Source organism: Pollutimonas bauzanensis (assembly GCF_900129885.1).
Lineage (GTDB): Bacteria > Pseudomonadota > Gammaproteobacteria > Burkholderiales > Burkholderiaceae_B > Pollutimonas > Pollutimonas bauzanensis.
This window is the reverse complement of the sequence record NZ_FQXE01000005.1, coordinates 317,512-375,182: the sequence shown is the minus strand read 5'-3', so window position 1 is coordinate 375,182 and position 57,671 is coordinate 317,512. Positions and strand designations below refer to the sequence as shown.

At 64.1% G+C, this 57,671-nt stretch carries 50 protein-coding genes (2 of these 50 only partly in view); 39 read left to right on the top strand and 11 right to left on the bottom strand.

The window, feature by feature from the left end:
* The 5 genes in view from BUB23_RS12230 to mepK are tightly spaced (at most 38 nt apart) and all read left to right on the top strand, a layout consistent with a single transcriptional unit that may run on beyond the window.
* Positions 1-413, top strand: the 3' portion of a protein-coding gene (locus tag BUB23_RS12230) for an SPOR domain-containing protein (protein ID WP_073103389.1). The gene continues 367 nt to the left of window position 1, outside the view; 413 of the gene's 780 nt are visible here — the last part of the coding sequence; its start codon lies beyond the left edge, outside the window; it ends in the stop codon at positions 411-413.
* A complete protein-coding gene (locus tag BUB23_RS12225; RefSeq protein ID WP_073103388.1) occupies positions 410-898 on the top strand; it encodes a CvpA family protein in 489 nt (162 codons plus the stop codon). The genes BUB23_RS12230 and BUB23_RS12225 overlap by 4 nt, the downstream gene beginning before the upstream one ends.
* A 22-nt stretch (positions 899-920) precedes the next feature.
* Positions 921-2,420, top strand: coding sequence for an amidophosphoribosyltransferase (gene purF / locus BUB23_RS12220; protein WP_073103387.1), 1,500 nt, complete (start codon positions 921-923; stop codon positions 2,418-2,420).
* Between the two features lie 38 nt (positions 2,421-2,458).
* Complete coding sequence (locus BUB23_RS12215) at positions 2,459-4,129, top strand: L,D-transpeptidase family protein (RefSeq protein ID WP_143160960.1); 1,671 nt, start codon at positions 2,459-2,461, stop codon at positions 4,127-4,129.
* Complete coding sequence (gene mepK / locus BUB23_RS12210; RefSeq protein ID WP_073103385.1) at positions 4,126-4,680, top strand: peptidoglycan L,D-endopeptidase MepK; 555 nt, start codon at positions 4,126-4,128, stop codon at positions 4,678-4,680. The genes BUB23_RS12215 and mepK overlap by 4 nt, the downstream gene beginning before the upstream one ends.
* Positions 4,681-4,722: 42 nt before the next feature.
* Here the strand turns inward: mepK and phbB are convergent, their stop codons facing one another.
* From phbB to BUB23_RS12195, 3 genes are read right to left on the bottom strand one after another with little or no spacing between them, the layout of a single operon-like run.
* Positions 4,723-5,469 carry an acetoacetyl-CoA reductase gene (gene phbB / locus BUB23_RS12205; protein WP_218598965.1) on the bottom strand — a complete coding sequence of 249 codons (747 nt, stop codon included), beginning with the start codon at positions 5,467-5,469 and terminating at the stop codon, positions 4,723-4,725.
* A 13-nt stretch (positions 5,470-5,482) separates the two neighbouring features.
* Entirely contained in the window at positions 5,483-7,249 is a 1,767-nt protein-coding gene (locus BUB23_RS12200) for a PHA/PHB synthase family protein (RefSeq protein WP_073103384.1), read from the bottom strand.
* Positions 7,246-9,990 carry a cation-transporting P-type ATPase gene (locus BUB23_RS12195; protein WP_073103383.1) on the bottom strand — a complete coding sequence of 915 codons (2,745 nt, stop codon included), beginning with the start codon at positions 9,988-9,990 and terminating at the stop codon, positions 7,246-7,248. Before BUB23_RS12195 ends, BUB23_RS12200 begins: the two co-directional genes overlap by 4 nt.
* Positions 9,991-10,295: 305 nt before the next feature.
* Here BUB23_RS12195 and BUB23_RS12190 point away from each other — a divergent pair, with 305 nt between their 5' ends.
* The 6 genes from BUB23_RS12190 (at position 10,296) to BUB23_RS12165 (ending at position 18,959) form a co-directional block, all read left to right on the top strand.
* Positions 10,296-11,705, top strand: coding sequence for an efflux transporter outer membrane subunit (locus BUB23_RS12190; RefSeq protein WP_245801244.1), 1,410 nt, complete (start codon positions 10,296-10,298; stop codon positions 11,703-11,705).
* Between the two features lie 25 nt (positions 11,706-11,730).
* On the top strand, positions 11,731-12,798 hold the full coding sequence (locus BUB23_RS12185; protein ID WP_073103429.1) for an HlyD family secretion protein: 1,068 nt from the start codon (positions 11,731-11,733) through the stop codon (positions 12,796-12,798).
* Between the two features lie 2 nt (positions 12,799-12,800).
* Complete coding sequence (gene rbbA, locus BUB23_RS12180) at positions 12,801-15,587, top strand: ribosome-associated ATPase/putative transporter RbbA (RefSeq protein ID WP_073103382.1); 2,787 nt, start codon at positions 12,801-12,803, stop codon at positions 15,585-15,587.
* Between the two features lie 2 nt (positions 15,588-15,589).
* Positions 15,590-16,717 (top strand): ABC transporter permease, encoded by a 1,128-nt coding sequence (locus tag BUB23_RS12175; RefSeq protein WP_073103381.1) that lies wholly within the window; start codon positions 15,590-15,592, stop codon positions 16,715-16,717.
* 75 nt (positions 16,718-16,792) lie between these two features.
* Complete coding sequence (locus BUB23_RS12170) at positions 16,793-17,728, top strand: phosphate acetyltransferase (protein WP_245801243.1); 936 nt, start codon at positions 16,793-16,795, stop codon at positions 17,726-17,728.
* Positions 17,729-17,768: 40 nt separating this feature from the next.
* Complete coding sequence (locus BUB23_RS12165; protein WP_073103379.1) at positions 17,769-18,959, top strand: acetate/propionate family kinase; 1,191 nt, start codon at positions 17,769-17,771, stop codon at positions 18,957-18,959.
* Here the strand turns inward: BUB23_RS12165 and BUB23_RS12160 are convergent.
* From BUB23_RS12160 to map, 4 genes are read right to left on the bottom strand one after another with little or no spacing between them, the layout of a single operon-like run.
* Positions 18,913-19,419, bottom strand: a complete 507-nt coding sequence (locus BUB23_RS12160) for a disulfide bond formation protein B (protein ID WP_073103378.1) — start codon at positions 19,417-19,419, stop codon at positions 18,913-18,915. The genes BUB23_RS12165 and BUB23_RS12160 overlap by 47 nt on opposite strands.
* On the bottom strand, positions 19,419-20,129 hold the full coding sequence (locus tag BUB23_RS12155) for a MarC family protein (RefSeq protein WP_073103377.1): 711 nt from the start codon (positions 20,127-20,129) through the stop codon (positions 19,419-19,421). Before BUB23_RS12155 ends, BUB23_RS12160 begins: the two co-directional genes overlap by 1 nt.
* A gap of 25 nt (positions 20,130-20,154) precedes the next feature.
* A complete protein-coding gene (locus BUB23_RS12150) occupies positions 20,155-22,740 on the bottom strand; it encodes a [protein-PII] uridylyltransferase (RefSeq protein WP_073103376.1) in 2,586 nt (861 codons plus the stop codon).
* 20 nt (positions 22,741-22,760) lie between these two features.
* Complete coding sequence (map, locus tag BUB23_RS12145; protein WP_073103375.1) at positions 22,761-23,567, bottom strand: type I methionyl aminopeptidase; 807 nt, start codon at positions 23,565-23,567, stop codon at positions 22,761-22,763.
* A 242-nt stretch (positions 23,568-23,809) separates the two neighbouring features.
* Here map and rpsB point away from each other — a divergent pair, with 242 nt between their 5' ends.
* The 16 genes from rpsB (at position 23,810) to BUB23_RS12065 (ending at position 39,240) form a co-directional block, all read left to right on the top strand.
* Entirely contained in the window at positions 23,810-24,559 is a 750-nt protein-coding gene (gene rpsB / locus BUB23_RS12140) for a 30S ribosomal protein S2 (RefSeq protein WP_073103374.1), read from the top strand.
* A 129-nt stretch (positions 24,560-24,688) separates the two neighbouring features.
* Positions 24,689-25,567: a translation elongation factor Ts gene (gene tsf / locus BUB23_RS12135; RefSeq protein WP_073103373.1), complete on the top strand. Its 879-nt coding sequence runs from the start codon at positions 24,689-24,691 to the stop codon at positions 25,565-25,567.
* Between the two features lie 97 nt (positions 25,568-25,664).
* Positions 25,665-26,381 (top strand): UMP kinase, encoded by a 717-nt coding sequence (gene pyrH / locus BUB23_RS12130; protein WP_073103372.1) that lies wholly within the window; start codon positions 25,665-25,667, stop codon positions 26,379-26,381.
* Positions 26,382-26,394: 13 nt separating this feature from the next.
* A complete protein-coding gene (gene frr / locus BUB23_RS12125) occupies positions 26,395-26,955 on the top strand; it encodes a ribosome recycling factor (protein WP_073103371.1) in 561 nt (186 codons plus the stop codon).
* A gap of 28 nt (positions 26,956-26,983) precedes the next feature.
* Positions 26,984-27,736 carry a polyprenyl diphosphate synthase gene (gene uppS, locus BUB23_RS12120; RefSeq protein WP_073103370.1) on the top strand — a complete coding sequence of 251 codons (753 nt, stop codon included), beginning with the start codon at positions 26,984-26,986 and terminating at the stop codon, positions 27,734-27,736.
* A 21-nt stretch (positions 27,737-27,757) separates the two neighbouring features.
* Positions 27,758-28,618 carry a phosphatidate cytidylyltransferase gene (locus tag BUB23_RS12115; RefSeq protein WP_073103369.1) on the top strand — a complete coding sequence of 287 codons (861 nt, stop codon included), beginning with the start codon at positions 27,758-27,760 and terminating at the stop codon, positions 28,616-28,618.
* Positions 28,615-29,820 (top strand): 1-deoxy-D-xylulose-5-phosphate reductoisomerase, encoded by a 1,206-nt coding sequence (dxr, locus tag BUB23_RS12110; protein WP_143160959.1) that lies wholly within the window; start codon positions 28,615-28,617, stop codon positions 29,818-29,820. Before BUB23_RS12115 ends, dxr begins: the two co-directional genes overlap by 4 nt.
* A 24-nt stretch (positions 29,821-29,844) precedes the next feature.
* Complete coding sequence (gene rseP / locus BUB23_RS12105; RefSeq protein WP_073103367.1) at positions 29,845-31,179, top strand: RIP metalloprotease RseP; 1,335 nt, start codon at positions 29,845-29,847, stop codon at positions 31,177-31,179.
* A gap of 53 nt (positions 31,180-31,232) precedes the next feature.
* Complete coding sequence (bamA, locus tag BUB23_RS12100) at positions 31,233-33,575, top strand: outer membrane protein assembly factor BamA (protein WP_073103366.1); 2,343 nt, start codon at positions 31,233-31,235, stop codon at positions 33,573-33,575.
* A gap of 62 nt (positions 33,576-33,637) precedes the next feature.
* Positions 33,638-34,192: an OmpH/Skp family outer membrane protein gene (locus BUB23_RS12095; RefSeq protein WP_073103365.1), complete on the top strand. Its 555-nt coding sequence runs from the start codon at positions 33,638-33,640 to the stop codon at positions 34,190-34,192.
* A gap of 6 nt (positions 34,193-34,198) precedes the next feature.
* Positions 34,199-35,290 carry a UDP-3-O-(3-hydroxymyristoyl)glucosamine N-acyltransferase gene (gene lpxD / locus BUB23_RS12090; RefSeq protein ID WP_073103364.1) on the top strand — a complete coding sequence of 364 codons (1,092 nt, stop codon included), beginning with the start codon at positions 34,199-34,201 and terminating at the stop codon, positions 35,288-35,290.
* A 50-nt stretch (positions 35,291-35,340) separates the two neighbouring features.
* Positions 35,341-35,790 (top strand): 3-hydroxyacyl-ACP dehydratase FabZ, encoded by a 450-nt coding sequence (gene fabZ, locus BUB23_RS12085; protein WP_073103363.1) that lies wholly within the window; start codon positions 35,341-35,343, stop codon positions 35,788-35,790.
* A 2-nt stretch (positions 35,791-35,792) separates the two neighbouring features.
* On the top strand, positions 35,793-36,584 hold the full coding sequence (gene lpxA / locus BUB23_RS12080; RefSeq protein WP_425439539.1) for an acyl-ACP--UDP-N-acetylglucosamine O-acyltransferase: 792 nt from the start codon (positions 35,793-35,795) through the stop codon (positions 36,582-36,584).
* Positions 36,581-37,840, top strand: coding sequence for a lipid-A-disaccharide synthase (gene lpxB / locus BUB23_RS12075; protein WP_073103361.1), 1,260 nt, complete (start codon positions 36,581-36,583; stop codon positions 37,838-37,840). The genes lpxA and lpxB overlap by 4 nt, the downstream gene beginning before the upstream one ends.
* Positions 37,827-38,435, top strand: a complete 609-nt coding sequence (rnhB, locus tag BUB23_RS12070) for a ribonuclease HII (protein WP_073103360.1) — start codon at positions 37,827-37,829, stop codon at positions 38,433-38,435. Before lpxB ends, rnhB begins: the two co-directional genes overlap by 14 nt.
* 4 nt (positions 38,436-38,439) lie before the next feature.
* Positions 38,440-39,240, top strand: a complete 801-nt coding sequence (locus BUB23_RS12065) for a TrmH family RNA methyltransferase (RefSeq protein WP_073103359.1) — start codon at positions 38,440-38,442, stop codon at positions 39,238-39,240.
* A gap of 193 nt (positions 39,241-39,433) precedes the next feature.
* On the opposite strand, the gene ppsR is transcribed toward BUB23_RS12065, so the two are convergent.
* The gene (gene ppsR, locus BUB23_RS12060) at positions 39,434-40,267 is read right to left on the bottom strand and encodes a posphoenolpyruvate synthetase regulatory kinase/phosphorylase PpsR (RefSeq protein WP_073103358.1); all 834 of its coding nucleotides are present in this window, start codon (positions 40,265-40,267) and stop codon (positions 39,434-39,436) included.
* A 179-nt stretch (positions 40,268-40,446) separates the two neighbouring features.
* On the opposite strand from ppsR, the gene ppsA reads away from it, so the two are divergent.
* Both ppsA and denD read left to right on the top strand, forming a co-directional pair.
* Positions 40,447-42,810, top strand: coding sequence for a phosphoenolpyruvate synthase (gene ppsA, locus BUB23_RS12055; RefSeq protein WP_073103357.1), 2,364 nt, complete (start codon positions 40,447-40,449; stop codon positions 42,808-42,810).
* Between the two features lie 215 nt (positions 42,811-43,025).
* Positions 43,026-44,006, top strand: a complete 981-nt coding sequence (gene denD, locus BUB23_RS12050) for a D-erythronate dehydrogenase (RefSeq protein ID WP_073103356.1) — start codon at positions 43,026-43,028, stop codon at positions 44,004-44,006.
* 88 nt (positions 44,007-44,094) lie between these two features.
* On the opposite strand, the gene BUB23_RS12045 is transcribed toward denD, so the two are convergent.
* Positions 44,095-44,697: a TetR/AcrR family transcriptional regulator gene (locus BUB23_RS12045; RefSeq protein WP_073103355.1), complete on the bottom strand. Its 603-nt coding sequence runs from the start codon at positions 44,695-44,697 to the stop codon at positions 44,095-44,097.
* 118 nt (positions 44,698-44,815) lie between these two features.
* On the opposite strand from BUB23_RS12045, the gene BUB23_RS12040 reads away from it, so the two are divergent.
* Genes BUB23_RS12040 through BUB23_RS27580 form a run of 5 tightly spaced genes read left to right on the top strand, consistent with a single transcriptional unit; the run spans position 44,816 to position 52,697 of the window.
* On the top strand, positions 44,816-45,982 hold the full coding sequence (locus tag BUB23_RS12040) for an efflux RND transporter periplasmic adaptor subunit (RefSeq protein WP_073103354.1): 1,167 nt from the start codon (positions 44,816-44,818) through the stop codon (positions 45,980-45,982).
* Positions 45,983-46,012: 30 nt separating this feature from the next.
* A complete protein-coding gene (locus BUB23_RS12035; RefSeq protein WP_073103353.1) occupies positions 46,013-49,171 on the top strand; it encodes an efflux RND transporter permease subunit in 3,159 nt (1,052 codons plus the stop codon).
* Position 49,172: 1 nt separating this feature from the next.
* Positions 49,173-50,609, top strand: coding sequence for an AdeC/AdeK/OprM family multidrug efflux complex outer membrane factor (gene adeC / locus BUB23_RS12030; protein ID WP_073103352.1), 1,437 nt, complete (start codon positions 49,173-49,175; stop codon positions 50,607-50,609).
* 40 nt (positions 50,610-50,649) lie between these two features.
* Entirely contained in the window at positions 50,650-51,960 is a 1,311-nt protein-coding gene (locus tag BUB23_RS12025) for an NAD(P)/FAD-dependent oxidoreductase (protein ID WP_073103351.1), read from the top strand.
* A 14-nt stretch (positions 51,961-51,974) separates the two neighbouring features.
* On the top strand, positions 51,975-52,697 hold the full coding sequence (locus BUB23_RS27580; RefSeq protein ID WP_073103350.1) for a methylated-DNA--[protein]-cysteine S-methyltransferase: 723 nt from the start codon (positions 51,975-51,977) through the stop codon (positions 52,695-52,697).
* Here BUB23_RS27580 and smpB read toward each other — a convergent pair.
* Complete coding sequence (smpB, locus tag BUB23_RS12015; RefSeq protein WP_073103349.1) at positions 52,672-53,124, bottom strand: SsrA-binding protein SmpB; 453 nt, start codon at positions 53,122-53,124, stop codon at positions 52,672-52,674. The two genes, BUB23_RS27580 and smpB, sit on opposite strands and share 26 nt — an antisense overlap.
* A 57-nt stretch (positions 53,125-53,181) precedes the next feature.
* Here smpB and BUB23_RS12010 point away from each other — a divergent pair, with 57 nt between their 5' ends.
* The 5 genes from BUB23_RS12010 (at position 53,182) to mmsB (ending at position 57,345) form a co-directional block, all read left to right on the top strand.
* Positions 53,182-53,616, top strand: a complete 435-nt coding sequence (locus tag BUB23_RS12010; protein WP_073103348.1) for a type II toxin-antitoxin system RatA family toxin — start codon at positions 53,182-53,184, stop codon at positions 53,614-53,616.
* Positions 53,613-53,981: an RnfH family protein gene (locus BUB23_RS12005; protein ID WP_143160958.1), complete on the top strand. Its 369-nt coding sequence runs from the start codon at positions 53,613-53,615 to the stop codon at positions 53,979-53,981. Before BUB23_RS12010 ends, BUB23_RS12005 begins: the two co-directional genes overlap by 4 nt.
* A gap of 115 nt (positions 53,982-54,096) precedes the next feature.
* Positions 54,097-55,251: an acyl-CoA dehydrogenase family protein gene (locus BUB23_RS12000; RefSeq protein WP_073103347.1), complete on the top strand. Its 1,155-nt coding sequence runs from the start codon at positions 54,097-54,099 to the stop codon at positions 55,249-55,251.
* Positions 55,248-56,414 (top strand): enoyl-CoA hydratase/isomerase family protein, encoded by a 1,167-nt coding sequence (locus BUB23_RS11995; protein ID WP_073103346.1) that lies wholly within the window; start codon positions 55,248-55,250, stop codon positions 56,412-56,414. The genes BUB23_RS12000 and BUB23_RS11995 overlap by 4 nt, the downstream gene beginning before the upstream one ends.
* A gap of 46 nt (positions 56,415-56,460) precedes the next feature.
* The gene (gene mmsB, locus BUB23_RS11990) at positions 56,461-57,345 is read left to right on the top strand and encodes a 3-hydroxyisobutyrate dehydrogenase (protein WP_073103345.1); all 885 of its coding nucleotides are present in this window, start codon (positions 56,461-56,463) and stop codon (positions 57,343-57,345) included.
* A gap of 42 nt (positions 57,346-57,387) precedes the next feature.
* Here the strand turns inward: mmsB and ygfZ are convergent, their stop codons facing one another.
* Positions 57,388-57,671, bottom strand: partial view of a CAF17-like 4Fe-4S cluster assembly/insertion protein YgfZ gene (gene ygfZ / locus BUB23_RS11985; protein ID WP_073103344.1) — the end only. 748 nt of this gene lie beyond the right edge of the window; the window shows 284 of its 1,032 coding nt (coding positions 749-1,032); its start codon lies beyond the right edge, outside the window; the stop codon is at positions 57,388-57,390.

The following is a 57,671-nucleotide window of genomic DNA, read 5'->3' as shown; positions in this document are numbered from 1 at the left end:
CCCCGCCGCCGGCGCCCGAGCCCGAGCCCGTCGCAGAACCCAAGCCCAAAGCCGCCGAAAAACCCGCCGCCAAGCACGAGCCCAAGCCGGCGGCCGACCGTACCGACGACGGCTCGGTGGCGATCGCCTTGCTCGAGGGCCGCAGTCCGGGCAAAAAAGCCCCGGCGCCCGCCGCCAAGGGCAATTTCATCTTGCAGATCGCAGCCTACACCAACGACAAGGACGCCCAGACCCGCCGCGACCGGCTGGTGTCGTCCGGCGTCACCAACGCCTACGTGGAAAATGCAGTCTCCGGCGGGAAAACCACCTACCGCTTGCGCGTCGGGCCATTCCCCACGCGCGACGCCGCGCAGGCTGCGCAAGCCCGCCTGCGCGCGCTCGGTTACGACAACGGATTCATCTCGACTAAGTGACAAGCTTCGACTATATCGTGCTGGCTATCCTTGGAGTGTCGGCACTGCTCGGGCTGCTGCGCGGCCTGGTCAAGGAAGTCCTTTCCCTTATTGCCTATGTCGTCGCCTTTCTGGCGGGTATCTGGTGGGGGCCCACCGTTTCCATCTGGCTGGCCCCTTATATCGATAACTCGCTGCTGCGCACCGCGCTGGCCTACGGGGCTGTATTCATAATCGTGCTGTTGCTGGTGGGGCTGCTCAACATCACCCTGGCCACCCTGATAGCGAAGACCGGCCTGACGCCGGCCGACCATGGCCTTGGCGCCCTGTTCGGCTTGTTGCGCGGCACACTGGTGGTGCTGGCGCTGGTCGCCCTGGCCGGCTATACCGATCTGCCCAAGGAGCCATGGTGGCAGGACGCCAAATTGTCCCGCGCGACGATACAAGGCATACAGCAGATCAAGCTATTGCTGCCGCCTTCCTTGTCTTCTTGGTTACCGTATTGATCATATTCACAGGAATATAAACATGTGTGGAATAGTTGGGGTCGCAGGATCCGGCCCCGTAAATCAATTGATTTACGACAGCCTGCTGTTGCTGCAGCATCGCGGCCAGGATGCCGCGGGCATTGCCACGTCGCACGAGCAGTTTTTCAATATGTACAAGGCGCATGGCCTGGTGCGCGACGTCTTCCGCACTCGCAATATGCGCTCGCTGCCCGGCAATAGCGGGCTGGGGCAGGTGCGCTATCCGACCGCCGGCTCCAGCGACAGCGTGGACGAGGCGCAGCCTTTCTATGTGAACGCTCCCTTCGGCATCACCTTCGTTCACAACGGCAATCTGACCAATTGGCGCGAGCTGCGCGAAGCGCTGTTCCGCGTGGATCGGCGCCATATCAATACCAATTCGGATTCCGAAGTGCTGCTCAATGTCTTCGCCCACGAACTGCAATTGGCGGCCAATGGCGGCTCGCTCGATGAGAATGCCATTTTCACCGCCGTGACGTCCGTGCACAGGCGCGCCAAGGGCGCCTATGCCGTCATCGCGCAGATCGCCAACTACGGCATGGTGGCGTTTCGCGACCCCTTCGGCATACGCCCCTTGTGCCTGGGCTCGGTCGAAACCGACAGCGGCACGGAATGGATGGTGGCTTCCGAGTCGGTCGCCCTGACCGGCTGCGGCTTTACGCTGGTGCGCGACATCGAGCCGGGCGAGGCGGTTTTCATCGATCTGGACGGCAACATGGTCAGCCGCCAGTGCGCCGAGAATCCGGCTCTGACGCCCTGTGTCTTCGAATACGTGTACTTCGCGCGGCCCGATTCCCTCATGAACGGCGTATCCATCTATGACGCGCGCCTGAACATGGGTGTGAACCTCGGCGACAATGTCGCCAAGTCCCTGCGCCTGGGCGAGATCGATGTCGTCATGCCCATCCCGGACTCATCCCGGCCGTCGGCCATGCAGTTGGCCGCGAGGCTGGACCTGAGCTATCGCGAAGGCTTCATCAAGAACCGCTATGTCGGCCGGACTTTCATCATGCCGGGCCAGGCCGTGCGCAAGAAGTCGGTGCGCCAGAAGCTCAGCGCCATCGACATGGAATTCCGCGGCAAGAATGTATTGCTGGTGGATGATTCCATCGTGCGCGGCACCACCAGCCGGGAAATCGTCGACATGGCCCGCGCGGCGGGCGCCAACAAGGTCTATTTTGCCTCGGCCGCGCCGGCGGTGCGCTTTCCCAATGTCTATGGCATAGACATGCCGACCCAGACCGAGCTGATCGCCACCGGCCGCGATACCGAGCAGATCGCGCGCGAAATCGGCGCCGACGGCCTGGTCTACCAGGAACTGGCGGACCTGGAACGATCCATCCGCGACCTGAACCCTGCCATGCGGGACTTCGAATCATCGTGTTTCAACGGGCGCTACGTGACCGGCGATATCGATGCCGCCTACCTCGAACGCCTGAGCCTTACGCGCGGCATGCGTCCGGTGGCGGGCGAAATGGCCACCAGCAACGAAGAGCAGTAGGGCGGGAAAGTTCGCCGTTCACCCCAAGGATGAACCGCATGGCACCACCAAGCCGTATAGTCAGGATCCGCGGCTGGATCCGCCCTTTGTTGCTGGCGCTGCTGGTGGCGGGGTATGCCGCCAGCGCCTCGGCGCAGCAGGCCTTGCTGTGGTTCAGCGACGGCAGGCCGACTCCGCAGGCCGCCCAGGCCATAGAGGTATTGGGCAATGCCGCCACCGAAGGCCTGTCGCCGCAGGATTACGATGCCGCGCGCCTGCAGGAACAACTGAGCCTCGCGGCGGCCGGGGCAGTCCTGCCCGCCGGCGCGCTGGCGCAGCTCGACATGGCGCTCACGGCATCCATGCAGCGCTACTTGGCCGATCTGCATAGCGGCAGGCTGGATGCAAGCCAGATTCACCGCTACTTCAAGCTCCCGCAGCTCGATTATTTCAATGCGCCAGCCTACCTGGACGATGCCGTGGCCCATGACAGGCTGCCCGAGGCCGTGCGCCTGGCGGCGCCGCGCCTGGCCCAGTACGACAGCCTGCGCGCGGCGCTGGCCCGATACCGCGGGCTGCTGGGGCATCCAGCCTGGCAAATGCCGCTGGCCCCGCTGCCCGGGAAAAAACTCGAGGCCGGGCAAGCCTACGCCGGCATGGATCTCCTGACGCGCAGGCTGGTCGCGCTGGGCGACCTGCCGCCACAGCCACAGCCACAGCCACAGCCACAGCCACAGCCACAGCCGTCGTCGCCGGCGACGCAATATTATGAAGGCGCCGTCATAGATGGCGTCAGGGCATTTCAGGAGCGCCATGGGCTGCTGCCCGATGGCGTGCTGGGCGCCGCCACATTCAAGCAGCTGGAGATCGCCCCCGCCCAGCGCCTCAGACAGATAGAACTGACTCTCGAGCGCTTGCGCTGGACGCCGCTGACCCAGGCGCCGCGCATGATAGTGGTGAATATTCCCGAGTTCGTGCTGCGAGCCTATGAAGTGCGCGATGGCCAGCCGGATGTGAAGGTGGAGATGAGGATCATCGTCGGCCGCGCGCTCAATACCCGCACGCCCATATTCCAGGAAGACATGCGCTTTATCGAGTTCAGCCCCTACTGGAACGTGCCGTCTTCCATTGCGCGCGGCGAAATCATACCGCGGCTGCGCCGCGATCCCGGCTATTTCGAGCAGCAGGGCTTCGAGTTCGTCACGCCGCAGGGACAGGTGCTGCCCGGCCTGTCCGGCGAAAACCTGGATGCGGCGCAGCGCGGACAGTTGCGCATACGCCAGCGTCCAGGCCGGCGCAACGCCCTGGGCGATATCAAGTTCATTTTCCCCAATGACATGAACATCTATTTGCACCATACGCCCGCGCCGCAGCTTTTCGACCGCTACCGGCGCGACTTCAGCCACGGCTGCATACGGGTTGAAAGCCCCGTGGCGCTGGCGCAATTCGTTCTTTACGACGAACCGCAATGGACCGAAGAGCGGATACGCGCAGCCATGGCCAGCGGCAAGTCGAAAACCATACGCCTGGACAAGCCGGTCCCCGTATTGATTGCTTACAACACCGTGGTCGTCAAAAGTGGTAAGGTTTATTTTTTTCCAGACCTCTACGACCACGATGCCTGGCTCGACAAAGCGCTGCGCCAGCGCGCACGGGCCGCCGCCGCTGTCTCTGTTGGCCAGAACGGCGGCATTGGGCAAGCCATGGCTGACTATCCTATCTCATCATGAGCCATTCATTCACGCCTTCCCGCCGCCTGTTTCTGCGTCATTCCGCCAATATTGCCGTTGCCGGCGCCAGCCTGCCGTTCGCCTCGCGTGCCTTCGCCGGGCTGGAGCCGCGCAGCCTGACGCTGGACCATACGCATACCCATGAAAAAGTCTCCCTGGTCTATGCCAGCGGAAACAACTATGTGCCGCAGGCGCTGGGCCGCCTGAACCGCTTTTTGCGCGACCACTACACCGGCGATGTGGGCAGGATAGACCCGCATCTGTTCGATATCCTGCATCGCATAACGCTGGCCTTGAGCACGCAGGGCGCCTACCAGGTGATTTCCGGCTACCGCTGCCCGACGACCAACAACCGGCTGCGCGCCACGCGCGGCGGAGGGGTGGCCAAGCACAGCCTGCACATGGACGGCAAGGCGATCGACGTGCGCCTGCCGGGCGTGCCGCTGGCGGAACTGCGCGACGCGGCCTTGTCCCTGCAGGCCGGAGGCGTAGGATTCTATCCCCACGACCAGTTCGTGCATATCGATACCGGCCGGGTGCGCAGTTGGTAGCGCCAAGCGCCCGGACGCCCGTTGGACTCGGGCCCAGGCGCCTCAGTACATATGCTGGCCGCCGTTCATGGCGAGGTTCGCCCCGGTCATGAAAGCCGCCGGCTCGCTGCAGACGAACGCCACCAGCGCGGCGATCTCGGATGGCTGCCCGAGGCGTCCCACGGGAATCTGCGAAATGATCTGGGACTCCAGCACGTCCTTGGGCACTTTGGCCACCATGGCGCTATCCAGATAGCCCGGCGAAACCGCGTTTACCGTCACGCCCTTGCGCGCCACTTCCAGCGCCAGCGATTTTGTGAAGCCATAAATGCCCGATTTCGCCGCCGAATAATTGCTCTGGCCGAAAGCACCCTTGCTGCCATTGACCGATGAAATATTCACGATGCGGCCCCAGCCGCGTTCGACCATGCCCTCGCAGAAGGGCTTGGTCATGTTGAACATCGAATCCAGGTTGGTGCGCATGACGATGTCCCAATCGACCCGGGACAGCTTGCGCAACGTCGAGTCGCGGGTGATGCCCGCATTGTTGATCAGGATATCGACCTGGTGCCCGTCGCCGTGGATGCGGTCGGCGCACGCCGCGCAGGAATCGTAGTCGGCGACGTCCACCGGATAGGCGGCGTAGCGGTATCCGGCCTGGGCATGGCCGTCCAGCCACGCCTTGACGTCCTGGCGGCCGGGAGAGTGCGTGAGCAATACCGCATGGCCCGCGTCGTGCAGGGCTTGGGCGATGGCGGTTCCGAGGCAGCCTAGGCCGCCGGTGATGAGCGCAGTACGAGCGATAGACATGATGATGCTCCTGTTATTTTTCCAGTACATAGCGGCCGGGCGCCGGGCCGATTGCGGCATAACCCTGTTTGGGCGCGCCCATGGGGGGCGGCGCCGCGGGCGCCGACGAGCGCGCCTTGAGCCAGGCTATCCAGCTTGGCCACCAGGAGCCCGCTTGTTCGGGCGCCATTTCCAGCCATTCGTCGGGCCCCAGGTAGCTGTCGCAGGCGCGGCGGGTCAGGCTCTGGAACTTGCGATGGCGGTGGCCCGGCTCGTTGACCACGCCGGCGTTATGCCCGCCGTTGGTCAGGACGAAAGTGATTTCCGCCGCCGTCAGCAGGTGTATCTTGTACACCGAGCGCCAGGGGGCGACATGGTCGGTGACTGTGCCCAGGCAGAAAATAGGCAGCCGGATATCGGTCAGCGCCACGGGTTTGCCGCCCACGGGATAGCGCCCGTCCGCCAGGTCGTTGTCCAGGAAGAGGCGGCGCAGGTATTGCGAATGCATGCGCGCGGGCATGCGGGTGGCGTCGGCATTCCAGGCCATCAGGTCGCTCATGGGCTGGCGTTCGCCCATCATATAGGTCTCGATCAGGTGCGACCACAGCAAGTAGTCCGAACGCAATAGCTGGAATGCGCCGGCCATCTGCTCGGTGGTCAGGTAGCCGGTATCCGACATCTGGGCTTCCAGCAGCGCCACCTGGCTATGGTCTATGAACAGGGACAAGTCGCCGGGCTCGCTGAAGTCGGTCTGCGCCGCCAGCATCGAGATCGAGGCCAGCCTGTCGTCATCGTCGCGCGCCATGGCGGCGGCGGCGATGCTCAGCAGGGTGCCTCCCAGGCAATAGCCCAGCGCGTGAACCTTGCGCTCCGGCACGACGGCGTTGACCGCGGCCAGGGCTGCGTGGAAACCGCGAGACAGGTAGTCGTCCATGCCCAGATCGCGCTCGGCGACGCCCGGATTCTTCCAGGAAATGCAGAATACCGTATGGCCCTTGCCGACCAGGTATTTGATCAGCGAATTGTGCGGCGAAAGGTCCAGGATGTAGTACTTCATGATCCAGGCGGGGATGATCAGCACCGGCTCGGGATGCACTTGCGCCGTCGTGGGCGTGTACTGGATCAGTTCCATCAAGTCGTTTTTCAGGATGACCTGGCCCGGGGTCACGGCGAGATTGCGCCCCACCGCAAAATTTTCCGCGCCGAATTTCGGGGCGCCCCTGGCCTGGCGCATCATGTCGTCCAGGGCATAGAGGCCTCCGCGCAAAAGGTTGGCGCCGCCTTCCTTGACCGTGCGATGGAGCGCCTGCGGATTCGTGGCCAGGAAGTTGCGCGGCGAAAACAGCTTGAGCAGTTCCTGGGCGGCGAAGCCCACCACCTTCGCATGGTGGGGCGATACGCCGTATATGTCGCTGGTGGCGGCGTTCCACCACTGCTCGGACAGCAGGTAGGACTGGTGCAGCAGGTTGTAAGGCCAGGCCTGCCATTCCGGCGCGTTGAAGCGCCAGTCGGATTCGGGCGGCTTGACGGGATTGGGCGCGGGCTCCTGGCCCGGCATGTGCGCCAGGCGCGCCATGGCGCTGCCCTCCAGGTATTGGGACAGCAACAGGCTCTGGCCTATCGCCAATTGCAGGAGGTCCAGGCGCTTGCCGGGCGCCGCCGCGAGGTGGGTGGCCCAGTCGATGTAGCTGAGCAGCACCAGCGTGGGCGACACCGAGGAAGTCGCGCGCGCCACCGTGGCGTGCAGCCGCTGATCCATCTGTTCGGTGGCGTTGGCAGGGAAGAGGGAATGGATATTCATGGTCGGGCTCCGGAGTGAATCGCGCCGCGGCGGTGCCGCTGCAGCCTCAACAGCAGTTTTTCCAGTTCTGAACACAGGAACACAGCCAGCCCCGCGCCCAGGACCTTGAGCCATTCCGCGGGCGTCAGATCGGACGAGCCGAAAATGGCCTGCATGAAAGGCGCATGGGTATATATCAGTTGCAAAGCCGCGCAGCCGGCTATCGCCCAAAGCACGTAGGGATTGCCTGTCAGGCCCTCGCGGTTCAGGACCGAGGCCGTGATATAGCGGCTGCAGAGCAGGTAGAACATTTCGCTGACGACCACCGCATTGACGACAATGGTGCGCGCGCTGGCCGGGCTGGCGCCGTTGCCCACTTCCCAAAGGAAAAGGCCCAGCCCGCCGGCCATCATCAGTACCGAGACGAATACGATGCGCCATACAAAGAAAGCCGACAGCAAGGGGGCCTGGGCCGGGCGTGGCTGGCGCTTCATGATGCCGCGCTCGGGCGGCTCGAACGCCAGGGCCACGCCCAGCGTGCCGGCGGTGACCATATTGATCCACAGCACCTGCGCGGGCGTCAGAGGCAGGGCCAGGCCCGAAAAAAGCGCGGCGATGACGATCAGCGCTTCGCCGCCGTTGGTCGGCAGCATGAAGAGGATGAATTTCTTGATGTTGTCGTAGACCGCCCGGCCTTCGCGCACCGCAATCGCTATGGTGGCGAAATTGTCGTCGGCCAGGACCATGTCGGAGGCCTGCTTGGCCGCTTCGGTGCCTTTCAGGCCCATGGAGATGCCCACATCGGCGCGCTTGAGGGCCGGAGCGTCATTGACGCCGTCGCCGGTCATCGCCACGACCTGCCCGTCCGCCTGCAGGGCCCGGACCAGGCGCAGCTTGTGCTCCGGGCTGGCCCGGGCGAAGACATCGATGTCGCAGACCACCCGGCTCAGCGCGGCGTCGTCCATGATGGCGATTTCCGCGCCGGTGATGGCCGGCTTGCCCACGCCTATGTCCAGCTGCGCGCCTATCGCGCGCGCCGTGTCGGCGTGGTCGCCGGTAATCATCTTGACGCGTATCCCGGCCTGATGGCAGGCATGCACGGACCGGACCGCTTCTTCGCGCGGCAGGTCCACGATGCCGACCAGGGCGAGCAGCGTGAAGCCCGCCTGGATGTCCTCGGCATCCAGGCAGGCGTGGCGCGGCGCGGCGCTTTTGGAGGCCAGGGCGAGCACACGCAGCCCGCGCGCGGCGGTGTCGGTCGCCATGCGCCGCCAGTAATCGACTTGCAGCGGCGCCTGGCCGGCGTCGGTCAATTGCCAGTCGCAGAGATCGAGTATCTGCTCGGGCGCGCCTTTGAGCAAGATCCACGGCTGGCCTTGCGCATCGCGATGCAGCGTCGCCATGTAGCGGTTGGCCGACTCGAAAGGGATGGAGTCCAGCCGCGGCATGGCGGCGTTTTCAGGCTCTGGCGCCAGGCCGGCTTTATGGCCTAGCGTGAGCAGCGCCACTTCGGTGGGGTCGCCGCCCGGCAGCCAATGCTTGCCTTCCTGGCGCAGGCTGGCGTCGTTGCACAGGACGCCGGCCTGGATGGCTCGCGCCAGCACGGGGTGGCTGGCGGCGTCGACGATGCGCCCGCCGCTGCTGAATTCCCCCGCGCTGCCATAACCCACGCCGCTGACGTCGAATGCCTGCCCGGCGCAAATGACCCGCTGCACGGTCATTTCATTGCGCGTCAGGGTGCCGGTTTTATCGGTGCAGATGACGGTGACCGAGCCCAGCGTCTCGACCGCGGGCAGGCGGCGCACGATGGCTTTCTGCCTGGCCATCCGCTGCACCCCCAGGGCCAGCGTCACGGTCATGATGGCGGGCAGCCCCTCGGGGATGGCGGACGCCACCAGCGCGACCACCATCGTGAACATGGCGACGGCGGACTCGCCGCGCACCAGCGTGCCGAACAGGAAGATCACCACGGCGATCGCCAGTATGACCAGCGCCAGCCAGTACGAAAACCGGTTGATGTGGCGCATCAGCGGGGTCGTGACGCTTTGAATGCCCGCCAGCAATTGATTGATCCTGCCTATCTCGGTGTCCGCGCCGGTGGCGATGACTATCCCGCTGGCCTGGCCGGTCAGCGCGACGGTTCCCATGAAGGCCATGCAGTTGCGGTCGCCCAGCGGGGCATCGGCCGCGACGGGCTCGGTGCCTTTCTCGACAGGCAGCGATTCGCCTGTGAGAGCCGCCTCTTCGACGTGAAAATCCTTGGCGGCGATGAGGCGCAGGTCGGCGGGAACGCGATCCCCGGAGCCGAGCGCGACCAAGTCCCCGGGCGCCAGCGAGCTGGCATCGATTTCATAGCGGCGGCCATTGCGGACCACCGTGGCCCGCGGCGCCAGCATGGTGTGTATGGCGTCCAGCGCCGATTCCGCCTTGCCCTCCTGGATGAAGCCGATGATGGCGTTGAGCACCACGGCCGCCAGCAGAACGCCGGTATCGACCCAATGCCCAAGCATGGCGGTGATCGCCGATGCCGCCAGCATCACATAGAGCAATACATTATGGAACTGCACCAGCAGGCGGCGCAGAGGCCCGCGGCGCTTGGCCGGCGCCAGCTGGTTGAGCCCGTGCAGCGCCAGGCGGCGCTGGGCCTCGCCTTCCTGCAGCCCATTGGCGCTGGAGCGGGTCTGCTCCAGGACGTCGTAGACGGGAAGGGCGTGCCACGTGATCTCGGCGGATGGCTGTGCTGTGCTATGGCGACGTATCATATTCGCAATTTCCGAGTGTTTATCGTTGAAGATAGAGCACGGGAACAGGCCGCAACTTGATTTAAAGGCAAGCCGCTAGGGCGGGCTGATGCTGCTGTTGGTATGATGGCACAGCAGTTCCATGGCGGTCTCGCGGTTTTTTGCTGCACCTGCGTTTATTTGATTTAAATCAATAGTTTTTGCGGTGTCCAGTTATATGGATTGCCCTGCGTGATAAAGTCATGATAACGATACTGATCGGTATATTTATGCGGCTGAACGATATGTTTTGGTGCCGATTTCGCGCGATATCGTCATGTTTTCTCATGGCGCTGGCATCGAGCGGCTGCATGTCGCTGGCGCCGCCATATGAGCAGCCGCCCATGCCGGTGGCGCCGGCATACCCCGGCGCCGATGGCGCCGCCGCGCCTGGAAAATCCGCGGCAGATACGGTCTGGCGTGACTATTTTCTGGATACCCGTCTGCAAGCCCTGATAGCCCAGGCGCTGGACAATAACCGCGACCTGCGCACGGCCGTGCTGAAGGTCGAAGAAGCGCGGGCCCTGTATGGCATACGGCGGGCCGATCAGTTCCCGGCGATCGATGCGGGAGCCAGCGCCACACGCTCCCGGACTCCGGAAGACCTGAGCCTTACCGGGCAGGCGCGCACCGCGGGCCAATACCAGGCGGGACTGAACCTGACCAGCTGGGAAATCGATTTCTGGGGGCGCGTGCGCAACCTCAAGGATGCCGCCCTGGAAAGCTTCCTGGCCAGCGACTCGGCGCGCCGGGCCGCCACGACCGGCTTGATCGCCCAGGTCGCCAATGACTACCTGGTGCTGCTCGAACTCGACGAGCGCATCGCGCTGACCAGGCAAGCCATCGCCGCGCGCGACGCTACCCTGGGCTTGTTCAGGCGGCGCTATGCCGCCGGCGCGACGTCCCGCCTGGATGTCGTCCAGGTCGAAACTCTGCTTACCCAGGCGCAGGCGCTGGGCGCCGAGCTCGAACAGGCCCGCGCCCGCCAGGTCCACGCTTTGACGCTGCTGGCCGGCGGCCAGGTCGACCTGGCCGCGGCGGGCGGGGGCATGGACGATGACAGCTTGCTGGGCGAAGTGCGCGCCGGCCTGCCTTCCGATTTATTGGTGGACAGGCCCGACATCATTGCCGCGGAGCAGCAGCTCAAAGCCGCCAATGCGAATATCGGCGCCGCGCGCGCCGCATTCTTTCCGCGTGTCGCGTTGACGGGGTCGCTGGGCAGCGCCAGCGCCGAGCTTGGCGGGCTGTTCGGCTCCGGCAGCGGCGCCTGGTCTTTCACGCCCAGCATTTCCCTGCCGATTTTCGACGCGGGCCGCAACAGGGCCAGCCTGGACCTGGCGCAGGTGCGCCGCGAGATGGCCGTGGTGAACTACGAAAGAACCATACAGACGGCTTTTCGCGAAGTGTCCGACGCCCTGGCCGCGCGGCAGTGGCTGGACCGGCAAGTGCGCTACCAGGAGGCCGCGCTGGCGGCGCAAGCCGAACGGCTGCGCCTGGCCCAGCTGCGCTATGACAGCGGCGCGGCCGCCTACCTTGAAGTCCTGGATGCCCAGCGCGACTTGCTGTCGGCCCAGCAGGAACTGGTGCAAATCCGCCGCGCCAGGCTGACCAGCCGCGTCAGCCTCTACGCGGCGCTGGGCGGCGGGGCGCGGGGAATCGCCGCGGCGCCGGATCCGGCCTCAACGGGGTCCAATTGATATGAACAGGTCTTCCATTATCGCCATGCTCAAGAAAAAAATGCTGCTTGTCGCCCTGGCGCTGGCCGTCGCCGTGGCCGCGGCGGCATACTACTGGAGCCATCTGCGCGTTGCCGGCCCGGGAGCGGGCTTCATCGGCGGCAACGGCCGCATCGAAGCCACGGAAATCGACGTCTCCACCAAACTGGCGGGGCGCGTGCAGGACATCCTGGTCAACGAAGGCAGCTTCGTGAAGGCTGGAGAGCCCCTGGCGTATATGCAGATCGATGTGCTGCGGGCCCAGCTCGCCGAGGCGCAAGCCAGGCATATGCAGGCCGGCAACAATGTCAGCACCGCGCTGGCGCAGGTCGCCGCTCGCGTAAGCGACCACGCGGCGGCCCTGGCGCTGGTGGCCCAGCGCGAAAGCGACCTGCAGGCGGCCAGGCAGCGCCTGGCGCGCTCGGAGACGCTTTCAGCGGGTGGCGCGGCTTCCCGGCAGACGCTGGACGACGATCGCGCCGCCGTGCGCGCCGCTCAAGCCGTGCTGGCGGCGGCCAAGGCGCAGGTCGCCGCCGCGCAGGCCGGCATAGACGCCGCCCAGGCCCAGGTAGTGGGCGCGCGCTCGGCCGTGACCGCCGCCGAGGCGACTATTGCCGTGGTCCAGGCCGATATCGACGACAGCGTGCTCAAATCGCCGCGCGATGGCCGGGTGCAGTACCGGATTGCGCAGCCTGGCGAGGTATTGGGCAGCGGCGGCAAGGTGCTCAATGTCATCGACCTTGGCGATGTCTACATGACTTTCTTCCTGCCTGAAACCGTTGCGGGCAGGGTGGCGCTGGGCAGCGAAGTGCGCCTGGTGCTCGATGCCGCGCCGCAGTATGTGATTCCGGCCAAGGTTTCCTATGTCGCGAGTACCGCGCAATTCACCCCCAAGACCGTGGAAACGGCCAGCGAACGGCAAAAGCTGATGTTTCGCGTCAAGGCCCAGATCGACCGCGATCTCCTGCAGAAGCATTTGCGGCAGGTCAAGACCGGCCTGCCGGGCATGGCCTGGCTGCGTCTGGACCCCGAAGTTCCCTGGCCGGCCGAACTGGCGATCAAAGTTCCGGAGTGATCATGGCCGCCACGGTAGCAAGCTTGAGCGGGGTCAGTTTGCGCTACGGCAAAACGCTGGCCCTGGACAACATCAGCCTCGATCTGCCCGCGGGCCTCATGGTGGGGCTGATCGGTCCCGACGGCGTCGGCAAGTCCAGCCTGCTGTCCTTGATAGCCGGCGCGCGGGCGGTGCAGGACGGCAGCGTCATGGTGCTGGGCGGCGACATGGCCCAAAAGAGGCACCGCGACCAGGCATGTCCGCACATCGCCTACATGCCCCAGGGGCTGGGGAAAAACCTCTATCCCACCCTGTCGGTGGAAGAGAACCTGCAATTCTTCGGCCGCCTGTTCGGACATGATGCCGCCGAGCGCCGCCGGCGCATCGACGAGCTTACCCGCAGCACCGGCATGTACGCCTTCCTGGACCGGCCCGCCGGCAAGCTTTCCGGCGGCATGAAACAGAAGCTGGGCCTGTGCTGCGCACTGATACACGATCCCGTCCTGCTCATCCTGGACGAGCCCACCACTGGCGTGGATCCTCTGGCGCGCAGCCAATTCTGGGACCTGATCCAGAATATACGCGCCGCCCGCCCCGGCATGAGCGTGCTGGTCGCCACGGCCTACATGGAAGAGGCCGACCAATTCGACTGGCTGGTCGCCATGGACGAGGGCAGGGTCCTCGCCGCCGGCGCTCCCAAGGCGCTGCACCAGCGCACTGGCACGGAGTCGCTGGAAGCGGCATTCATAGCCTTGCTGCCCGCCGAAAAGAAACGCGGGCACAAACCGGTGATCATCACCCCGCTGGCCAACGGCCCGGCCGATGAAATCGCCATCGAGGCGCAAGATCTGACCATGCGCTTCGGCGATTTCGTGGCGGTCGACCACGTGAATTTCCGCATACGGCGCGGCGAGATTTTCGGCTTTCTCGGCTCCAATGGCTGCGGCAAATCCACCACCATGAAAATGCTCACCGGGCTGCTGCCGGCCAGCGAGGGCAAGGCGCGGCTGTTCGGCCGGGAGATCGACCCGAAAGACGTGGCCACGCGCCGCCGCGTGGGTTATATGTCGCAGTCCTTTTCGCTTTATGCCGAACTGACCGTGCGCCAGAACCTGGTGCTGCACGCGCGGCTGTTCCAGGTGCCCGAGGCCGATATTGCCGCCAGGGTCGAGGCCATGGTCGAGCGCTTCGGGCTGGGCGATGCCGTCGATGCCTTGCCCAACAGCCTGCCCATGGGCATGCGCCAGCGCTTGTCGCTGGCGGTGGCTGTGGTGCATGGGCCGGAGCTGCTGATACTGGACGAGCCCACCTCGGGCGTGGACCCGATAGCCCGCGATATATTCTGGCAGTTGATGATAGATCTGGCGCGCAAGGACAAGGTCACGATTTTCATTTCCACGCACTTCATGAACGAGGGCGAGCGATGCGACCGCATATCGCTCATGCATGCCGGCCGGGTGCTGGTCAGCGATGCGCCCGGCGAACTGGCGCGCAAGCGCGGCGCGGGCACGCTCGAACAGGCGTTCATCAGCTACCTGGAGGAAGCCGTTGCGGCGGACGGCGCGGCGGGCGGCGCAAAGCCGCCGGCGCGCGACCCTGCATCGGCGGCGCCGGCGCCCGGGCCGAACGGCAAGCCTGCCGCAGGCCTGCCCGACGCGCCGCCCGCGGCCCGCGGCCCGCGCCGCTTCAGCCTGGCCAGGGCGCTGAGCTATACCAGGCTGGAGGCCATGCAGCTGCAGCGCGATCCGGTGCGCAGCACACTGGCCTTGCTGGGCACGGCTATCCTGATGTTCATCATGGGCTATGGCATTACCCTGGACGTCGAGAACCTGACCTACGCGGTGCTCGACCGCGACCAGACGACCTTGAGCCAGAACTATGCCCTGAACCTGTCGGGTTCCCGCTATTTTATCGAACGGCCGCCGATCAGCGATTATGCCGACCTGGACCGGCGCATGCGCGGCGGCGAGCTGTCCCTTGCCATCGAGATCCCGCCCGGCTTCGCCCGCGATGTCAAACGAGGCGCGGAGGTACAGATCGGCGCCTGGGTGGACGGCGCCATGCCTACCCGTGCCGAAACGGTGCAAGGCTATGTGCAGGGCATGCACCAAGGCTGGCTGGCCAGCATGGCCACTGAACGGCTGGGCGCGGGCAAGCAGCTCGCCACGGCCAATGTCGAAACGCGCTTCCGCTACAACCCCGATGTGAGAAGCCTGCCGGCCATGGTGCCCGCGGTCATACCCATATTGCTGCTGATGATCCCGGCCATGCTGACCGCCCTGGCTGTCGTGCGGGAAAAAGAGCTCGGTTCCATCATCAACCTCTACGTGACCCCGGTGACCCGCGCCGAATTCCTGCTTGGCAAGCAGTTGCCTTACGTGATTCTCGGCATGCTGAATTTCCTGTTGATGGTGGGCCTGTCTGTCACGGTTTTCGGGGTTCCGGTCAAAGGCAGCTTTCCGGCGCTGAGCCTGGCGGCCCTGCTGTACGTGGTGTTCTCGACGGGCTTCGGCCTGTTCGCGTCCAGCTTCACCCGCAGCCAGATCGCCGCCATGTTCTTCACCATGATAGGCACCATATTGCCCGCCGTGCAGTTCGCGGGCATGATCAACCCGGTGTCATCGCTGGAGGGGGCGGGGGCGGCCATAGGGTATGTATACCCGGCCACCTATTTCCTGATCATCAGCCGCGGCGTATTCAACAAGGCCCTGGGCTTTCTTGACCTGGGAGGCGCCTTCTGGCCCTTGCTCGCGGCCGTGCCGGTGATACTCGCCCTGGCCATCGCCTTGCTCAAGAAACAGGACCGCTGACCATGCCTCCCCATCTGGCCAACATCTTCCGCCTGGGCGTCAAGGAATTATGGAGCCTGGCACGCGATCCCATCATGCTGGTCCTGATCGCCTACACCTTTACTCTTTCCATCTACGCCGCCGCCACGGCCATGCCCGAGACGCTGCACAAGGCCCCCATCGCTATCGTCGACGAAGACGGCTCCGCCCTGTCGGCGCGCATCGTGGGAAGCTTTTATCCACCGCGGTTTGCGCCGCCGCGGATGATCTCGCTGGCGGATATGGATGCCGGCCTGGATGCGGGCGACTACACTTTCGTGCTGGATATCCCGCCTGACTTCCAGCGCGACGTGCTGGCGGGCAAGCAGCCCGACATCCAGCTCAATGTCGATGCCACCCGCATGTCCCAGGCGTTCAGCGGCAGCGGCTATATCCAGCAGATAGTCATGGGCGAGGTCGCCGAGTTTCTGCAGGGGCACCGCGGCGCGAGCGCAGCGCCCGTCGAGCTGGCTTTGCGCATGCGCTTCAACCCCAATCTGGAGCGCTCCTGGTTCGGCTCGCTCATGGAAATCATCAACAGCATCACCATGCTGTCCATCATCCTGACCGGCGCCGCATTGATACGCGAGCGCGAGCACGGCACCATCGAGCACCTGCTGGTCATGCCGGTGACGCCGGCCGAGATCATGGTGTCGAAAGTCTGGTCCATGGGGCTGGTGGTGCTGGCCGCGTCGGGGCTATCGCTGCTGTTCGTCGTGCAAGGCGCCTTGCGCGTGCCCATAGAAGGCTCGATAGCGCTGTTCCTGACGGGCGCCGCCCTGCATTTATTCGCCACCACTTCCATGGGCATATTCATGGCCACCCTGGCGCGAACGATGCCGCAGTTCGGCCTGCTGCTGATCTTGACATTGCTGCCCCTGCAGATGCTCTCGGGCGGCACGACGCCGCGCGAAAGCATGCCGCAGTTCGTCCAGGACATCATGCTGGCGGCGCCCACCACCCATTTTGTGTCGCTGGGGCAGGCAATCCTGTACCGCGGCGCGGGCTTCAATGCGGTCTGGCCGCAATTCCTCGCGCTCCTGGCCATAGGCTCGGTTTTTTTCGCCATAGCGCTGGGCCGTTTCCGCAAGACGCTGAGCCAGATGGCTTGACCTGTATCGACCGAGGGCGGGATGATCCGCAAGCTGGGAACATCAAGCGCCACAACAACGCAAGAGGAATGTGCAATGAACGAATCCGCAAGCTACAAGCGATTGATCGAGGCTGCCGGGCAGGTAAACGAGCGGGTTTGCGCGGTGGCGCATCCCTGCGATGAAACCTCGCTGGCGGCGGCGCTTGAAGCCGGCCGCCTGGGCATTTTCAAGCCAGTGCTGGCCGGCCCGGAATTGCGCATACGCAAGCTGGCCCAGGAATTCGGCCTGGACCTCGACAATGTGCGCATCATCGATACGCCCCACAGCCACGCTTCGGCCGAAGCGGCCGTCGGCGAGGTCCAGGCGGGGCGCGCCAGCCTGCTCATGAAGGGCAGCCTGCACACCGACGAACTGATGTCCGCGGTCCTCAGCCACCAAGGCGGGCTGCGCACCGAGCGGCGCATCAGCCATGTATTCATCATGGATGTGCCCAGCTATCCCAGGCTCTTGTTCATTACCGACGCCGCCATCAATATTTTTCCGGACCTGGAAACCAAGGCCGATATCATCAGGAATGTCATCGACCTGCATATCGGCCTGGGCCTGGGGGCGCCGCGCGTGGCGATTCTCTCGGCGGTGGAGCAGGTCAGCGGGAAAATCCCCAGCACCCTGGACGCCGCCGCGCTTTGTAAAATGGCGGATCGCGGCCAGATCGAGGGCGGCATCCTGGATGGGCCGCTGGCGATGGATAATGCCATCAGTCCCGTGGCGGCGCGCATCAAGGGCATCAAGTCCGAGGTGGCCGGGCGCGCGCAGGTGCTGGTGGTGCCGGACCTGGAGGCCGGCAATATGCTGGCCAAGAACCTGACCTTCCTGGCCGGCGCCTACGCCGCCGGGATCGTGCTGGGCGCGCGCGTGCCCATCATTCTGACCAGCCGCGCCGACAGCGCCGAAACACGCCTGGCCTCATGCGCCGTGGCGGCGCTGTACGCGGATTACCAAGGGCGCATCAAGCCGGTCGCGGCTTGATGCGTGTATCGATAGACCCAAGCCGGCGGGGAGCCATGCCATGCACGATATATTGCTAGTGATCAATGCCGGTAGTTCAAGCCTGAAGTTCCATGTGTACGACCTGCGGGAGCCGGACACCTTGTCCTTCGCCTATGGCGGGCAGCTTTCCGGCATAGGCGGCGCGCATCCGGATTTCACCGTCAGGGACGCCGCCAAGGCGGTGCTGGTGCAGCGCGACCTGCGGGCCGCCGAAGCGCCGGATCTTGCGGCCGCCCAGAAGACGCTGGGCGACTGGCTGGGCACGAAGATCCATCGTGTGCCGCGCGCCGTGGGCCACCGCATTGTGCACGGCGGGCCGCAGTTCGCCGACAGCGTGCTGGTCAGCGACGACGTCCTGCGCTATCTGGAAACCCTGGTGCCCCTGGCGCCGCTGCACCAGCGCAACAACCTGGCGCCGGTCCGGGTCATACACGAACAATGGCCGGACATCCTGCAGGTGGCGTGCTTCGATACGGCCTTCCACCGCACGCATGACAAAGTCGTGGAACGATTTGCGCTGCCGCAATCGTTCTACGACCGGGGCGTGCGGCGCTATGGCTTTCACGGCCTTTCCTACGACTATATCGCGCAGCGGCTGCGGCGCGACATGCCCGAGGTCGCCCGGGGCAGGGTGGTGGCGGCGCACCTGGGGTCGGGGGCGTCGGCCTGCGCCATGCTGGACGGCAGAAGCGTCGAAAGCACGATGGGCTTTACCGCGCTCGATGGTCTGCCCATGGCCACGCGGCCGGGCCGGCTGGATCCCGGCGTGGTGCTCTGGATGCTCGAGCAGGGCATGAGCCACGACGAAATCCAGCATCTGCTCTACAACGAGTCGGGCCTCAAAGGCCTGTCGGGAATCAGCGCGGACATCCGCGACCTGCAGGCCAGCGACGCCCCGTCGGCGCAGTTGGCGCTGGATTATTTCGCCTACCGCGTGGCCGAGAGCATTGCCGGCTTGTGCGTCGCGATCAAGGGTCTGGACACCCTGGTCTTTACCGCGGGGATAGGCGAGCACAGCGCTCCGGCGCGCTCGTCCATCTGCGGCAACCTCGCCTGGCTGGGAATAGAACTGGACGAGGCGCTGAACCAGGCCAATGCGCCGTGCATTTCAGCCGCGCGCAGCCCCATCGCCGTCCATGTGCTGCCCACCAATGAGGAATTGGTCATCGCGCAGCAGACGCTGCGCGCGATAAGCGCAGGAAAGCGCTGATGAGCGCCAGCATGCCTGTCACGACGAACAGGCCCAGCCCCCACAAGGCATATTCCAGGCCGAAAAAATCCACCCTGGCGTCCATGCAGGAGGCGAAAATGCCGAACAGCCAGGGCAGGTGGGCGTCCAGCCCGGTCTTGACCATGAATCGGTCGGCAAACGTCATGTCGCAGGAAAACATATTCGCGGCCACCGTGTATTGATACCAGGCGGCGGTGGCGCCGCCCGCGCTGAGCGCGGCGGCCAGCAGCGCGGCGACCCGGCGTATCACGGCGGACCGCCGGCCCAGCAGCAGGCCCAGCCAGCAAACCGCGGCAATCGCCAGGAAGACCAGGCGCTGCAGGACGCACCAGGCGCAGGGCTGCATGCCGAAGACGTGCTGCGAAACCAGCGCGATCGCGACGGCCGCCACGCAGAGCAGGGCGATGAGATGCAGCAGCCTGGATGGGATGTTATTCATCAAGGGGAGACTCCGGAAATGGCCGCGGCTTCGCGCAGAAGGCCCAGCAATAATTGATGCGCGCCATCCCAGACTATCTGCACGCCCAGGCACAGCAGGATGAACGACGAGAGGCGCATCAGCACGGCGGTGCCATTGGCGCCGAGCTTGTGCAAGAACTGGGCGGCAAAGCGCAGGCAGAAGTAGACGACCAGCGAGGCGACGCCGATGGCGATCAGCGAGCCGGCCAGGTTCGCCGCCGTATCGAACGAGGCTTCCGCATGCAGGGTGACGCCCACCGTGAGCGCGGCCGAAAGGGCGCCCGGCCCGCATATCATGGGAAAGGTAAGGGGGTAGAAGGCCTTGGAGCGCACCTGGTCGAATGAATAGGCTTCCGCCATGTTCTGGGCGTGCTCGGCGTCGTAATCGGAGGCGCCCACCAGCCGCCAGGCCGTGGCCACGACCAGCAGGCCGCCGCCCACCCGGATGATGGGCAGCGATATTCCGAAAAAATCCAGGACCAGGTTGCCGGCTATCATGGCGATCGCCAGCATGACGCAGATATTGACCGCGACCCGCTGGGCGAGCAGGCTGCGCGCATTGGCGCTGGCGCCTTCGGTCAGCGTCAGGAAGATCGGCGCCACCGCGGGCGGATTGAGGATGGGCAGCAAGGTCGCCAGGGCAAACAGAAAGCTGCGCCCGAAGTTGATTGCCAGATCGTTGAAGGCCATGTTGGTCAGGTCGCAAGCAAGGGGATCAGGAACTCGCGCTATCGAGCGTGGCGAGGATGTCGCGTTCGAATTGTAGCTGGGCCCGCGGGTGCCCGAGCACATCGCCTTCGATGATGAAGATATCTTCCACCCGGTCCCCCAGGGTAAGGATTTTGGCCATCTTCAGGCTGACCGAGTTGGCGGCGAATACCCTTGCCAGGCTGTACAGAAGCCCCGGCCTGTCGGCCGATGTCACCGACAGGCGCCACGACGTGCTGCGCTCGTCCGGCTGCAGCTCGACATTGGGAATGATGGGGAACACCCGCGAACGGCGCGAGCCGGAACGCCTGATCACGCCGCCGGCCGGCCGGCCGTAGGTATGGTCCTGGGCCTGCCTGAGCTGTTCGTGCAGCTCGTGTTCGACCAGCGAGGCGTGCGAACGGTAGTCTTTTTCGTGGGCCGGCAGCAGCACGATGAAACTGTCCAGCGCCCAGCCGTGGTGGGTGGTGTGGATGCGGGCGTCCTGGATGCTCAGCGCCCGATGGTCGAAATACCGGCATATCGTCACGAAAAGCTCGTCGGTGTCCTTGGTGTAGACCATGACTTGCAGGGCTTCGTTCTGGCCCAGCACGCGCGCCTTGACCACCGGATCGGGCGAATTGACGCGGTAATAGAGATGGCGCGTGTGCCAGGCGATCTCGCTGGCTTCGTGGCGCAGGAAATAGGCGATGTCGAGCTGGCTCCAGAAAGCGTCGCGGCTTTCGTCGCGCAGCCCCATCAGGCGTATTTCATTGGCGGCAAGCTCTTTGCGCTGCGCCAGCACCGTGCGGGTGTCGGGCTGCGCGCCGCCCAGGGCCGAGAGCGTCAGGTGGTACAGGTTCTCGAGCAGCTTGCCTTTCCAGGAGTTCCAGACTTTCGGGCTGGTGCCGCGTATGTCGGCCACGGTCAGCAGGTACAGCGCCGTGAGCTGCCTCTCGTTCTGCACGCAGCGCGTGAATTCGCGCACGATCTCGGGGTCGCTGAGGTCTCTTTTCTGGGCCACCATGGACATGGTCAGGTGCTGGCGCACCAGGAACTCCAGCAGTTGGGCGTCTTCGCCGTCTATGCCGTGGTCCTGGCAAAAGCGCCGGACTTCCTGCGCGCCCAGTTCGGAATGGTCGCCGCCGCGCCCTTTGGCGATATCGTGGAACAGGGCGGCGACATACAGCAGCCAGTGCCGGTCGAAATCGGCGATCAATTGGCTGGCCAGCGGGTATTCCTGGGCATGCTCGGGCATGGTGAAGCGGCGCAGATTGCGCACCACCATCAGGATGTGCTGGTCCACCGTGTAGGCGTGGAACAGGTCATGCTGCATTTGCCCCACGATACGGCGGAATACAGGCAAGTAGCGCGGCAGTATGTTGAGCATGGTCATGCCGCGCAAGGCATGCACGATGCCGCGCGGCTGCTGCAGTATCTGCAGGAATTGATGGCGGTTGACCGGATTGCGCCGGAACTGGGCATCGATGCGCCGCCGCGCATGCCACATGGCGCGCAGCGCCTGCGCCGACATGCCGACCAGTTCCGGGTGCTCCTGCATCACCAGGAAAGCCCGGAACAGCAGCGCGGGGTTGCGCTCGAAGCCGTCGTCCCGGCGCAGCCCCAGGCGCCCGCGCCGCACGCAGAAATCGTCATCTATGGTCTGCACCTGGTCGTCGGGCGCCGGAAACAGCAATTCCTCGATGCTTTGCATGAGGATGATGTTCAACTGGCTCACCGCCCGGGCGGCCCAGTAATAGCGCTGCATCAGTATTTCGCTGGGACGGCGGTTCTTGACCGCCTCGAACCCATAGATGGCGGCCAGACCGGGCTGCAAATCGAACAGCACGCGATCCTCGCGCCGGCCGGTGAGCAGGTGCAGCTCTATGCGCAGGCGCTTGAAAGCCATGTCGGCGCGGCGCAGGGCGCGGAATTCGGCGGCCGTGAGCAAGTCGGTTCTGGCGATTTCGCGCCAGGTGCTGCCCAGGCCGGCCGCCTGGGCCATCCATAGTACGACCTGCAGGTCGCGCAAGCCGCCCGGCGCCTCCTTGCAGTTGGGTTCGAGGGCGTAGGGAGTGTCCTGGTGGCGCGCGTGGCGCTGCTGCATTTCCGCCCGCTTCGCCTGGAAAAACGTCTGCGCATCCATCTGTTCGCGCATGACCGCGCACAGGCGGCCCAGCAACTCCTTGTCGCCCGCCAGCCAGCGGGCCTCCATCAGCGCGGTTTCGACCGTGATGTCGTTGGCGGCTTCGCGCTGGCAGTCTTCTATGGTGCGCACGCTGTGGCCGGGCTCTATGCCCAGATCCCACATGGCGGCAATGAGCGCTTCGACCATGGCGCTATCCTCGCGGCTGGGCGGTTCGCGCAGCAATACCAGGACGTCCACGTCGGAATAGGGATAGAGTTCGCCGCGCCCGTAGCCGCCCACGGCCGCCAGCGCCGAGCCGGCGGGCAGCGGGTAAAGGCGCAGCAGCTCGCGCAAAGTGTGGTCGACGGCCCGGCGCAGCGCCGTCAGCAGGAGCTCGGGGCGCAGATGCTCCCGAAAGCCGAGGATGGCGTCGTTGCGCCGTTGCGCAAGCTGGTTGCGCAGCAAAGTCACTGTCGGCGCGCGCATGTTGTGCCTATCGAATGAAATCAGGCCGCCGCGACGAATGAGGGCGGGGCGGGCATGCCTTTGGATACAGTAAGGATTTCATAGCCGCTATCGGTTACCAGGACACTGTGCTCCCATTGCGCCGAAAGGCTATGGTCGCGCGTCACGACCGTCCAGCCGTCGGCCAGGGTGCGGATTTCCTTGCGGCCCGAATTGATCATGGGCTCGATGGTGAAGATCATGCCGGCTTCCAGCGCAACGCCGGTGCCCGGCTTGCCGTAGTGCAATACCTGCGGGTCCTGGTGGAACTTGCGGCCCACCCCGTGCCCGCAATATTCACGCACCACCGAAAAACCGTTCTTTTCGGCGTGCTTTTGTATGGCGTGGCCGATATCGCCCAGCCGGGCGCCCGGGCGCACCTGCTCGATGCCCAGCCACATGCATTCGTAAGTGGTTTCAGTGAGGCGCCGGGCCAGGATGGACGGCTCGCCCACGTAGTACATGCGGCTGGTGTCGCCGAACCAGCCGTCCTTGATCACGGTGACGTCGATATTCATGATGTCGCCGTTCTTGAGGACCTTGTCGCCGGGAATGCCGTGGCAGATGACGTGGTTGACCGAGGTGCAGATGGACGCGGGAAAGGGCGTGTAGCCGGGCGGCGCGTAGCCGACGGTGGCGGACTCGACCTTGAGTTCGTTGGTGATGTAATCCATGCACAGGCGGTCGAGTTCGCCCGTGGTCACGCCGGCGCGTACATGGGGTTCGAGGAAGTCAAGGGTGGAGGCGGCGGCCTGGCAGGCGGCGCGCATTTTATCGAGATCGGCGGGGTCGGTAACTAGACAGCTCATGGCAACTTGAATTAGGTGGGCTAAAAATAGTAGAATTATAGGCTTTCTTAAATTTCCTTTAAGAAAGGAGCACGGTTTTTGGCGGGCGGCAAGGCTATCAGTATAAAGCCTGGGCTGTTTTCTAGAAGCCGGACTCGAAATCGCGTGCCCGGTTGACACAGGGTGTCCGGTTGGCTAATTGCGTTTTACGCGGCGCCTGCCGGATGCAAACTTGGCACAAGACTAAACCCTCGGAGAATATTATGTCGTTAATGCGTGAAATGCTGGAAGCCGGTGTGCACTTTGGCCACCAGACCCGTTACTGGAACCCCAAGATGGCGCCGTACATCTTTGGCCATCGCAACAAGATCCACATCGTCAACCTCGAACAGACCGTTGTCAAATACCAGGAAGCCGCCAAATTCGTGCGCCAGATCGCCGCGCGCGGCGGCAACGTGCTTTTTGTCGGCACCAAGCGCGCCGCCCGCGAGATCGTCGCCGCCGAAGCCGCGCGTTGCGGCATGCCCTTCGTCGACAGCCGCTGGCTGGGCGGCATGATGACCAACTTCAAGACGGTCAAGAGCTCGATCAAGCGCCTGAAGGAAATGGAAGTGCAATTGGCCGACGGCGCCACCGAGCGCATGAGCAAGAAAGAAGCCCTGATGTTCGATCGCGAGCTCGAAAAGCTGAACAAGGCCATCGGCGGCATCAAGGACATGAACACTTTGCCTGACGCGCTCTTCGTCATCGACGTGGGCTACCACAAGATTGCGATCGCCGAAGCCAAGACGCTGGGCATTCCCGTCGTTGCCGTGGTCGACACCAACCATTCGCCCGACGGCGTCGAATACGTCATTCCGGGCAACGATGACTCGGCCAAGGCCATCGCGCTGTACGCCCGCGGCATGGCCGACGCCGTGCTCGAGGGCCGTGAGCAGAACCTCAACGGCCTGGTCGAAGAAATCGCGGAAGGCGACGAGGAATTCGTCGAAGTCGAGCAAGAGCGCGAATAAGCGCATGCATCCGGCCGCTGTCTGAGCCGGATCCCGGCCGCCGCCTGTCAAACGGCGGGGCGGCCGGCGGCATCGTTGTGCACCTGCCCCGGCTATGCCGGGGTGTGTTTTAGTGAACTGGAGAAAAAAGTGGCTCAAATTACCGCATCTATGGTTAAAGAATTGCGCGAGAAAACCGACGCGCCCATGATGGAATGCAAAAAAGCGCTGACCGAAGCCGACGGCGATCTGGCCCGCGCCGAAGAAATTCTCCGCGTGAAATTGGGCAACAAGGCCAGCAAGGCAGCCACTCGCGTAACCGCTGAGGGCCTGATCGGCTTGTACATCTCTCCCGATAGCAAGCGCGGCACCGTCGTCGAGGTCAATTGCGAAACCGATTTCGTCGCCAAGAACGACGACTTCGTCGGCTTCATCAATCAGTTGGCCCAACTGGTCACCGAAAAGAACCCCGCCGACGTGGCCGCGCTGGGCGAACTGCCCATGGGCGAAGGCACCGTCGAATCCACCCGTTCCGCGCTGGTGGGCAAGATCGGCGAAAATATCGCCGTGCGCCGCTTCCAGCGCTTCGAAACCGCCGATCAGCTGGCCAGCTATGTGCATGGTGGCAAGATCGGTGTGCTGGTCGACTTTTCCGGCCCCGAGGAAACCGGCAAGGACCTCGCCATGCATATCGCGGCGACCAAGCCCAAGGCGCTCGACGCCAGCGGCGTTGCGCCCGCCGATATCGCCGCCGAGCGTTCGGTTGCCGAACAGAAGGCCGCCGAATCCGGCAAGCCGGCTGAAATCGTGACCAAAATGGTCGAAGGCTCGGTCCAGAAATTCCTCAAGGAAGTCACCCTGCTGTCGCAGCCTTTCGTCAAGAACGACAAGCAGTCCGTCGAGCAGATGCTCAAGGAAAAGGGCGCGAAGATTTCCGGTTTCGCCTTGTACGTCGTGGGCGAGGGCATAGAGAAAAAGTCCGAAGATTTTGCAGCCGAAGTCGCCGCCGCTGCGGCCGGCACCGCTTGATAGCTGGCCGATCAGGCAAAAAAGTCGGGCCGGCGTTGACGCGCGGGCCCGACTCTGGCTTACACTTTCGTTGGACTGTCTACCTAGGATCCTACCTATGACCACCAGATCGTATAAGCGTGTTCTTCTCAAACTGTCCGGCGAAGCGCTGATGGGGGAAGACGCCTTTGGGATCAACCGTTCGACAATTTTGCGCATGACCGAAGAGATCGCCGAGGTCGCCGCCATGGGCGTCGAGCTGGCCATCGTGATCGGCGGCGGGAATATTTTCCGGGGCATCGCGCCCGGAGCGCAAGGCATGGACCGCGCCACGGCCGATTACATGGGCATGATGGCGACGGTCATGAATGCGCTGGCCCTGCAGGATGCCCTCAAGCACCGCGGCATCGATACGCGGGTGCAGTCGGCCTTGAATATCGATCAGGTCGTCGAACCTTATATCCGCCCCAAGGCCCTGCGCTATCTCGAAGAGGGCAAGGTAGTCATATTCGCGGCCGGCACGGGCAATCCGTTTTTCACGACCGATACCGCCGCCGCCCTGCGCGGCGCTGAAATCGGCGCCGAAATCGTCCTCAAGGCCACCAAGGTCGACGGCATATACAGCGCCGACCCCAACAAGGATCCCACCGCCACCCGGTATGCGCGCATCAGTTTCGATGAAGCCATCGTGCGCCGCCTCGAGGTCATGGACGCCACGGCGTTCGCCTTGTGCCGCGATCAGAAACTGCCCATCAAGGTGTTCTCGATCAACAAGTCGGGCGCCCTCAAGCGCGCCGTGTCCGGCGAAGACGAAGGCACACTGGTACACGTTTGATAAAGGAATAGTTATGAGTCTTTCAGAGGTCAGGAAATCGACTGAATCACGCATGGTCAAGTCGCTTGAAACGCTCAAGGTCAGCTTGTCGAAGATACGCACTGGCCGTGCCCATGCCGGCATACTGGATCACGTCATGGTCGAGTATTATGGTTCGCCCGTGCCCATCAGCCAGGTGGCCAATGTCAACCTGCTGGACGCGCGCACCATCAATCTGCAGGTCTGGGAAAAGAACATGGCCGGCCCGGTCGAAAAGGCCATCCGCGAATCCGACCTGGGCCTGAACCCCATTTCCATGGGCGACAGCATACGCGTTCCCATGCCCGCCCTCACCGAAGAGCGCCGCCGCGACTTGACCAAGGTGGTGCGCACCGAAGGCGAGGACGCCAAGATCGCCGTGCGCAATCTGCGCCGCGATGCCAACGACACGCTCAAGAAGCTGGTCAAGGACAAGGAAATCTCGGAAGACGACGAGCGCCGCATGCAGGACGACGTGCAAAAGCTCACCGACAAGCACGTCGCCGAGATCGACAAGCTCGTGGCGCAGAAGGAAGCCGAGATCATGACGGTTTGACGCCGTCCCCTGATGCGGAACATTCCCGATGCTGAATAGCACGACTCTGTCCATACCGGTATGCTCCGACGTGCCGCGCCATCTGGCCGTCATCATGGATGGCAACGGGCGCTGGGCCACCAAGCGCTTCCTGCCGCGCGCCGCCGGCCATGTCCGCGGCGTGCAGGCGGTGCGGCGCGCGGTCGAGGCCTGCGGCCGGCGCGGCGTGGAATACCTGACGCTGTTCGCCTTCAGTTCCGAAAACTGGCGCCGCCCCAAGGAAGAAGTGTCGCTGCTCATGCGCCTGTTCATCCAGACGCTGGAAAAAGAGGTCAGCAAGCTGGACGAGCAGGGCGTGCGCCTGCGCATCGTCGGCGATCTGTCGCCCTTCGAGCCCAAGCTGCGCGAACTGATACAGGCGGCGGAACAGCGCACCGAGCACAACAGCGCGCTGAACCTGACCATCGCGGCCAACTACGGCGGCCGCTGGGATATCCTCCAGGCCTTGCGGCGCTTGCTGCTGGCGCATCCCGAGCTGGCGAGCGATCCGCAAGCCATAGACGAAACCCTGTTGAGCCAATACCTGTCCATGGCCTATGCGCCCGAGCCGGATCTTTTCATACGCACCGGCGGCGAGCAGCGCATTTCCAACTTCCTGGTCTGGCAACTCGCCTATACTGAGCTGTATTTTTCGGACGACTATTGGCCCGATTTCGGCGCCAAGGAAATCGATGCCGCCTTCGAATGGTATCGAACCCGGGAACGTCGATTTGGACGCACCAGCGCCCAGGTTGCACAATAAACCTGAACACGGGAGTTCCCTATGTTGAAGCAGCGCGTCATTACGGCAATAGTCTTGCTCGCGGTATTGCTGGGGACTTTGCTGGCGCCCGGCCCGTGGCCGCTGGTGGCGCTGTTCACGCTGGCTGCCGCTTGCGCCTTGTGGGAGTGGCTCAGGCTTACCTGGCCGCGCCCGGGCGGCGCGTTTCCCGCCGTCCTGGCCATCGTGGCGGCTGCGGGCCTGCTGGCCCTGGCGCGCCAATGGCTGGCGCCCGAGCCGGGCGCATGGGCCCTCGATTTGCGATCGCTCCTGAACCGCTGGCTGATGCCGGCCGTTGCGCTGGCATGGGTGGCGGGGGCCACCGCCATGGTGGTCCGCGGCCAGGCCGCGCGAAAGGCCCACGGGGCCTGGCTCAGCGCGTTCGGCGTGCTTGCCGTGGTGGCCGTCTGGGCCGCGCTGGTGCAGTTGTTCCTGATGCACGGCGCGTGGTTTCTGGTGTCCCTGCTGGCGCTCATCTGGTTTGCCGACATCGCCGCCTACTTTACGGGCAAAGCCCTCGGCAGGCACAAGCTGGCGCCCCGGGTCAGCCCCGGCAAGACCTGGGAGGGCGCTTTCGGCGGCCTGCTCGCGGCCGCGGCCTGGGTCATGGCGACGGCCTGGTGGCCGGGCAGTTTCGGCGCCGTGCTGTCCGGGCGCTGGCCCTGGTGGGGGGTGCTGGCCGTGGCGATTTTCCTGGCGGCCCTGTCCATCGTCGGCGACTTGTTCGAATCCTTGCTCAAGCGCCGCGCCGGGGTCAAGGATTCCAGCCAGCTGCTGCCCGGCCATGGCGGCGTGTATGACCGTATCGATGCCTTGCTGCCCGTGGCGCCGATAGCCTTGTTGTTGTCAGGGGTGCCGCTTTGATGAAAGTCCAGCATGTATGCGTTCTGGGTTCCACCGGATCCATAGGCGAGAACACCCTGGACGTCATTGCCAGGCACCCTGAAACGATTTCTGTGTATGCGCTGAGCGCGCACAGCCGCATCGACAGGCTGGCGGCGCAGGCCCTGGCCACCGGCGCCAAAGTGGTCATCGTGCCCTCAGATGCCGCCCGCAAGCAGTTTTTGCACGCCTGGAACGGCCCGGGCGCCATGCCGGAAATCCGGGTGGGCCCGCAGGCCCTGGTCGATACGGCGGGCGACGCCGCGGTGACCACGGTCATGGCGGCGATAGTCGGGGCGGCGGGCCTGCCCTCGGCCCTGGCCGCCGCCAAGGCCGGCAAACGCGTCCTGCTGGCCAACAAGGAAGCGCTGGTGGCGGCCGGCAGCCTGTTCATGCAGGCCGTGCGCGAAAACGGCGCCGAGCTCCTGCCCATAGACAGCGAACACAACGCCATATTCCAGTGCCTGCCTCAGACGGGCAGGGCGACGGCGCCGGCCACGCCCGCCAAAGGGGTCAGGCGCTTGCTGCTTACCGCCTCCGGCGGCCCCTTCCGCAACACGGCGCTGGACCAGCTCGCGCGCGTGACGCCCGACCAGGCCTGCGCCCACCCAACCTGGAGCATGGGCCGCAAAATCTCCGTCGATTCCGCGACCATGCTCAACAAGGGCCTGGAAGTCATCGAGGCGCACTGGCTGTTCGCCATGCCGGCCAGCCGCATCCAGGTGGTGATCCATCCGCAAAGCATGGTGCACTCCATGGTCGAGTACGAAGACGGCTCCATCCTGGCGCAACTGGGCCAGCCGGATATGCGCACCCCCATCGCATACGGCCTGGGCTTTCCCGAGCGCATCGATAGCGGCGTGGGCCTGCTGGCGCTCACCGCCTTGGGGCGCCTGGACTTCGAAGAGCCCGATTTCGAACGCTTTCCCTGCCTGCGCCTGTCTTTCGACGCGCTCAAGACCAGCCAGGCGGCCTGCGTGGCGCTGAATGCCGCCAACGAGATCGCCGTGGACTGTTTTTTGAAACAGCAAATTCGCTATACTGAAATTGCCTGTGTCATAGAGGACTGCCTGGACCGCATGAGCGGCATGCCGGCGCCCGACCTGGACACGCTGGGCGACGTGCTGGCGCTGGACGCCCATACGCGCGGTATCGCCTCGGAACTCTGCCTGCTCAAAGGGTAGCGACGCTGTTTTTTCAGGAACTTCATGCTTTTCACCTTGCTTGCCTTTGCCATCGCTCTTGGAGTATTGATTACTTTTCACGAGCTGGGCCATTATTGGGTCGCGCGCCGCTGCGGGGTGCGCGTGCTGCGTTTTTCGGTGGGCTTCGGCAAGGTGCTGGCGCGCCGCACGGACCGCCACGGCACCGAATGGGCCTTGTCCGCCATTCCCCTGGGCGGCTATGTGAAGATGCTGGACGATGCGCCGGCCAATGCCACGCCGGTGGAAGCCGGCCAGGCCTTCAATAGCAAGACATTGGCCCAGCGCAGCGCCATCGTGCTGGCCGGGCCCGTCGCCAACCTCGTCCTGGCCGCGCTCCTGTATACGGCCCTGGGCCTGGCCGGCACCAGCGAGCCGGCCGCCATACTTGCCGCGCCGCCGCCCAATACCACGGCCGCGCAGGCCGGCTTCCAGGCCGGCGACCGCATCACCAGCATCAACCAGCGGCCAGTGCAATCCTGGAGCGAAGCCCGCTGGCAATTGCTGGATGTGCTGACCAGCGGCGGCGAAGTCCAGGTGCAGGTCGACACCGCGGCAGGCATGGCGCGCGAGCGCCGCCTCCAGCTTGCCGCCGGCACGATAGAGCCCGATGGCTCCGATCTGATGGCCGAGGCCGGCTTGAGCCTGGCGGCGCCCAGGCCGCGCATCAGCCAGGTAACGGCCGGCGGGGCGGGCGCCGAGGCCGGCCTGCGCAACGACGACATCGTCATCGCGCTTGGCGCCGTGCGCGATCCCGCCGCCGACGCCGTGGTGTCCGAAATCCGGAAAAGCGCGGGCCAGCCGCTGGCGATGACCGTCCTGCGCGACGGAACCGCGCTGCAGCTGACCGTCACCCCGCGCGCCGAGGCCGACGCCGGCGGCGCGCCCATCGGCCGCATCGGCGTGCTGCTGGGCGCCGACTTTCCCATGGTGATGGTGCGCTACGGCTTTTTCGACAGCCTGGGCCGCGGCATTTCCCGCACCGCCGAGACCGCCTGGTTCTCCCTGAAAATGATGGGCCGCATGGTAATCGGCGATGTTTCGCTGCGCAATGTCAGCGGCCCGGTTACTATTGCGGATTACGCGGGCCAGACCGCGCGTCTCGGGCTCGCTGCCTACATAGGGTTTTTGGCACTAATCAGTGTTAGTATCGGCGTGTTAAATTTGTTGCCCATTCCCATGCTCGATGGCGGTCACCTCATGTATTACGTGCTGGAAGCCCTGCGCGGCAAGCCGGTGCCCGAGAGCTGGCTGGAAAACGGCCAGCGCATCGGTCTGGGCCTGCTGGCGGGTTTGATGGGCCTGGCGTTCTTCAATGATTTTTCCCGTCTTTTCAGTTAAAGGCTTTGTGCCTTACAATCCTCCACCACTTATTCGCCCAAGGACCATCCAGGATGTCGTTTAGCCGGAAATTCCCTTTTGCCAAGCGCGCCATGCCTGTTTTATTGGCGGCTATGCTTCTTCCCAGTCTTGCGAGCGCGTTTTCGCCATTCGTGGTGCGCGATATCCAGGTCAATGGCATCCAGCGCGTCGATGCGGGCACCGTATTCAGCTACCTGCCGGTCAAGGTGGGCGAGCAGTTCACCGAGGCCCAGGCCAGCGAAGCGATCCAGCGCCTGTACGCGACGGGCTTTTTCAGCGACGTCAAGATCGATACCGCCAATAACGTGCTGGTCGTGTCCGTGCAGGAAAGGCCCACGATCGCCTCGGTCAGCTTCAATGGCATGAAGGAATTCGATTCCAAGGCCATCATCAAGTCGCTCGGGCAGGTCGGCTTCGGCCAGGGGCGCGTGTTCGACCGCTCCATGCTGGAACGAGCCGAATTCGAACTCAAGCAGCAGTATCTGTCCAAGGGCAAGTACGGGGTGGAAATCAACCCCATCATTACGCCCTTGCCGCGCAACCGGGTGGGCGTGAGCTTCGATATCTTCGAGGGCGATCTGGCCAAGATCAAGCAGATACACATCGTCGGCAACAAGGCGTTTTCCGAAGGCACCCTGCTGGACCAGATGGAACTGACCGATTCCGGCATGATGACCTGGTACACGGGCACCGACAAATACTCGCGCGAAAAGCTCGAGGGCGACGTGGAACGCCTGCGTTCCTACTACCTGGACCGCGGCTACCTGGAATACTCGGCGGAGCCGCCGCAGGTCAGCATCTCGCCCGACCGCCAAGATATTTTCGTGACCTTCACCCTGCACGAAGGCGAACCCTACAAATTGCGCAGCGTCAAGCTGGCGGGCGACTTGCTGGGCCTGGACGACAAGATCCAGCCGCTGGTGGAAATCAAAGAGGGCGAAACTTTCTCGGCGGCCAAGACCAACGCCACGGTGAAAGCCATTACCGACTACCTGGGCAGCCTCGGCTATGCCTTCGCCAACGTCAATCCCAACCCGGTCCTGGATCGCGACAGCCACGAAGCCGACCTGACGTTCTACGTCGATCCGGGCCGCCGCGTTTATGTGCGCCGCATCCAGATCGGCGGCAACACGCGCACGCGCGATGAAGTCATACGCCGCGAAATGCGCCAGCAGGAAGCCGCCTGGTACGATTCCTCCAACATCAAGTCCTCGCGCGACCGCGTCGACCGCCTGGGCTACTTCAACGAGGTCGATGTCCATACCGCGCCGGTTTCGGGCTCGCCCGACCAGGTGGATGTAAACGTTGATGTCAAGGAAAAGCCGACCGGCCTGATCAACCTGGGCGTCGGCTACGGTTCGACCGACAAGGTGATCCTGTCGGCCGGCATCAGCCAGGACAATATTTTCGGCAGCGGCAATACCTTGTCCCTGCAGGTCAATACCAGCAAGACCAACCGCGCGGCGATTCTTTCGCACACCGATCCCTACTGGACCAAAGACGGCATCAGCAAGACCACTTCGCTGTACTACCGGCGCACCACGCCCTACGACAGCCGCGATGCCTACGGCGACTACGAGGTCACGGCCTTCGGCGGCGGCCTGAATTTCGGCGTGCCGATTTCCGAATTCGACCGTGTCTTCACGGGCATCAGCTTCGAGCACAACAAGCTCGGCAGGCTCAGCCAGCAATACACGCCGCAAGCCTACCAGGATTTCGTCGCGGAATATGGCGAGGAGACCAACTCCTTCATCTTCAACCTGGGCTGGTCCAAGGACACGCGCGACAGCGCCATCGCGCCGACCAAGGGCAGCTATACGCGCCTGTCGGGCGACGTGTCCACCATGGACCTGCAGTACTACATGCTCAGCGCCCAGCAGCAGTATTATCTGCCATTGGGCCGTGCTTACACCCTGGCGTTCAACGGCATGGCCGACTACGGCAAGACCTACGGCGGCAAGTCCTTCCCTGTCATCAAGAATGTATACGGCGGCGGCATCGGGTCGGTGCGCGGCTTCGAAGGCGCGTCGCTGGGCCCGCGCGACACGCTTACCAATGATTACCTTGGCGGCTCCCGCCGCCTCGTGGGTAATGTACAGTTGTACCTGCCGTTCCCCGGCGCCTCGCGCGATCGCACGCTGCGCTGGTTCCTGTTCACCGACGCGGGGCAGGTCGCCAATACCAGCGGCGGGGCCTGCGCCCGCGGCATAGGCGGCTACGCGGAAGATCCTTGCGGCTGGAAGTATTCCGCCGGTATCGGCCTGTCGTGGCAATCGCCTTTGGGCCCGCTGCAATTGTCGTTCGGCCGCGCGCTCAACGCCAAGGAAGGCGACGACAAGCAGGCCTTCCAGTTCCAGATCGGCACAGGTTTCTGATCCATGCCATTTAATGGCACAATAGCTTTTTTATCTCTGCTACTTTGCAAGGTAGATTTTTCATGAAGTCTCAATTAGTTTTAAAAGTTTCTGCTTTAACCCGTAGTATCGGCCGCGGCAACCGCGCCCTGGTCCTGGCGGCGGCCCTGGGTGCCAGCGCTATGGTGGCAGCACCTGTCTATGCCCAGACGACGAAAATCGGCTTTGTCAGCACAGAGCGCATCCTGCGCGACTCCAAGCCCGCCAAGGCGGCACAGGCCAAGATCGAAGCCGAATTCAAGCGCCGCGACGACGAACTGCAAAAGCTCGCCAACAACTTGCGCAGCCAAGCCCAGAAGCTCGACAAGGACGCGCCTGTATTGTCCGAATCCGAGCGCGTCAAGCGCCAGCGCCAGCTGGCCGACCTGGATTCCGACCTGCAACGCAAGCGCCGCGAATTCCAGGAGGACTTCAACCGCCGCCGCAACGAAGAATTCTCCAGCATCGTCGAAAAGGCGGATGCGGCCATCAAGAAAATCGCCGAACAGCAGAACTACGATTTGATCGTCCAGGATGCCGTTACGGTAAGCCCCAGAATCGACATTACCGACCAGGTCATGAAAGCGCTGGGCGGCTAACATCAAATGCCGGTATTGCTAGCACCTGAACAGGCGCCAACACTGCATGAGCTTCTGGCCGAGGCAAACACCATCGGCCTGGACTGCAAACCGGTCGATACCAGCAAGCAGCCCGAACTTCGTATCCGCGGCCTGGGCTCGCTGGCGTCCGCGGGTCCCGAGGAAGTCAGCTTCCTGTCCAATCCCAAGCTGCACGATCAATTGCAGGGTTGCAGGGCCGCCGCTGTCATCATGACCAGCGCCGCCTACCAGGCGCTCGAGCCCGGCAGCCATGGCTATGGGGTCGTGCTGTGCAGCGAGCCCTATCTGATGTACGCCTTGCTGGCGCAATGGTTCGACCAGCACAGGATGAAGCAGCTCGCGACGGGGATTCATCCGACGGCCATCATAGCCCCCACGGCGGCTATCGCCGAGGGCGCCAGCATAGGCCCGTATTGCGTGGTCGAAGAGGGCGCGCGCATAGGCCGCGGCACGCGCCTGGGCCCTCATTGCGTGGTGGGCACCAATTCGGCGCTGGGCCAGGACTGCCTGCTGCACGCCCGGGTCACGCTCTACCATAATGTGACCGTGGGCGACCGGGCCATCCTGCATTCGGGCTCGGTATTCGGCGCCGACGGCTTCGGCTTCGCGCCCGATCCGCACAAAGAAGCCGGCGCCTGGGCCAAGATAGCCCAGATCGGCGGCGTCGTGATGGGCGATGATGTCGAAATCGGCGCCAATACCACCGTCGATCGCGGCGCCCTCGAAAATACCGTGGTGGGCAATGGCGTGAAGCTCGACAACCAGATCATGATCGGGCACAACGTGCAGATCGGCGATCACACCGCCATGGCGGCTTGCGTCGGCGTGGCCGGCTCGACCATCATAGGGCGGCGCTGCACCCTGGCCGGCGCGGCCATGCTGTCGGGCCATCTCGTGCTGGGCGACGACGTCCACATATCGGGCGGATCCGCGGTCACCTCGAACATCAGCACGCCGGGCCGCTATACCGGCGTGTTCCCCCTGGCCGAACACGGCCAGTGGCAGCGCAACGCCGCGGTCCTGACGCAACTGGCGCAATTGCGCCGGCGCCTGATGGCGCTCGAAAAAAACAAATAGTAATCAAGAAATCGTATCGTACGATTCAAGCACGCAGGATATAAAGAAAGATGGAACTCGACATTAAACAAATCATGGAACGCCTGCCGCATCGTTTCCCGATGCTGCTGGTGGACCGTGTCATTGAAATGGTGCCGGGCAAAAGCATCGTGGCCATCAAGAACGTGTCGATGAACGAACCCTTTTTTGCCGGCCACTTCCCGCACCATCCGGTCATGCCGGGGGTGCTCATCATCGAAGCGCTGGCGCAGGCCGCGGCCCTGTTCTCCTTCGAAGACAACAGTGTGAAGCCGGCCGACAAGAAAATGGCCTACTACCTGGTCGGGGTCGACGGCGCGCGCTTTCGCCGTCCCGTAGTGCCTGGCGATCAATTGCGCCTCGAAGCCACCGCCGACAAGATCAGCCGTTCCATCTGCCGCTACAACGCCAGGGCGACCGTGGACGGCCAACTGGTCGCCGAAGCCAAGATCATGTGTGCGATTCGCGTTCTGGAAGAGTAGTGATGAGCCTGATACACCCTAGCGCGATAGTGGCCGCGGGGGCCCGCATCGCCGACGACGTCAGCATAGGCCCCTACAGCATCATAGGCGAACATGTCACGATAGGCGCCGGCACGGTGGTGGGGCCGCATTGCATGATAGACGGCCTGACCACGATAGGCGCCAACAACAATTTCTACCGGTATTGCTCGATAGGCGGCATGCCCCAGGACAAGAAATACGGCGGCGAGCTGACCCAGCTGGAAATCGGCGACGGCAATACCGTGCGCGAGTATGTCACCATCAACACGGGCACGACCCAGGATGTGGGCGTGACCCGGGTCAAGGACGACAACTGGATCATGGCCTATGCGCATATTGCGCATGATTGCCAGATCGGCAGCCACACCGTCATCGCCAACGGCGTGCAGCTGGGCGGCCACGTGCATATCGGCGACTGGGCCATCCTGGGCGGGCTTTGCGCGGTGCACCAGTTCGTGCACATAGGCGAGCACACCATGATAGGCGGCACCAGCACGATGCGCCAGGATACTCCGCCGTATCTCATCGGCGCCGGCGATCCATTCCGTCCCGTCGGCATCAATTCCGAAGGCTTGAACCGGCGCGGCTACAGCCCCGAGGCCATCGCCGCCCTGAAGGAGGCCTACAAGCTGCTGTATCGCCGCAACCTGAAGGTCGAAGAGGCCTGCGAACAGATGCGCGCCCTGCAGCGGGAAAGGCCGCTGGCGCACGATGCGCTGCAGGTCATGATCGACTTTCTTGCCGCGTCCACCCGCGGCATCGCGCGTTCATGACTTTGCGCGTGGGCATGGTCGCCGGCGAGCCGTCGGGCGACCTGCTTGCCGCCCGCGTCATGCGGGGCATAGCCCGCCACGACGCCGGCAGCCGCTGCGAGGGCATAGGCGGCCCCGCCATGCGTCTTCAAGGTTTCGATACCTGGCATTCCATGGACGCCCTGACGGTTTTCGGCTACGTCGATGCGCTCAAGCGCCTGCCCAGCCTGCTGTCCACCTATTCCGATGTAAAGAAGCGCTGGCTGGCGCAAAAACCCGATGTCTTCGTGGGCATCGATGCGCCGGACTTCAATTTGCGGCTGGAACTGCAGCTGAAGCAGGCCGGCATACCCACGGTGCATTTCGTGGGGCCGTCGATATGGGCCTGGCGCTACGAACGCATACACAAGATACGCCAGGCCGTGTCGCACATGCTGGTGTTGTTTCCCTTCGAAGAGGAAATCTATCAAAAGGAGGGCGTGCCGGTCACCTACGTCGGCCACCCGCTGGCGGAACTCATTCCCATGCAGCCTGACCGGGCGGCGGCGCGCCGCTATCTGGGCGTGGAGCCCGGCGCGCGCGTGCTGGCCCTGCTGCCTGGCAGCAGGTCGTCGGAAATCAAGCTGCTCGCGCCGCGCTTCCTGCGGGCGGTGCAATTGCTATCCAGCCAGGACCCGCAGCTGCAGGTGTTGGTGCCCATGGTCAACGCCGGGCGCCGCCGCGAGTTCGAAGCCTTGCTGCGCCAGCATCCCATAGCGAATTGCCGTATCATCGACCAGGCGGAGGCCGGTTCCAGGCCGGCGCCGGACGGCCCGGCATGCGCCGGGCGGGCGGAGGGCGGCGATACGGGCTCCGACGCCTATTTCGCCGCGCGGCCCGCCGCCTGGAACGTCATGCAGGCCGCCGACGCGGTACTGGTGGCCAGCGGCACCGCGACGCTGGAAGCGGCCTTGTTCAAACGGCCTATGGTGATCTCCTATGTGCTTACGCCCATGATGAAACGTCTGATGGAATGGAAATCCGGCCAGTCGCGGCCCTACGTGCCCTGGGTGGGCCTGCCCAATGTGCTGGCGCGCGACTTCGTCGTCCCGGAATTGCTGCAAGACGACGCTACCCCCGAGGCGCTGGCCGAAGCCACCTGGAAGGCGCTGACCGATACGCCTTATGCGCAGCAGGTGGTGCAGCGCTTCGTGGCGATACACGAATCATTGCGGCGCGATACGCCCGGCCTGGCGGCGCGGGCCATCATGGAACAGGCCAGGCATGGAACAGCCTGATCTGCTGAGCGCCCTGGCGCCTGTCGCCTTGCATGTGGCCGGCATAGACGAAGCCGGCCGCGGGCCGCTGGCCGGCCCGGTTTATGCGGCGGCGGTCATCCTGAACCCGGCCAGAAGCATCAAGGGCCTGGACGATTCCAAGAAGCTCAGCGCGCCGCGGCGCGAAGAGCTGGCCATCGAGATACGCAGCTGCGCCCTGGCATGGTGCATCGCCAGCGCGAGCGTGGAAGAAATCGATAGCCTCAACATCCTGCAGGCCACCATGGTGGCGATGCGGCGCGCCTGCGAAGGCTTGTCGCTGCGGCCCGACAAGGCGCTGATAGACGGCAATTGCCTGCCGCGCGGCTTGAGCTGCCTGGCTGAAGCGGTCATTGGCGGCGATGCGACCGTGGCGTCGATTTCGGCGGCCTCCATCCTGGCGAAAACGGCGCGCGACGCCCACTGCCTCACCCTGCATGAAGCATATCCGCTTTACTGCTTTGATCAGCACAAGGGATACAGCACGGCCCTGCATCTGGCCCGTCTTGAAAGCCATGGCCCATGCCCCGCGCATCGCCGCAGCTTTGCGCCCGTCAGGCGCCTGTTGATTTCCTGACGCCATGAAACATATAAGCTCGCGGGATAATCCCGCGTACAAGCGCGTACTTCGGCTGGCTGGCGGCAAGCGGGAAACGCAGGCCGAGAACAGTCATGCCGATCATCATGTGGTCCTGGAAGGGGTGCACCTTTGCCAGGCCTGGCTGCAGCATATCGGCAGCCCCGAGCTGGCCTTGTTCGACGCGCAGCGGCTGGAGCACAGTGCCGAGCTGGGCGCCTTGGCGCGGGCGCTGGATGCGGGCTTGTGTCTTTCCTGCGAGCCGCGGCTGATGAAGGGCTTGTCGCAGGTGGAGCATGGGCAGGGCGTATGTTTCGTGGTGGCCATTCCGACGCCTCCGCTGCCGGCGAGCATCGATCACAATTGCCTGTGGCTGGACCGCGTCCAGGATCCGGGCAATGCCGGAACGCTGCTGCGCACGGCGGCGGCGGCGGGAATCAAGCATGCTTATCTGTCGCCGGGTTGCGCATCGGCATGGTCGGGCAAGGTGTTGCGCAGCGCGCAGGGCGCGCATTTCGTGATGGCTATCCACGAGCATGTGGATTTGTTGTCGGCGCATGGGAGGCTGGCGGTGCCGCTGGTGGCGACGGCGCTGGAAGATGCCGCTGCCTTGTATGAAACCAAGCTGCCGCCGGCATGCGCGTGGTTGCTGGGCAATGAGGGGCAGGGTGTGGACCCGGCCTTGCTGGCGCTGGCCGATGAGCGGGTATTCATCCCGCAAGCGGAAGATGTCGAGTCCTTGAACGTGGCCGTGGCGGCCGGCATCTGCCTGTTCGAGCAGCGGCGCCAGCAGCACGCTTCTTAGCGGCTACGGAGGCCGGATCAATCAACCCGATGTCCAGGCGCCGTGGGCGGGTGTGGGTTGGGCGAAATTTTGAGCAAGCCGCGCAGGCGGCCTGTTTCCGGGAGCGCAGCGACATTGAGCCCAACCCACACCCGCCCACGGCGCCGGCTTAAGAAACCACGGCGACGGGTCAAGAAACCGATCGCCTGCCCGTTCAATAGATCCGGCGATCCAGCCCCACTTCGTCCAGCACCTTCGTGGAAATTTCCTCTATCGACTTGGTCGTCGTGGACAACCATGGAATATTTTCCATGCGCATCAGGCGCTCCGCCTCGGCCACCTCGTGGCGGCACTGCTTGATGGAAGCGTACTGGCTGTTGGGCCGGCGCTCATGGCGCACCTCGGCCAGGCGGCCCGGCTGGATAGACAGGCCGAACAGCTTCTTGCGGTACGGCGCCAGCGTCGCCGGCAGCGAACCGCGATCGAAATCTTCCGGAATCAGCGGGAAATTGGCCGCCTTCACCGCATACTGCATGGCCAGGTACAGGCTCGTGGGCGTCTTGCCGCAGCGCGACACCCCCACCAGGATCACATCGGCCTGCTCCAGCCCGTGTATGAACTGACCATCGTCATGAGCCAGGCTGAAATTGATCGCCTCGATGCGGTTGTTATATTGCTTGGACAAGCCGCCCATGTGCGACCGGCCTACCGAATGGCTGGACTTCACCCCCAGCGCCGTCTCGATGTGCTGGACGAAAGTGCCGAACAAATCCAGGAAAGTGCAGTTCGCCGACTGGATCTTGAGCGCGATTTGCGGGTCCACCAGCGTGCTGAACACCAGCGGCGGCGCGTCCTGTTCCTCCGCGCAGCGATTGATGCGCAGGGCGGCGGCATTGGCCTTTTCCAGCGTATCCAGGAACGGGATGCGTATCGCTTCGAACTTGATCTGCTCGAATTGCGAAAGCACCGAATTGCTGAAAGTTTCGGCGGTAATGCCGGTGCTGTCCGAGACAACGAATACAGTGCGTTCGATAAGGGGCGTGGTCATGGGGATTTTGATGCAGAAGATGCCGGAAACGGTACAATCGCAAGATTAACAGTCGCCTTCCCAGCAGGCAAGGCTGGTTTGCTTAGTGCGTGAGTCCAGTGCGGCCGGACAACAGATTGTGTTTTCGAGCCTTGCGCAATAAGCAAACAAGCTTTCTTCTATAGTTCAAAGGTGACTTTATGTCTTATGTTGTATCTTTCGAGCAGCTCCGCATGACGGACGTCGACTCGGTAGGGGGTAAAAACTCATCGCTCGGTGAAATGATCAGTCAGCTGGCAGGGGCCGGAGTCAGGGTTCCCGGCGGCTTTGCAACCACGGCTGACGCTTTTCGCGACTTTCTCAAATCCACCAAACTCGACCAGCGCATTGCCGACCGCCTGCTGTCCCTCGATTCCGAAGACGTGCGCGAGCTTGCCACCGCGGGCGCCGAAATCCGCCAATGGATCATCGACACGCCTTTCCCCGCCGAATTCGAGCAGGCCATCCGTACCGCGTTCACCGCGCTCGACGCCGACGGCAAGGGCTCGTTTGCCGTGCGCTCGTCGGCCACCGCCGAAGACCTTCCCGATGCATCCTTCGCCGGGCAGCAGGAAACCTTCCTGAACGTGGTCGGCATCGACGATGTCCTGGAAAAAATCCGCCATGTCTTCGCATCGCTCTACAACGACCGCGCGATCTCATACCGCGTCCATAAAGGCTACGCCCATGCCGACGTCGCCTTGTCGGCGGGCATCCAGCGCATGGTGCGCTCCGACCGCGGCGCCGCCGGCGTCATGTTCACGCTCGACACCGAATCCGGCTTCAAGGACGTGGTGTTCATCACCTCGTCGTATGGCCTGGGCGAAACCGTGGTGCAGGGCGCGGTGAATCCCGACGAATTCTATGTGTTCAAGCCCACGCTGGAATCGGGGCACTATCCCATCATCAGCCGCCGCATCGGCTCCAAGCTGCTCAAGATGGAATTCGACCCCGAGCGCGCTTCGGGCCATGCCGTGCGCACGGTCGATGTGCCGGTATCCGAGCGCAATCGCTACTCGCTCACCGACGACGAAGTCATCGAGCTCGCCCGCTATGCCGTGATCATCGAAAAGCATTACCAGCGCCCCATGGACATCGAATGGGGCCGCGACGGCATCGACGGCAAGATCTACATCCTCCAGGCCCGCCCCGAAACGGTCAAGTCGCAGCAAGGGCACCATGACGTGCAGGAGCGCTACCGCCTAAAAGCCACGGGCGAAGTCCTTATCACCGGGCGCGCCATCGGCCAGAAAATCGGCTCCGGCAAGGTGCGGGTGGTGGGCGATATTTCCCAGATGGACCAGGTCAGGCGCGGCGACATCCTGGTCACCGACATGACAGACCCCAACTGGGAGCCGGTCATGAAACTGGCCTCGGCCATCGTCACCAATCGCGGCGGACGCACCTGCCATGCCGCGATCATCGCGCGCGAGCTGGGCATACCCGCCGTGGTCGGCTGCGCCAACGCCACCGACGTGCTCAGCGATGGCAAGGAAGTCACCGTGTCCTGCGCCGAGGGCGACGAAGGGCGCATCTACGACGGCCTGATCGAGACCGAAATCGAGGAAGTCCGCTGGGGCGAAATGCCCGATATCGGCCTCAAGGTCATGATGAACGTCGGCAATCCGCAGCTGGCCTTCGATTTTTCGCAGATCCCCAACCACGGCGTCGGCCTCGCGCGCCTGGAATTCATCATCAACAACAATATCAACGTGCATCCCAAGGCTGTGCTCGATTATCCCAACGTCGATGCCGAACTCAAGAAGGCGGTCGAATCGGCGGCGCGCGGCTATGCCAGCCCGCGGGCTTTCTTCGTCGAGAAGCTGGCCGAGGGCATCAGCACCCTGGCCGCGGCGTTCTACCCCAAGCCCGTCATTGTGCGCCTGTCCGACTTCAAGTCGAACGAATACCGCAAGCTGGTGGGCGGCTCGCGCTATGAGCCCGAAGAGGAAAACCCCATGCTGGGTTTCCGCGGCGCGTCGCGCTATGTGTCGGCCGAGTTCGAAGAGTGCTTCAGGATGGAATGCGAAGCGCTCAAAAAGGTACGCGACGACATGGGCCTGACCAATGTCGAGATCATGGTGCCGTTCGTGCGCACCTTGCCCCAGGCGGCCAAGGTGGTCGATCTGCTCGCCAGGAACGGCCTGGCGCGCGGCGACAATGGCTTGCGCCTGATCATGATGTGCGAAGTGCCTTCCAACGCCATCCTGGCCGATGAGTTCCTGCAATACTTCGATGGTTTCTCCATAGGTTCGAACGACATGACCCAGCTTACGCTGGGCCTGGACCGGGATTCGGGACTGGAGCTTCTGGCGGCGGATTTCGACGAACGCGACGAGGCTGTCAAGTTCATGCTCCGCCGCGCCATCAAGGCCTGCCTGGCCGCCGGCAAGTATGTGGGCATTTGCGGCCAAGGCCCCAGCGACCATCCGGACCTGGCTCAATGGCTGCGCGACGAAGGCATCTTGTCGATGTCATTGAACCCCGACACGGTGGTCGATACCTGGCAGCGCCTGGCCAAGTAAGCGGGAAGCCCGCCGGACCGCGATCCCGCAGCGGGGGTACGTCCGGCGGCGCCATGGCTGGGTGCGGCACAGGGCTGTCTTGCCCCCAGTTGGGCGTTGCGCCATTGCCATCCAGCATTTACGATAAGCCAGAATAATTTACGATAAGCCAGAATAATTTACGGCAAGCAAGAATAATTTACGGCAAGCAAGAATATGTGCAGGGAGACAACAATATGGAAGTTTTAGTCACAGGCGCGGCGGGCTTTCTGGGCCGCCAGCTGATACGCGAGCTGCTCAAGCTCGGCACGCTCACCAATCGCGCCGGGCAGGCGCAGCGCATCGAGCGCATCACCGCCTTCGATGTGGCCGCGCTCGATGGCATCGATGATCCGCGGGTCCGGGCCATGACCGGCGATATCGCCGATCCGGGGCAGATCGAACGCCTGATAGGCCCCGGCATCGACAGCGTGTTCCATCTGGCCGCCATCGTGTCGGGGCAGGCCGAACAGGACTTCGACCTGGGTTTGCGCATCAATTTCGACGCGACCCGGGCGCTGCTGGAACGCCTGCGCGCGCTCGGCGCGAACAGCAGGTTCGTCATGACCAGCTCAGTCGCGGTGTTCGGCGGCGCTCTGCCCGCTACCGTGGACGACGCGCAGGTCTGGGCGCCGCAAAGCTCTTATGGGACCGAAAAGGCCATGGCCGATCTGCTGCTCGCCGATTACAGCCGGCGCGGCTTCGTCGATGGCCGCAGCCTGCGCATGCCCACTATCGTGGTGCGGCCCGGCAAGCCCAACCGAGCGGCCTCCAGCTTTGCCAGCGGCATCATCCGCGAGCCGGTCAGCGGCGCGCAAGCCATCTGCCCCGTGAGTCCGGACACCCGCTTATGGCTGATGTCGCCGGCCTGCGCCATCCAGAACATCGTGCATGGGCACGAGCTGCCCGCGCGGCAACTGACTGGCGGGCGGGTGATCAACATGCCCGGCCTGTCGGTCTCGGTCCAGGAAATGGTCGATGCCCTGCGCCGCGTCGCCGGCGACGAGGCCGCCGGCCGCGTGGTGTTCGAGCGCGATGCGGCCATCGACGCGATAGTGAGCTCGTGGCCCGGCAACTTGTCCGCCGTCTATGCGCGCGCGCTGGGCTTTGCCGCCGATGGGGATTTCGACAGCGTGATCCGCCACTTCATCGAAGACCAGCGGCTCGCGGCCTCATGAGCTGACAAGCCTGGCCGCCGGACCAGACTACACCAGACCACGACATGGCGCCCCGGACGGGGCGCCATGTCGCCATGCGGCAGCAGCGCTATGCGGCCGCGCCATAGGCGCGCAGGAAGATATCCACAATACATCGGGCCTTGCGTTCCATTTCCTTGTCGTCCACCGCCACGGCCGCGCCGAGCAGGTTGCGGATCATTTCCGACTCGCACAGGCTGCGCAGGAGCATGGCCATCGTGTCCGGATCGGCGTCGCGCAAAGTGCCTTTGCTTATCTCCACGCGCAAGACGTCGGCAATGTGCAGCCAGACACTGCGCGGACCCTGTTCGTAGAACTGCCGGCCGATGTCGGACGTGCCTCCCACCGAAATGGCCACCCGCAGCACCTGCGTGGTTTCGGGCGAGCTTATGAGCGCGAGCAAGGACGTGACAAAACGGTGCAATTGCGTGGGGAAATCGCCCGCCGTCTGCAATAGCTGCAGCACGTCATGCGCATGCTTGTCCGCCGAGCTGAGCATGGCTTGCAGCAGCAGTTCTTCCTTCGACGAAAAGTAGTTGTACAGGGTGGCTTTGGACCCGCCCACGCGCGCGGCGATTTGCGACATCGACGCCGCCTCGAAGCCGACTTCCCGGAACACTTCCAGTGCGACAGCCATGATGGCGTCGCGCCGGGCTTCACTTTTCGTTCTCATTCCCGCAATCCTCCATTCTGTACCACTCGGTACAGTTTTGCTTGACAGAAATCTTTTGTCAAGCTTAAACTGACCGTACAGTACAGTTATTAAATTATCTCATCCCACTCGAGACTCTATGAAGCCAAATCCCCGCCGCCCTTTATTGCAGGCCCTGACGATATTGGCTGGCGCCATCATTATCGCCGGTTGCAGCGAGCCCGTCGCGCAGGGCGGCCCGGCGCCGATGCCCGAAGTCAGCGTAGTGACGCTTGCCGCCGCGCCGGTGTCGCTCACCACCGAACTTCCCGGGCGCATCAGCGCCTTCATGGTCTCGGAAGTGCGCCCCCAGGTGGGCGGCATCGTGAAAAAAAGGCTGTTCACGGAAGGCAGCGATGTCAAGGCCGGCGAAACGCTGTATGAAATCGATCCGGCCACCTATCAGGCCAGTCATGACAGCGCGAAGGCGGCGCTGGCCAAGGCCGAGGCCAACCTGAAAGTGGCGCGGCTGACCGCGGCCCGATACAAAGAGCTGGTCAAGATCGATGCCGTCAGCAAACAGGATAATGATGGCGCCGTGGCCGAACTGCTGCAGGCCCAGGCCGACGTGGCCTCGGCCCGCGCCGCGCTCGATATGGCGGCCATCAATCTGGGCTATACCCGGGTGACGGCTCCCATTTCGGGGCGCATAGGCCAATCCAGCATCACTCCCGGCGCCCTGGTGTCCGCCAGCCAGTCCGATGCGCTGGCCAAGATCCAGCAACTGGACCCGCTATACGTCGATGTCACGCAGTCCAGCGTCGAATTGCTGCGGCTGCGCCGCGCGCTGGATTCCGGTTCGCTGTCCAGCTCCGAAGAGGCCCGCGCCAATGTCAGGCTGATCCTGGAGGACGGCACGCCGTACCAGCACGCGGGCGAACTGCAGTTCTCGGATGTCACCGTGGACCCTGGCACCGGCATGGTGAGGCTGCGCGCGGTATTCCCCAATCCCGACCATCAGTTGCTGCCGGGCATGTATGTGCGCGCGGTGCTGGAAGAAGGCATGCGCGCCCAGGCCGTATTGGTGCCGCAGCAAGGCGTCACGCGGGATTCCAAAGGCAATGCGACGGCGCTGCTGGTCGACGCCGAAGGCAAGGTGCAAGCCCGTGTCCTGACGGCGACGCGAACCATAGGCGACAAGTGGCTGGTCGATGCCGGCATCGAGCCCGGCGAGCGGGTGATAGTCGAAGGCGTGCAGAAAGTGCGTCCCGGAATATCCGTCAAGGCGGTGGAACTTACCGCTGCCGTCCAGCCCACGGCCGGCTGAGCCCGATTCACTCCCAGAAATAGGTACACCATGTCGCGATTTTTCATCAATCGTCCGATCTTCGCATGGGTAATCGCCTTGGTGATTATGCTTGCGGGCGGATTGTCCATCCTCGGCCTGCCGGTCGCGCAGTACCCTAGCATTGCCCCCCCGCAGGTCACCATCACGGCCATTTACCCCGGCGCGTCGGCCCAGACGCTGCAGGATACGGTGACGCAGGTCATCGAGCAGCAGATGAAGGGCATAGACGGCATGGACTATATGTCGTCGACCAGCGATTCGTCGGGCGCCATGACCATCACCATCACCTTCGCATCCGGCACGGACCCCGATATTGCCCAGGTCCAGGTGCAGAACAAGCTGTCCGTGGCCACTCCCATGCTGCCGCAGGAGGTCCAGCGCCAGGGCGTCGTCGTGACCAAGTCGACCGCGAATTTCCTGATGGTGGTCGGACTGATCTCCGAAGACGGCAGCATGACCGCCACCGACCTGGGCGACTACGCCGTCGCCAATCTGCGCGACCCCATGAGCCGCGTCGAAGGCGTGGGCGAAGTGCAAGTGTTCGGCAGCCAGTACGCCATGCGCGTCTGGCTGGACCCCGACAAGCTGCACAGCTACAGCCTGGTTCCCGCGGATGTGGTCGCCGCCATTCAGGCGCAGAACGCCCAGGTATCGGCCGGCCAGCTGGGCGCGGCCCCGTCCGTCGCCGGCCAGCAGATCAATGCCACGATCACCTCGCAAAGCCTGCTGCAGACGCCGCGGCAGTTCGGTGAAATACTGCTGCGCAGCACGCCCGACGGCGCGTCGCTGCGGCTGCGCGACGTCGCCCGGCTGGAAATGGGCAGCGAAAGCTACGACGTGCTGGCGCGCTACAACGGCAAGCCGGCGGCGGGGATGGGCTTCAAGCTGGCCACCGGCGCCAATGCGCTCGATACGGCGGAAGCCATCAAAACCAGCATAGGCGCGCTGGAAAAATCCTTTCCGCAGGGCATGAAGCCGGTCATCGCCTTCGACACGACGCCTTTCGTCGAAGTGTCCATCCACGGGGTGATCTCCACCCTGGTGGAAGCGGTCATCCTGGTGTTCCTGGTAATGTACCTGTTCCTGCAGAACTTCAGGGCCACCATCATCCCGACGATAGCCGTGCCGGTCGTCCTGCTGGGCACTTTCGGCATTCTGGCGGCTTTCGGATTTTCCATCAACACGCTGACCTTGTTCGGGGTGGTGCTGGCCATCGGCCTGCTCGTCGACGATGCGATCGTGGTGGTCGAAAACGTCGAGCGCCTGATGAGCGAGGAGGGCTTGCCGCCCAAGGCCGCGACGCTCAAATCCATGGACCAGATCACCGGCGCCCTCGTGGGCATCGGGCTGGTGATTTCCGCCGTGCTGGTGCCCATGGCCTTTTTCGGCGGCTCGACCGGCGTGATCTACCGCCAGTTTTCCATCACGATCGTGTCGGCCATGGGGCTGTCGGTCCTGGTGGCCATCGTTCTGACGCCGGCGCTATGCGCCACGATGCTCAAGCCTGTGCCGCAGGGCGGGCATGAGCAGCGCGGGCGTTTCTTTTCCTGGTTCAACCGCGTCTTCGACCGGGGCACCCTTAAATACCAGTCCATGGTCGGGCGCATGATCGCGCGCAGCGGCCGCTATCTCTTTATATACCTGGCCCTGGTCGCCGTCGCCGTGCTGCTGTTTGTCAGGATGCCCACATCGTTCCTGCCCGACGAGGACCAGGGCGTCCTGTTCGCCCAGGTGCTGTTGCCCGCGGGCGCGACCCAGGAGCGCACGCTGGCTGCGCTGGACAAGATGGAAACACATTTCGCCACCGAGGAAAAAGGCAATGTCGAGTCGGTGTTCACCGTGGCAGGCTTCAGCTTTGCCGGAGCGGGCCAGAATGCGGGGCTGGGTTTCGTCAAGCTGAAACCCTGGGATGAGCGCCCCGGCGCGGAAAATGGCGTTGCCGCCATCGCCGGCAGGGCCGCGATCGCGCTGTCGCAAATCAAGGACGGGATGATTTTCGCCTTCGCGCCGCCCGCCGTCCTCGAACTGGGCAATGCCAAGGGCTTCGATATGTATTTGCAGGATCAAGCGGGCATGGGGCATGCCAAGCTCACCGAGGCGCGCGATCAGTTGCTCGGGCTGGCGGCCCAGAACCCCAGCCTGACCGCCGTGCGGCCCAATGGCCAGGACGACACGCCTCAGTACCGCATCGAGATCGATCAGGCCAAGGCGGGCGCTTTGGGCCTGAGCATGGACCAGGTCAATAGCACCCTGTCCAGCGCATGGGGCGGCACTTATGTGAACGATTTCATCGACAAAGGACGCGTCAAGAAAGTATACGTGCAGGCCGACGCGGCGGCGCGCATGGTGCCCGAAGACCTGCAGAAATGGTATGCGCGCAATGCGTCCGGCGAGATGGTGCCATTCTCGGCCTTCGCCACGGCGCATTGGGAATATGGCTCGCCGCGCCTCGAGCGCTATAACGGCATTCCCGCCGTGCAGATCCAGGGCGAGCCCGCGCCCGGCGTGAGTTCGGGCGATGCGATGGCCGCCATGGACGGCATAGCGGCTCAATTGCCGGAGGGCTTGGGCATCGAATGGACGGGCATGTCCTACCAGGAGCGCATGTCCGGGTCGCAGGCCCCAGCCTTGTATGCCATTTCGCTGATCGTGGTTTTCCTGTGCCTGGCCGCCTTGTATGAAAGCTGGTCCATTCCTTTCGCCGTGATGCTGGTCGTGCCGCTGGGCGTGCTTGGCGCTCTGCTTGCGGCCAGCGGCCGCGGCATGTCCAACGACGTGTACTTCCAGGTGGGCCTGCTCGTGACGATAGGGCTGGCCGCCAAGAACGCCATCATGATCGTCGAATTCGCCCGGGACCTCATGGACGAAGGCATGAGCGCGGTCGAAGCCGCGCTCGAGGCCGCGAAGCTGCGCTTGCGGCCCATCCTGATGACCTCGATCGCTTTCGGGCTCGGGGTGCTTCCCCTGGCCATCAAGAGCGGCGCCGGCTCGGGTAGCCAGAACGCGATCGGCACGGGCGTGCTCGGCGGAACGATAGCCGCGACGGCATTGGGCATCTTCTTTATTCCCGTGTTCTTCGTGGCCGTGCGCAGGCTGTTTTCCTCGAGCAGGGAAAGCGCTGCGCAACAGCCCGATTTCCCGGCAACACCATCGACCAGCGAGCTTTAGCATGAAATCCCTATCCCTGGCCGCGATGGCCGCCGCCATGCTGCTTGCCGGCTGCGCCAGCCTGGCTCCCGATTACGAACGGCCGGCCTTGCCGGTATCCGGCGACTGGCCGAGCGGGCCGGCCTATGGCCAGCCGGCCTCGCCGCAGGCGCCGGGCGCGGCGGACATCGCCTGGCAGCAGTTCATTGTCGACGACAAACTGCGCCGGCTGGTCGCCATGGCGCTCGAAAACAACCGCGACTTGCGGGTCGCCGCCTTGAATATCGACTTGGCGAGAGCCCAATACCGCATCCAGCGGGCCGATATGTTCCCATCGGTGGGCATTTCCGGCTCCGCCGCCAGCCAGCGCCTGCCGGCGGACCTGTCCGCCAGCGGCGAGGCCGGCGCAAGCCGCCAATACAGCGCCGGCGTGGGCATGAGCGCTTACGAACTGGACTTGTTCGGACGGGTGCGCAGCCTGAAAGACGAAGCCCTGCAGCGCTACCTGGCCACGCAGGCCTCGCGCAATACGGTCCAGATCTCGCTCGTGGCGGAATTGGCCCATGCTTATCTGGCCTTGGGCGCCGACCAGGAACGCTTGCAACTGGCTGCGCGGACGCTGGAAAACCGGAAAAAGTCCTATGCGCTGACGCGCCGCAGCCACGAACTTGGCGCGGCCTCGATGCTGGCCCTGCGCCAGGCGCAAACCCTGGTCGAGTCGGCCCGCGTCGACGTCGCGCAATTCACCAGCCAGATAGCCCAGGACAGGAATGCGCTGGTCCTGCTCGCCGGCGGCGGTATTCCCGAGGAACTGCTGCCGGCATCGCAAAGCGACGACAAAGTTACGCTCGCGCAACTGGGCGCCGGGCTGCCATCCGAGGTGCTGCAAAGGCGTCCCGACGTGCAGCAGGCCGAGCGCCTGCTGCGGGCCGCCAACGCCAATATAGGCGCCGCGCGGGCCGCCTTTTTCCCGCGGATCAGCCTGACGGCTTCGGCCGGCACGACAAGCAGCGCCTTGTCCGGCCTGTTCGCCGGGGGCAGCGGCTTCTGGAGCTTCATGCCGCAGCTCGATCTGCCCATCTTTGAAGGAGGCCGCAACCGCGCCAACCTGGAGGCATCCGAGGTCGAGCGCGATATCGCGCTCGCCCAGTACGAAAAGGCGATCCAGAGCGCCTTCACGGAAGTGGCCGACGGGCTGGCGCAACGTGGTACTTTAGATGAACAGCTCAGCGCGCAAGTGGCGCTGGTCGACGCTTGGGCCGATAATCATGTCTTGTCCGAGGCGCGGTTCCGCAGCGGCGTGGACAGCTACCTGAATGTGCTGGATGCGCAGCGCAGCCTGTATGCGGCGCAGCAGGACCTGATCACCTTGCGCCTGGCCAAGAACAGTAACCACGTTACCCTGTACAAAGCCTTGGGCGGAGGCTGGAACGATGCGCCCGCCAGCCAGGCGCGCTGATGCCGCGCCAAGGCAGGCTTGAACGGCAAAGGAAGAAACAATGACACAAACCGAAGCGCACCGGGTAGTGATCGTCGGCGGGGGCGCCGGAGGGCTGGAACTGGCCGCCAAGCTGGGCCGCAAGTTCGGGCCGCAGCATGTGTATCTGGTCGACAAGGCGGGCGACCATATCTGGAAGCCTTCCCTGCATGAGGTGGCCGCGGGCACCCTGGACATACACCGGGAGGGGCTGTCGTATTTCATGCTGGCCAAGGACAAGGGCTACACCTTCATTTTCGGCGAGGTGACGCACGTCGATCGCGACGCGCGGCTGATACAGCTGAAACCGGTATTTTCCGATCAGCAGGTGGAGGTATTCCCGGCGCGCAGCCTGCGCTACGACACCCTGGTGCTGGCGGTGGGCAGCAAATCCAATTTCTTCGGCACGCCGGGCGCCGCCGAATTCGCCATTGCGCTGGATTCGACGGCCGAGGCGGAGCGGTTCCGGCTCAGGCTGCTGCATGAACTGGTCACGGCCAACCGGAAAAAGGCGGAGCAGGTGGATTATGCCTTGAATATCGGCATAGTCGGCGGCGGCGCCACCGGCGTCGAGCTTGCGGCGGAACTGCGGGAAGCCTGCGCCGACGCGGTTTTCTACGGGCTCAACAGCCTGGACCCGCAGAAAGACATCCAGATCACGCTGCTCGAAGGCGCCGACAGGATACTGTCGGCCTTGCCGGAAAAAATGTCGGCGGCGGCGCGGCAGCTATTGCTGGACCGGGGCATAGCGGTGAAGACGTCGGTCCGGGTCGCCCGGGTCGAGGCCGACGCCCTGTACGACGCGCAGGGCACGCGCTACCCGGTCGACCTGTGCGTATGGGCGGCGGGCATCGAAGCCCCGGCCTTCCTCAAGCAACTGCGGCTGGACTGCAACCGCGTCAACCAGCTTGTCGTCGACAGCAATTTGCGCAGCGCCGACCCCGCCGTCTTCGCCATGGGCGACTGCGCCCAGGTGCCCTGGGACCAGGAGGGCCAGTTTCTGCCGGCCAAGGCGCAGGTCGCCCACCAGCAGGCCGCCTTCCTGTTGCCCATCATGGCCGAGCGCATCCAGGGCAAGGAAATCAGCCAGCGCGCCTTCCGCTTTCGCGACCATGGCTCCCTGGTTTCCGTGGGCCACAGCCGCGGCGTGGGCAGCCTGATGGGCGTGCTCACCGGGAAAAACTGGTTCGTGCAAGGGCTGCTTGCGCGGCTCATGTACATGAGCCTGCATTTGATGCATCATCTGGCCATCCTGGGCTTTGCCCGCACCGCGTCTCTGGCCGTCGGCCGGCTGCTGATGAAACGGGGGCGTCCGCGCGTCAAGCTGCATTAGATGAGGTGAATGATATGGCGTTTTACGCGCAGATGTCTTCCGGCCTGGGGCGCATCCTGCTTGCCTCCGATGGCGCCGGCCTGACGGGGCTGTATTTCATCGGCCAGAAAGACTGCCCGCCGCTCGACGGCTTGCCCCCGCCTGCGCCGCAGGCAAAAGACCCCACCGCGGGCCTGATGTCCGGCGTCGCCATAAAAAATTTCAAGGCGCGCATGGCGGCCGGCGGCGGCCTGTTCGGGCCGGCCAACCTGGCCAGGACGGGCGCCGCGGGCGGCGCGCCATTCCCCGGCCAAGCCAGCCGGACGCTGTGCGGCGCGGCCGGCGGCGCCCATGATGCCCTGACATTCATGCAGGACGGCACGCCGCATGCCGTCGAAGCGCTTTTTGAGCGCGCGCAACGAGAGCTGCGCGAGTATTTCCGCGGCGAACGCAAGGCATTCACGCTCCCCCTGGCTGCCGAAGGCACTGATTTCCAGAAGAAAGTATGGCACGCCTTGCTCGCCATACCCTATGGCCAGTCGGTGTCTTATGGCGAAGTCGCGCGCGCGGCCGGGCTCACCCCGCGGCATGGGCGGCCGGTGGGCACGGCTGTCGGGCGCAACCCGATCGCTATCATCATTCCCTGCCACCGGGTCCTGGGCGGCGCCGGCACCCTGACAGGCTATAGCGGAGGGCTGGAGCGCAAGTTTGCGCTACTGGAGCTGGAAGGCTTCAGCCTCGGGTATCGTGCTTCATGAGGCGCTCTTTTTCGCGCTCCCAGTCCTTGTCGCGCGCCACGTCGCGCTTGTCGTGCAGCTTCTTGCCGCGGCCCAGGCCGAAGTCAAGCTTGATGCGCCCATTCTTGTAATGCAGGTTAAGTGGCACCAATGTATAGCCGCGCTGCTCCACCTTGCCGATGAGCTTGCCGATTTCTTCGGCGTGCAGCAACAGTTTGCGGGTGCGCGTGGCGTTCGGGTGTATATGGGTGGAGGCGGTGGGCAAGGGGCTGATGTGCATGCCTATGATCCATAACGCGCCATCGCGCACGATGACGTAGCTTTCCTTGAGCTGTACGTGACCGGCGCGTATGGCTTTTACCTCCCAGCCTTCAAGCACGAGACCCGCCTCGTAGCGGTCTTCAATAAAGTAATCGTGCGTTGCTTTGCGGTTATCGACAATGCTCATGAATCAATTCGGTTGTAGGCTGTAAAATCAGTACATTCTATCCATTAACTACTTTCAATGCATACCGTCCAGCGTTCCGTCCTCGTTCCCTACAGCCGCGCGCAAATGTTTGACTTGGTCGCCGATGTGGCCAAGTATCCCGAATTCATGCCTTGGTGCGGCGGCACCACCGTGCACAGGCATGACGAAAGGGGGATGGAAGCGTCCATAACCATCAGCATTGCCGGCGTCAAGCAAACCTTCACCACCCGCAACGATCACGATTATCCCCGCCTCATTACCTTCCATCTGATCAACGGCCCATTCTCGACCCTGACAGGGAACTGGGAATTCCACGAACTCGACGAAAATGCCTGCAAGGTGGTGTACATCATGGAATACGCCTTTTCCAGCCGCGCGCTCGAGGCGGTGGTCGGGCCCATATTCAACCGGATCGCCACCAGCTTTATCGATTCCTTTACTCAGCGCGCCCAGGCGGTGTATGGGGAATGATGCCTGAAGAAAAAGTCGCCATCGCGGTGCAAGTGGTCTACGCCGAGCCGGGCTCCGTCTGGCGGGCCGATCTGCAACTGCCCGCCGGCGCCACCGTGGGCCAGGCGATCCAGGCCAGCGGCTTCTCCCGGCTTTTTCCCGACTATCCATCCGATGCGCCGGCGCTGGGCATATACGGGCAGGCCTGCGGGGCCGATCGTATCCTCGCCGACGGCGACCGCATCGAGATCTACCGCCCCTTGACTTTCGATCCCATGGAGTCGCGGCAGCGCCGCGCCCTGCATCGCAAGGCCTTCATGACCAAGCCGCGCAACCGGCCCAAGCGGCGCAAGGCGAAAATCGCGGCCGGATTGCTGGAGCCCTGAACAAAACGATTGTCATGCATATGACAACACCATAATTCGCAATGCGCTATGGTGGAGCGCAACTATAAAAGGTAAGCTGGCAAGCAGCTTGCGATGCACAGGAGACGACACCATCATGGATTTTCGGCTAAGCGATGAACAACAGGCATTCGCGCAGGCGGCCCGCGATTTCGCCATAGGCGAGCTCGAACCGCATGCCGCGCGCTGGGATGCCGAATGCCAGTTTCCGCGCGAGGCATTCGCGCGCGCCGGCGCCCTGGGCTTTTGCGGCATCTATGCGCCCGAATCGATAGGCGGCCTGGGCTTGCCGCGCCTGGACGCCACGCTGGTGTTCGAGGAAATGGCCGCCTGCGACCCATCCACGACGGCCTTCCTGACCATACACAACATGGCGACATGGATGATAGGGTCCTGGGCCACTGCGGCGGTGCGCGAGGCCTGGGGGCCCGCGCTGGCGGCCGGCGAAAAGCTCGCCTCCTATTGCCTGACCGAACCCGGCGCCGGGTCCGATGCGGCGTCCTTGTCGACCCGCGCGGAAAAGCGCGGCGACGCCTATGTGCTCAATGGCGCCAAGGCCTTCATTTCCGGCGCCGGCGACACCGACGTCCTGGTGGTCATGGCGCGCACGGGCGGCGCGGGGCCCAAGGGCATCTCGGCCTTTGTCGTGCCCGCCGACACGCCGGGCGTCACCTACGGCCGCAAGGAAGACAAGATGGGCTGGAACAGCCAGTCGACGCGCCCGGTGGTCTTCGACAACGCGGAGATCCCCGCCGGAAACCTGCTGGGCAATGAAGGCGAAGGCTTCAAGTTCGCCATGAAAGGCCTGGACGGCGGCCGCATCAATATCGCCACCTGCTCGGTCGGGGCCGCGCAGGGCGCATACGACGCAGCCAGGCGCTATATGGGCGAACGCAAGCAGTTCGGGCAGCCCCTGGCCAGTTTCCAGGCCCTGCAGTTCAAGCTTGCCGATATGCTGACCCATATCGTGGCTTCGCGCCAGATGGTGCGCCTGGCCGCCGCCAAGCTGGACGACGGCGATGAGCAGGCGGCCACCTATTGCGCCATGGCCAAGCGCCTGGCCACCGATCTCTGTTTCCAGGTTTGCCTGGACGCCCAGCAGATCCACGGCGGCTACGGCTACCTCAAGGACTACCCGCTGGAGCGGCTGGTGCGCGATACGCGCGTGCACCAGATCCTCGAAGGAACCAACGAAATCATGCGCGTGATCATCGCGCGCCAGCTGCTCGACAAAGGAGCCGATATCCGATGAATTCCCCAGTCTTATTCGAGGTCCTGGACGCCGCCAATCACAAGAAGGTCGGCGTGGCCACCTTGAACAGCCCGCAAACGCTCAACGGCCTGTCGCTGGACATGTGCAATCTGCTGGCCGAACAGTTGAGCGTCTGGCAAGCCGACGAATCCATCGTCCTGGTCGTGCTCAGGGGCGCCGGTGAAAAAGCGTTTTGCGCGGGCGGCGACCTGCACGGCCTGTACAAGGCCATGCAGGAAAACACCAGCGGCCAGGCATGGCGCAACACCTACGCGCGCAGATTCTTCGACGACGAGTACCGCCTGGATTACCAGATCCATACCTATCCCAAGCCGATATTGTGCTGGGGCAACGGCATCGTGATGGGAGGCGGCGTGGGGCTGATGATGGGCGCGAGCCATCGCGTGGTCACGCAGACCACCCGCTATGCCATGCCGGAAATCTCCATCGGGCTGTTTCCGGACGTCGGCGGCACGTGGATGCTGGCCCGCCTGCCCGGGGGCACCGGGCTGTTCCTGGGCCTGACCGGCGCGCAACTGGAAGCCGGCGACTGCCGTTATCTGGGCCTGGCCGACTACACGCTGGACTCCGGCAAATGGGACGAGCTGCTGGCGCGGATACAGTCCGCCCACTGGTCGGGCGTCGAGCGCGAAGACAGCGTCGGCCTGGGCCGCCTGCTGCTTGGGCTGCAGGCGGCCGACGCCGGGTTGCAGCAAGGGCCGCTGCAGACGCATTATCCGCTGATCAGGCAGGCCTGCGACGGCGGCGATTTCGAGGCCATTTGCGCCAATATCGCCGCCTGGGCCGGCCATGAGGACCCCTGGCTCAAGCGCGCCGCGGGCACTTTCCTGTCCGGTTCGCCCGGCTCGGCGCGCTTGTGTTTCGCCTTGCTGGATCGCGTGCGCCTGCTGTCGCTGGCCGATGTTCTCCGCCAGGAATATATTGTGTCCTTGCAATGCGGCGTCCAGGGGGACTTCCAGGAAGGCATACGGGCCTTGCTGATAGACAAGGACAAGCAGCCCAGATGGAACCCGGCCACGCTGGAGCAGGCCAGCGACGCCTGGGTGCAGCGCTTTTTCCAGGCGCCGTGGCCGGACGCGGTCGAGCACCCATTGGCCGACCTCGAACTGGCGCCCATGGACGCCACGGGCATCGAACTTTAGTTTTCGCGCAAACCACATCGATCATCGAAAAACAGGAGACAAAAAAATGAGTCGCATCGCATTTATCGGCCTGGGCCATATGGGCAGCCCCATGGCCTTGAATCTGGTCAAGGCGGGCCATGAACTGGTCGTGTTCGACCTGGTGCCCGCCGCCGTCAAGGTCCTGGCCGACGCCGGCGCCAGCGCCGCGGCCTCGGCGCCGGCGGCAGTCAAGGACGCCGAGGTGGTGATTTCCATGCTGCCGGCCAGCAAGCACGTGGAAGGGCTGTATCTGGGCGAGGCCGGCCTGCTGACGCAAATCGCCGCCAACACCCTGGTCCTGGAATGCAGCACCATCGCGCCGGAGTCGGCCCGCAAGGTCGCCGCGGCGGCGCTGGAGCGCGGCATACGCATGGTGGATGCGCCGGTATCGGGCGGCACGGGCGGCGCGGTCGCCGGCACGCTGACCTTTATCGTGGGCGGCGCGGCCGCCGACCTGGAATCGGCCCGGCCCTATCTGGAGAAAATGGGCAAGAATATCTTCCATGCCGGCGCGGCCGGGGCGGGGCAGGTCGCCAAAATCTGCAACAACATGCTGCTGGGCATACTCATGGCCGGCACCTCCGAGGCGCTGGCGCTGGGCGTCGCCAACGGGCTGGATCCCAAGGTATTGTCCGACATCGTCGCCAAGAGCTCCGGCCGCAACTGGGCCACCGAACTCTACAACCCTTGGCCGGGCGTGATGGAGCACGCGCCGGCGTCCAATGGGTACGCGGGCGGCTTCGGCGTCGACCTGATGCTCAAGGATCTCGGCCTGGCCGCGGAATCAGCCCTGAACGCCAGGGCGTCCGTGCCCCTGGGCGAGCTGGCGCGCAACCTTTATTCCATGCATAGCGCGCAAGGCAACGGCGCGCTGGATTTTTCCAGCATTTTGAATCTGTTCAAAAAATAGGCTGGGACGCATCCTGGCGGGGCCCGGGCTGCCCGTCCGTCCTCAATCCTCGGCCTTGATCTTATAAGGCAAAGGCATTAACTCGATGGCCGGGCCATCGGCCCGCCGCAGGCGGAAATCGGGGCCGCCGAGATCGGCCAGTTGCACTTCCATCAGTACATGGGCAGCGCCGCCGCAATGCGCGGCGTTGACGATGCGGCCGCAGGGGCTGTCGGGATTGAGGGCATTGTAGATGTCCACGCCGGCGAGCGGGCCGCCGGCATCGGCATCGGCGCCGCTTGCGATGCCATAGGCCATGCGGCGCTTGACGGTGCCGCGGTAATGGC

Coding starts and splice junctions, on each gene's coding strand:
- purF (WP_073103387.1), top strand. CDS start 921: ATGTGTGGAATAGTTGGGGTCGCAGGATCCGGCCCCGTAAATCAATTG.
- BUB23_RS12215 (WP_143160960.1), top strand. CDS start 2,459: ATGGCACCACCAAGCCGTATAGTCAGGATCCGCGGCTGGATCCGCCCT.
- mepK (WP_073103385.1), top strand. CDS start 4,126: ATGAGCCATTCATTCACGCCTTCCCGCCGCCTGTTTCTGCGTCATTCC.
- phbB (WP_218598965.1), bottom strand. CDS start 5,469: ATGTCTATCGCTCGTACTGCGCTCATCACCGGCGGCCTAGGCTGCCTC.
- BUB23_RS12200 (WP_073103384.1), bottom strand. CDS start 7,249: ATGAATATCCATTCCCTCTTCCCTGCCAACGCCACCGAACAGATGGAT.
- BUB23_RS12195 (WP_073103383.1), bottom strand. CDS start 9,990: ATGATACGTCGCCATAGCACAGCACAGCCATCCGCCGAGATCACGTGG.
- BUB23_RS12190 (WP_245801244.1), top strand. CDS start 10,296: ATGGCGCTGGCATCGAGCGGCTGCATGTCGCTGGCGCCGCCATATGAG.
- BUB23_RS12185 (WP_073103429.1), top strand. CDS start 11,731: ATGCTCAAGAAAAAAATGCTGCTTGTCGCCCTGGCGCTGGCCGTCGCC.
- rbbA (WP_073103382.1), top strand. CDS start 12,801: ATGGCCGCCACGGTAGCAAGCTTGAGCGGGGTCAGTTTGCGCTACGGC.
- BUB23_RS12175 (WP_073103381.1), top strand. CDS start 15,590: ATGCCTCCCCATCTGGCCAACATCTTCCGCCTGGGCGTCAAGGAATTA.
- BUB23_RS12170 (WP_245801243.1), top strand. CDS start 16,793: ATGAACGAATCCGCAAGCTACAAGCGATTGATCGAGGCTGCCGGGCAG.
- BUB23_RS12165 (WP_073103379.1), top strand. CDS start 17,769: ATGCACGATATATTGCTAGTGATCAATGCCGGTAGTTCAAGCCTGAAG.
- BUB23_RS12160 (WP_073103378.1), bottom strand. CDS start 19,419: ATGAATAACATCCCATCCAGGCTGCTGCATCTCATCGCCCTGCTCTGC.
- BUB23_RS12155 (WP_073103377.1), bottom strand. CDS start 20,129: ATGGCCTTCAACGATCTGGCAATCAACTTCGGGCGCAGCTTTCTGTTT.
- BUB23_RS12150 (WP_073103376.1), bottom strand. CDS start 22,740: ATGCGCGCGCCGACAGTGACTTTGCTGCGCAACCAGCTTGCGCAACGG.
- map (WP_073103375.1), bottom strand. CDS start 23,567: ATGAGCTGTCTAGTTACCGACCCCGCCGATCTCGATAAAATGCGCGCC.
- rpsB (WP_073103374.1), top strand. CDS start 23,810: ATGTCGTTAATGCGTGAAATGCTGGAAGCCGGTGTGCACTTTGGCCAC.
- pyrH (WP_073103372.1), top strand. CDS start 25,665: ATGACCACCAGATCGTATAAGCGTGTTCTTCTCAAACTGTCCGGCGAA.
- frr (WP_073103371.1), top strand. CDS start 26,395: ATGAGTCTTTCAGAGGTCAGGAAATCGACTGAATCACGCATGGTCAAG.
- uppS (WP_073103370.1), top strand. CDS start 26,984: ATGCTGAATAGCACGACTCTGTCCATACCGGTATGCTCCGACGTGCCG.
- BUB23_RS12115 (WP_073103369.1), top strand. CDS start 27,758: ATGTTGAAGCAGCGCGTCATTACGGCAATAGTCTTGCTCGCGGTATTG.
- rseP (WP_073103367.1), top strand. CDS start 29,845: ATGCTTTTCACCTTGCTTGCCTTTGCCATCGCTCTTGGAGTATTGATT.
- bamA (WP_073103366.1), top strand. CDS start 31,233: ATGTCGTTTAGCCGGAAATTCCCTTTTGCCAAGCGCGCCATGCCTGTT.
- BUB23_RS12095 (WP_073103365.1), top strand. CDS start 33,638: ATGAAGTCTCAATTAGTTTTAAAAGTTTCTGCTTTAACCCGTAGTATC.
- lpxD (WP_073103364.1), top strand. CDS start 34,199: ATGCCGGTATTGCTAGCACCTGAACAGGCGCCAACACTGCATGAGCTT.
- fabZ (WP_073103363.1), top strand. CDS start 35,341: ATGGAACTCGACATTAAACAAATCATGGAACGCCTGCCGCATCGTTTC.
- lpxA (WP_425439539.1), top strand. CDS start 35,793: ATGAGCCTGATACACCCTAGCGCGATAGTGGCCGCGGGGGCCCGCATC.
- lpxB (WP_073103361.1), top strand. CDS start 36,581: ATGACTTTGCGCGTGGGCATGGTCGCCGGCGAGCCGTCGGGCGACCTG.
- rnhB (WP_073103360.1), top strand. CDS start 37,827: ATGGAACAGCCTGATCTGCTGAGCGCCCTGGCGCCTGTCGCCTTGCAT.
- BUB23_RS12065 (WP_073103359.1), top strand. CDS start 38,440: ATGAAACATATAAGCTCGCGGGATAATCCCGCGTACAAGCGCGTACTT.
- ppsR (WP_073103358.1), bottom strand. CDS start 40,267: ATGACCACGCCCCTTATCGAACGCACTGTATTCGTTGTCTCGGACAGC.
- ppsA (WP_073103357.1), top strand. CDS start 40,447: ATGTCTTATGTTGTATCTTTCGAGCAGCTCCGCATGACGGACGTCGAC.
- denD (WP_073103356.1), top strand. CDS start 43,026: ATGGAAGTTTTAGTCACAGGCGCGGCGGGCTTTCTGGGCCGCCAGCTG.
- BUB23_RS12045 (WP_073103355.1), bottom strand. CDS start 44,697: ATGAGAACGAAAAGTGAAGCCCGGCGCGACGCCATCATGGCTGTCGCA.
- BUB23_RS12040 (WP_073103354.1), top strand. CDS start 44,816: ATGAAGCCAAATCCCCGCCGCCCTTTATTGCAGGCCCTGACGATATTG.
- BUB23_RS12035 (WP_073103353.1), top strand. CDS start 46,013: ATGTCGCGATTTTTCATCAATCGTCCGATCTTCGCATGGGTAATCGCC.
- adeC (WP_073103352.1), top strand. CDS start 49,173: ATGAAATCCCTATCCCTGGCCGCGATGGCCGCCGCCATGCTGCTTGCC.
- BUB23_RS12025 (WP_073103351.1), top strand. CDS start 50,650: ATGACACAAACCGAAGCGCACCGGGTAGTGATCGTCGGCGGGGGCGCC.
- BUB23_RS27580 (WP_073103350.1), top strand. CDS start 51,975: ATGGCGTTTTACGCGCAGATGTCTTCCGGCCTGGGGCGCATCCTGCTT.
- smpB (WP_073103349.1), bottom strand. CDS start 53,124: ATGAGCATTGTCGATAACCGCAAAGCAACGCACGATTACTTTATTGAA.
- BUB23_RS12010 (WP_073103348.1), top strand. CDS start 53,182: ATGCATACCGTCCAGCGTTCCGTCCTCGTTCCCTACAGCCGCGCGCAA.
- BUB23_RS12005 (WP_143160958.1), top strand. CDS start 53,613: ATGATGCCTGAAGAAAAAGTCGCCATCGCGGTGCAAGTGGTCTACGCC.
- BUB23_RS12000 (WP_073103347.1), top strand. CDS start 54,097: ATGGATTTTCGGCTAAGCGATGAACAACAGGCATTCGCGCAGGCGGCC.
- BUB23_RS11995 (WP_073103346.1), top strand. CDS start 55,248: ATGAATTCCCCAGTCTTATTCGAGGTCCTGGACGCCGCCAATCACAAG.
- mmsB (WP_073103345.1), top strand. CDS start 56,461: ATGAGTCGCATCGCATTTATCGGCCTGGGCCATATGGGCAGCCCCATG.